This window comes from Streptomyces sp. TSRI0281 (assembly GCF_001905125.1).
Classification (GTDB): Bacteria; Actinomycetota; Actinomycetes; order Streptomycetales; family Streptomycetaceae; genus Streptomyces.
In genome coordinates, this window is record NZ_LWLE01000010.1 from 1 (window position 1) to 57,671 (window position 57,671).

Annotated in this window: 46 protein-coding genes and 3 pseudogenes; 20 read left to right on the plus strand and 29 right to left on the minus strand. The window is 70.6% G+C overall.

All coding sequences use genetic code 11. The annotated features are described in order from the left end of the window. Positions 1-747: 747 nt before the first annotated feature. A complete protein-coding gene (locus tag A6A29_RS16395; RefSeq protein WP_073720827.1) occupies positions 748-1,068 on the minus strand; it encodes a MerR family transcriptional regulator in 321 nt (106 codons plus the stop codon). Positions 1,069-2,235: 1,167 nt separating this feature from the next. Here A6A29_RS16395 and A6A29_RS16400 point away from each other — a divergent pair. Together A6A29_RS16400 and A6A29_RS44770 are read left to right on the plus strand one after the other, a co-directional pair. Next, the gene (locus tag A6A29_RS16400) at positions 2,236-2,625 is read left to right on the plus strand and encodes an ATP-binding protein (RefSeq protein WP_073720828.1); all 390 of its coding nucleotides are present in this window, start codon (positions 2,236-2,238) and stop codon (positions 2,623-2,625) included. 534 nt (positions 2,626-3,159) lie between these two features. Continuing rightward, complete coding sequence (locus A6A29_RS44770) at positions 3,160-3,459, plus strand: hypothetical protein (RefSeq protein WP_143196994.1); 300 nt, start codon at positions 3,160-3,162, stop codon at positions 3,457-3,459. A gap of 20 nt (positions 3,460-3,479) precedes the next feature. Here the strand turns inward: A6A29_RS44770 and A6A29_RS48070 are convergent, their stop codons facing one another. Then, positions 3,480-4,160 (minus strand): transposase, encoded by a 681-nt coding sequence (locus A6A29_RS48070; RefSeq protein WP_198953096.1) that lies wholly within the window; start codon positions 4,158-4,160, stop codon positions 3,480-3,482. Positions 4,161-4,314: 154 nt separating this feature from the next. Here A6A29_RS48070 and A6A29_RS16410 point away from each other — a divergent pair, with 154 nt between their 5' ends. The 5 genes from A6A29_RS16410 (at position 4,315) to A6A29_RS16430 (ending at position 8,909) form a co-directional block, all read left to right on the plus strand. Further along, positions 4,315-4,710, plus strand: a complete 396-nt coding sequence (locus A6A29_RS16410) for a TOBE domain-containing protein (RefSeq protein WP_073720829.1) — start codon at positions 4,315-4,317, stop codon at positions 4,708-4,710. 100 nt (positions 4,711-4,810) lie between these two features. Continuing rightward, positions 4,811-5,617 carry a molybdate ABC transporter substrate-binding protein gene (gene modA, locus A6A29_RS16415; protein ID WP_073720830.1) on the plus strand — a complete coding sequence of 269 codons (807 nt, stop codon included), beginning with the start codon at positions 4,811-4,813 and terminating at the stop codon, positions 5,615-5,617. 78 nt (positions 5,618-5,695) lie between these two features. Further along, the gene (locus A6A29_RS16420; protein WP_073720831.1) at positions 5,696-7,642 is read left to right on the plus strand and encodes an ABC transporter permease; all 1,947 of its coding nucleotides are present in this window, start codon (positions 5,696-5,698) and stop codon (positions 7,640-7,642) included. A gap of 246 nt (positions 7,643-7,888) precedes the next feature. Next, positions 7,889-8,077, plus strand: coding sequence for a hypothetical protein (locus A6A29_RS46590; protein WP_241838518.1), 189 nt, complete (start codon positions 7,889-7,891; stop codon positions 8,075-8,077). 127 nt (positions 8,078-8,204) lie between these two features. Beyond that, the gene (locus A6A29_RS16430; RefSeq protein WP_073720832.1) at positions 8,205-8,909 is read left to right on the plus strand and encodes a M24 family metallopeptidase; all 705 of its coding nucleotides are present in this window, start codon (positions 8,205-8,207) and stop codon (positions 8,907-8,909) included. Positions 8,910-8,920: 11 nt separating this feature from the next. On the opposite strand, the gene A6A29_RS16435 is transcribed toward A6A29_RS16430, so the two are convergent. The 5 genes from A6A29_RS16435 to A6A29_RS16455 all read right to left on the minus strand — a co-directional run bounded on the left by A6A29_RS16435 (position 8,921) and on the right by A6A29_RS16455 (position 16,798). After that, positions 8,921-10,324, minus strand: a complete 1,404-nt coding sequence (locus A6A29_RS16435; RefSeq protein WP_241838519.1) for a DUF7507 domain-containing protein — start codon at positions 10,322-10,324, stop codon at positions 8,921-8,923. Positions 10,325-10,710: 386 nt separating this feature from the next. Beyond that, positions 10,711-11,082, minus strand: coding sequence for a nuclear transport factor 2 family protein (locus A6A29_RS16440; protein ID WP_073720833.1), 372 nt, complete (start codon positions 11,080-11,082; stop codon positions 10,711-10,713). Between the two features lie 45 nt (positions 11,083-11,127). After that, positions 11,128-14,529: a carboxylic acid reductase gene (gene car, locus A6A29_RS16445; RefSeq protein ID WP_073720834.1), complete on the minus strand. Its 3,402-nt coding sequence runs from the start codon at positions 14,527-14,529 to the stop codon at positions 11,128-11,130. A 177-nt stretch (positions 14,530-14,706) separates the two neighbouring features. Then, positions 14,707-15,903: a cytochrome P450 gene (locus A6A29_RS16450; protein ID WP_073720835.1), complete on the minus strand. Its 1,197-nt coding sequence runs from the start codon at positions 15,901-15,903 to the stop codon at positions 14,707-14,709. Between the two features lie 109 nt (positions 15,904-16,012). Next, a complete protein-coding gene (locus tag A6A29_RS16455) occupies positions 16,013-16,798 on the minus strand; it encodes an SDR family oxidoreductase (RefSeq protein WP_073720836.1) in 786 nt (261 codons plus the stop codon). A 392-nt stretch (positions 16,799-17,190) separates the two neighbouring features. Between A6A29_RS16455 and A6A29_RS16460 the strand changes: the two genes are divergently transcribed. Further along, the gene (locus A6A29_RS16460) at positions 17,191-18,279 is read left to right on the plus strand and encodes an NADH:flavin oxidoreductase (RefSeq protein ID WP_073720837.1); all 1,089 of its coding nucleotides are present in this window, start codon (positions 17,191-17,193) and stop codon (positions 18,277-18,279) included. A 145-nt stretch (positions 18,280-18,424) separates the two neighbouring features. Here A6A29_RS16460 and A6A29_RS16465 read toward each other — a convergent pair whose 3' ends face one another. The 7 genes from A6A29_RS16465 to A6A29_RS16495 all read right to left on the minus strand — a co-directional run bounded on the left by A6A29_RS16465 (position 18,425) and on the right by A6A29_RS16495 (position 29,613). Beyond that, positions 18,425-20,263 (minus strand): condensation domain-containing protein, encoded by a 1,839-nt coding sequence (locus A6A29_RS16465; protein ID WP_143196995.1) that lies wholly within the window; start codon positions 20,261-20,263, stop codon positions 18,425-18,427. A gap of 62 nt (positions 20,264-20,325) precedes the next feature. Next, on the minus strand, positions 20,326-21,255 hold the full coding sequence (locus A6A29_RS16470; RefSeq protein ID WP_073720839.1) for a LysR family transcriptional regulator: 930 nt from the start codon (positions 21,253-21,255) through the stop codon (positions 20,326-20,328). Between the two features lie 838 nt (positions 21,256-22,093). Next, complete coding sequence (locus A6A29_RS16475) at positions 22,094-24,904, minus strand: DUF5682 family protein (RefSeq protein WP_073720840.1); 2,811 nt, start codon at positions 24,902-24,904, stop codon at positions 22,094-22,096. A 41-nt stretch (positions 24,905-24,945) separates the two neighbouring features. After that, complete coding sequence (locus A6A29_RS16480) at positions 24,946-26,058, minus strand: ATP-binding protein (RefSeq protein WP_073720841.1); 1,113 nt, start codon at positions 26,056-26,058, stop codon at positions 24,946-24,948. A gap of 80 nt (positions 26,059-26,138) precedes the next feature. After that, entirely contained in the window at positions 26,139-27,722 is a 1,584-nt protein-coding gene (locus A6A29_RS16485) for a vWA domain-containing protein (protein ID WP_073720842.1), read from the minus strand. Beyond that, positions 27,719-29,140 (minus strand): hypothetical protein, encoded by a 1,422-nt coding sequence (locus A6A29_RS16490; RefSeq protein WP_073720843.1) that lies wholly within the window; start codon positions 29,138-29,140, stop codon positions 27,719-27,721. Before A6A29_RS16490 ends, A6A29_RS16485 begins: the two co-directional genes overlap by 4 nt. Further along, on the minus strand, positions 29,110-29,613 hold the full coding sequence (locus A6A29_RS16495) for a hypothetical protein (RefSeq protein WP_241838520.1): 504 nt from the start codon (positions 29,611-29,613) through the stop codon (positions 29,110-29,112). The genes A6A29_RS16490 and A6A29_RS16495 overlap by 31 nt, the downstream gene beginning before the upstream one ends. Before the next feature lie 222 nt (positions 29,614-29,835). On the opposite strand from A6A29_RS16495, the gene A6A29_RS16500 reads away from it, so the two are divergent. Further along, on the plus strand, positions 29,836-30,171 hold the full coding sequence (locus A6A29_RS16500) for an NIPSNAP family protein (protein WP_073720845.1): 336 nt from the start codon (positions 29,836-29,838) through the stop codon (positions 30,169-30,171). 34 nt (positions 30,172-30,205) lie between these two features. On the opposite strand, the pseudogene A6A29_RS46595 reads toward A6A29_RS16500, so the two are convergent. Then, positions 30,206-30,298 (minus strand): annotated as a pseudogene (locus A6A29_RS46595) (VOC family protein); the annotation flags it as partial. Positions 30,299-30,339: 41 nt separating this feature from the next. On the opposite strand from A6A29_RS46595, the pseudogene A6A29_RS16510 reads away from it, so the two are divergent. Next, positions 30,340-31,511 (plus strand): annotated as a pseudogene (locus tag A6A29_RS16510) (glycoside hydrolase family 76 protein); the annotation flags it as partial. Positions 31,512-31,636: 125 nt separating this feature from the next. Next, positions 31,637-32,424 (plus strand): annotated as a pseudogene (locus A6A29_RS16515) (NPP1 family protein). 88 nt (positions 32,425-32,512) lie between these two features. Here A6A29_RS16515 and A6A29_RS16520 read toward each other — a convergent pair. Beyond that, entirely contained in the window at positions 32,513-33,259 is a 747-nt protein-coding gene (locus A6A29_RS16520; RefSeq protein WP_073720846.1) for a DUF4232 domain-containing protein, read from the minus strand. A gap of 393 nt (positions 33,260-33,652) precedes the next feature. Here A6A29_RS16520 and A6A29_RS16525 point away from each other — a divergent pair, with 393 nt between their 5' ends. Continuing rightward, positions 33,653-35,191, plus strand: a complete 1,539-nt coding sequence (locus A6A29_RS16525) for a sugar transferase (protein WP_073720847.1) — start codon at positions 33,653-33,655, stop codon at positions 35,189-35,191. A 45-nt stretch (positions 35,192-35,236) separates the two neighbouring features. On the opposite strand, the gene A6A29_RS16530 is transcribed toward A6A29_RS16525, so the two are convergent. Then, entirely contained in the window at positions 35,237-36,220 is a 984-nt protein-coding gene (locus tag A6A29_RS16530) for a GDP-L-fucose synthase family protein (RefSeq protein ID WP_073720848.1), read from the minus strand. A gap of 114 nt (positions 36,221-36,334) precedes the next feature. Here A6A29_RS16530 and gmd point away from each other — a divergent pair, with 114 nt between their 5' ends. Genes gmd through A6A29_RS16555 form a run of 5 tightly spaced genes read left to right on the plus strand, consistent with a single transcriptional unit; the run spans position 36,335 to position 41,430 of the window. Then, entirely contained in the window at positions 36,335-37,348 is a 1,014-nt protein-coding gene (gmd, locus tag A6A29_RS16535) for a GDP-mannose 4,6-dehydratase (RefSeq protein ID WP_073720849.1), read from the plus strand. Beyond that, complete coding sequence (locus A6A29_RS16540; RefSeq protein WP_073720850.1) at positions 37,345-37,653, plus strand: hypothetical protein; 309 nt, start codon at positions 37,345-37,347, stop codon at positions 37,651-37,653. Before gmd ends, A6A29_RS16540 begins: the two co-directional genes overlap by 4 nt. Continuing rightward, the gene (locus A6A29_RS16545) at positions 37,650-39,902 is read left to right on the plus strand and encodes a LamG-like jellyroll fold domain-containing protein (RefSeq protein ID WP_073720851.1); all 2,253 of its coding nucleotides are present in this window, start codon (positions 37,650-37,652) and stop codon (positions 39,900-39,902) included. The genes A6A29_RS16540 and A6A29_RS16545 overlap by 4 nt, the downstream gene beginning before the upstream one ends. After that, complete coding sequence (locus A6A29_RS16550) at positions 39,902-40,606, plus strand: hypothetical protein (protein WP_073720852.1); 705 nt, start codon at positions 39,902-39,904, stop codon at positions 40,604-40,606. Before A6A29_RS16545 ends, A6A29_RS16550 begins: the two co-directional genes overlap by 1 nt. After that, complete coding sequence (locus A6A29_RS16555; RefSeq protein WP_073720853.1) at positions 40,603-41,430, plus strand: glycosyltransferase family 2 protein; 828 nt, start codon at positions 40,603-40,605, stop codon at positions 41,428-41,430. Before A6A29_RS16550 ends, A6A29_RS16555 begins: the two co-directional genes overlap by 4 nt. A gap of 91 nt (positions 41,431-41,521) precedes the next feature. Here the strand turns inward: A6A29_RS16555 and A6A29_RS16560 are convergent, their stop codons facing one another. Next, complete coding sequence (locus A6A29_RS16560) at positions 41,522-42,685, minus strand: glycosyltransferase (protein WP_073720854.1); 1,164 nt, start codon at positions 42,683-42,685, stop codon at positions 41,522-41,524. A gap of 105 nt (positions 42,686-42,790) precedes the next feature. Between A6A29_RS16560 and A6A29_RS16565 the strand changes: the two genes are divergently transcribed. Further along, positions 42,791-44,302 (plus strand): hypothetical protein, encoded by a 1,512-nt coding sequence (locus tag A6A29_RS16565; protein WP_073720855.1) that lies wholly within the window; start codon positions 42,791-42,793, stop codon positions 44,300-44,302. On the opposite strand, the gene A6A29_RS16570 is transcribed toward A6A29_RS16565, so the two are convergent. Genes A6A29_RS16570 through A6A29_RS16580 form a run of 3 tightly spaced genes read right to left on the minus strand, consistent with a single transcriptional unit; the run spans position 44,271 to position 48,510 of the window. Next, entirely contained in the window at positions 44,271-45,515 is a 1,245-nt protein-coding gene (locus tag A6A29_RS16570) for a hypothetical protein (RefSeq protein ID WP_073720856.1), read from the minus strand. The two genes, A6A29_RS16565 and A6A29_RS16570, sit on opposite strands and share 32 nt — an antisense overlap. Positions 45,516-45,535: 20 nt before the next feature. After that, positions 45,536-47,215 carry a lipopolysaccharide biosynthesis protein gene (locus A6A29_RS16575; RefSeq protein ID WP_073720857.1) on the minus strand — a complete coding sequence of 560 codons (1,680 nt, stop codon included), beginning with the start codon at positions 47,213-47,215 and terminating at the stop codon, positions 45,536-45,538. Further along, positions 47,212-48,510, minus strand: a complete 1,299-nt coding sequence (locus A6A29_RS16580; protein ID WP_073720941.1) for a glycosyltransferase — start codon at positions 48,508-48,510, stop codon at positions 47,212-47,214. The genes A6A29_RS16575 and A6A29_RS16580 overlap by 4 nt, the downstream gene beginning before the upstream one ends. Positions 48,511-48,662: 152 nt before the next feature. Here A6A29_RS16580 and A6A29_RS16585 point away from each other — a divergent pair, with 152 nt between their 5' ends. Continuing rightward, on the plus strand, positions 48,663-49,112 hold the full coding sequence (locus tag A6A29_RS16585; RefSeq protein WP_073720858.1) for an adenylyltransferase/cytidyltransferase family protein: 450 nt from the start codon (positions 48,663-48,665) through the stop codon (positions 49,110-49,112). Here the strand turns inward: A6A29_RS16585 and A6A29_RS16590 are convergent. After that, positions 49,081-49,806 (minus strand): CDP-alcohol phosphatidyltransferase family protein, encoded by a 726-nt coding sequence (locus A6A29_RS16590; RefSeq protein ID WP_073720859.1) that lies wholly within the window; start codon positions 49,804-49,806, stop codon positions 49,081-49,083. The genes A6A29_RS16585 and A6A29_RS16590 overlap by 32 nt on opposite strands. A gap of 223 nt (positions 49,807-50,029) precedes the next feature. On the opposite strand from A6A29_RS16590, the gene A6A29_RS16595 reads away from it, so the two are divergent. Then, the gene (locus tag A6A29_RS16595) at positions 50,030-50,398 is read left to right on the plus strand and encodes a nuclear transport factor 2 family protein (protein ID WP_073720860.1); all 369 of its coding nucleotides are present in this window, start codon (positions 50,030-50,032) and stop codon (positions 50,396-50,398) included. A 121-nt stretch (positions 50,399-50,519) separates the two neighbouring features. On the opposite strand, the gene mnhG is transcribed toward A6A29_RS16595, so the two are convergent. The 7 genes from mnhG to A6A29_RS16630 all read right to left on the minus strand — a co-directional run bounded on the left by mnhG (position 50,520) and on the right by A6A29_RS16630 (position 57,650). Then, positions 50,520-50,873 carry a monovalent cation/H(+) antiporter subunit G gene (mnhG, locus tag A6A29_RS16600; protein WP_073720861.1) on the minus strand — a complete coding sequence of 118 codons (354 nt, stop codon included), beginning with the start codon at positions 50,871-50,873 and terminating at the stop codon, positions 50,520-50,522. Next, the gene (locus A6A29_RS16605; protein ID WP_073720862.1) at positions 50,870-51,205 is read right to left on the minus strand and encodes a monovalent cation/H+ antiporter complex subunit F; all 336 of its coding nucleotides are present in this window, start codon (positions 51,203-51,205) and stop codon (positions 50,870-50,872) included. Before A6A29_RS16605 ends, mnhG begins: the two co-directional genes overlap by 4 nt. Beyond that, on the minus strand, positions 51,202-51,834 hold the full coding sequence (locus tag A6A29_RS16610; protein WP_073720863.1) for a Na+/H+ antiporter subunit E: 633 nt from the start codon (positions 51,832-51,834) through the stop codon (positions 51,202-51,204). Before A6A29_RS16610 ends, A6A29_RS16605 begins: the two co-directional genes overlap by 4 nt. Then, positions 51,831-53,486 (minus strand): Na+/H+ antiporter subunit D, encoded by a 1,656-nt coding sequence (locus A6A29_RS16615; RefSeq protein ID WP_073720864.1) that lies wholly within the window; start codon positions 53,484-53,486, stop codon positions 51,831-51,833. Before A6A29_RS16615 ends, A6A29_RS16610 begins: the two co-directional genes overlap by 4 nt. Beyond that, entirely contained in the window at positions 53,483-54,091 is a 609-nt protein-coding gene (locus A6A29_RS16620; RefSeq protein WP_073720865.1) for a Na(+)/H(+) antiporter subunit C, read from the minus strand. The genes A6A29_RS16615 and A6A29_RS16620 overlap by 4 nt, the downstream gene beginning before the upstream one ends. Next, on the minus strand, positions 54,088-56,991 hold the full coding sequence (locus tag A6A29_RS16625) for a Na+/H+ antiporter subunit A (RefSeq protein WP_073720866.1): 2,904 nt from the start codon (positions 56,989-56,991) through the stop codon (positions 54,088-54,090). Before A6A29_RS16625 ends, A6A29_RS16620 begins: the two co-directional genes overlap by 4 nt. A gap of 227 nt (positions 56,992-57,218) precedes the next feature. Beyond that, positions 57,219-57,650 (minus strand): (4Fe-4S)-binding protein, encoded by a 432-nt coding sequence (locus A6A29_RS16630; protein WP_073720867.1) that lies wholly within the window; start codon positions 57,648-57,650, stop codon positions 57,219-57,221. Between the last annotated feature and the right edge of the window lie 21 nt (positions 57,651-57,671).

Consider the following 57,671-nt stretch of genomic DNA (forward strand, 5'->3'; position numbering starts at 1 on the left):
GAGGTGGGTCAGTTTTGATCCGCTGTCAGAGGGTCACGATTCACCCGTCGCCGACAAACGACCGTAGTAACGCAGGACACCGACAGCGCCCGCCTCTCACCGATCTCACGCACGCCGACTGCCCATCGAACGGCGAAGCAGCACGGGCGGCTGGTCAGCCGGTTGCCGGCGTGTCGGTGCCCCTGTCCAGACACATGCGGTTGGAAGGCCGGAAGGCACTCGTTCCCCCCGGCGGATCATGCCGAACAGCCTGTTCTCCGAGGGCGGCCCGGGTGTGAGCAGAGCAGAGTTCGGGGGCTGGTTCCGAGATGCGCGGGGATGATCTGTGGCTGCCTTGTGGCCGTCCCTGCGTCTACGGTGGTTGGCGCCGGGCGCCTGGTCGCGCCTCGCGGACGCGGGCCGATGAGATGACGCCCTTCCGTCCTTCCGCGCGTCACTGCCCCGCCCCCGCGTCGGGGACCAGGCGGATGGGCGGGCCGCGTCCGGGTTCCAGTCCCTGTTTTCGTCAGCCCCGGAGGCTCCCGGGACGACGCCGTCACGCCGCTCGCCCCGGGCGCCCCCGGCACCCGCACCCGATCGTCGAACGGTTCGCCCTGCGCGACGCGGCACAACAGGGATTGCCGCCCGCCGGGCTGCCCGCTGGGCACGACCGGAAATATCTGCCCTCGCTGCAAAGACAGCCTGAACAGAACGCCCGGAGTATGCCGGTGGGGGGCGGGGCCACAGCTCTCGGGCCGCAGTCGGCGGCTACGGCTTCGGTGCGGCGCGGCGGTATTCGGCGTTGATCCGCTGGGCTTCCTCCAACTGGTCTTCGAGGATGACGATGCGGCAGGCGGATTCGATGGCGGTGCCCTGGTCGACGAGCTCCCGGGCGCGGGCGGCGATGCGCAGCTGGTAGCGGGAGTAGCGGCGGTGGCCGCCTGCGGAGCGGAGTGGGGTGATGAGGCGGGCTTCGCCGATGGCGCGGAGGAAGCCCTGGGTGGTGCCGAGCATTTCGGCGGCCCGGCCCATGGTGTAGGCGGGGTAGTCGTCGTCGTCGAGTCGGCCGAACGAGTCGTCTGCTGTCATGTTACCTCTCTGTGGAACGCGCTGGAGGGGCCCGGGTGCCATGTGGCACCCGGGCCCCGAAGGAACTGCTACACCATCAGCCGGCCTTGATCGGCTACGCCGGCTCTGTGTTTCCGCATGCCCGCCGGGAAGAGGTCCGGGGGTTGCGGGGATCGCGGTTGCTTGACCGGAGACCACCTCACTATCGATGTCCTGCGGTACCCGGGCTCAAGACTTCCGCCCGGGCGATCCTGATGGCGCCTGGCTCCTCCGTTCTTCCCTCTGGGATCAATCACTTACCAACTGCTGGTACTGCTCTGTTGCGTACTGCTGGTGATGCGAACTGCTCCGTGGCCTGTGACAGCGCCACTCTCCGGCAGCCAGCCCCGTCGCCCGTCCTGCGTCTGCTCTGGCTTGGAACCCCACTGCCGAACCTCCCGGTGCGTACGCCCGCAGCCGACGCCTTCACCGAGGAACCGCTCCTGGTCCTGCTGCTGCGTGATGCCACTACGTGAACTGCTCACGGTGGCCCCTGATGACTGCGGGCCACCCGGTCCGGCCGTCAGTCCCGTCGCCATCCTGCAACTTCTCCGGCTCCGAAACTCCACCACCGCACCGCCCTGCTGGTGACCTGTGACAGCGCCACTCTCCGGCAGCCAGCCCCGTTGCCCGTCCTGCGTCTGCTCTGGCTTAGAACCCCACTGCCGAACCTCCCGATGCGCCCGCCCGCAGCCGACGCCTTCACCGAGGAACCACTCACTTCACTGCTGGATACCGCGCCCCGCACGTGCGGGTACTGCACTGACTGAACTGCGGTACTGCTCACGGCGGCCCCTGACTACCGCGGGCCACCCGGTCCGGCCGTCAGCCCCGTCGCCGTCCTGCAACCACCCTGGCTCCGGAACTCCACCACCGCACCGCCCTGCACACTGCAACTACGGGTACTGCTGCCCGGCAGTTCATCTCTGCCGGGCCCTGCCGTCTCTCTGGGCTACGAGAGAAACCATAACCACACCACCACCCGATGTCTACTCCAGCCACCACAGATATTGGCGTGCCCGGCAGGGAGGCAATCCACCTCGAACAGAGAGGGAAGGCGGGAGCAAACCGGGTTGACGGGCCGCAGCCCGGGCATAGGCCCTCAACAGGCAGGACCGGGCATTGACGATCCAGAGACCGGGGGACCTGATGGACACGATGAGCATCACCGCCGTAAACGTCCGCTCCGCGACATCCGTCGCCGGCGCACGCGAGGAGACCCCGGACCTCCTCGACGGGCTCGTACCGGCGATCGGAGCCGAGGCCGCCGACACCGTGGTCCTGGTCGTCTCGGAACTCGTCACCAACGCCCTGCGCCACGGCGGCGGCACCTGCACCCTGAACCTCACCGCACACCCCGACACCATCGAAGTCGCCGTGCACGACCCCAGCCCACACGCCCCACGCATGCGCACCCCCGACCGGACCGGCGGCACCGGAGGATTCGGCTGGCCCATGGTCAACCACCTCGCCCGCACCACCGCGATCACCCACCAGCCGGCCGGCGGCAAAACCGTCACCGCCCTCCTCCCCCGCTAGCACCAGAGCGCCCGCACCCCGGACGGGGGCGCCCAGCCGCAACCCACAGAGGGATACACGCGGCCAGAACCATCACCACCGCCCGGCGCCCACCCCACCCGCCCGGCCCCGGGCCGCGAGGACAGAAATCGCCTGACGGCACCCCCGCGGCAACCGCCCGAAGACCACAGACGATCCGAAGATCAACGCACGTACCGCTCGGCGACGTGGTCCGGGTGCTGTCGGCTCATGTGAGGGTGGCCAGGTGGTCGGCTTTGCCGCCACGCCATCCGTCACGCACCCGGCAGTAGTCGGGACCAGCGGGATCCTTCCCGAGAACGCCTGAAGATTCGCTGACGGCCGGTCAGGGCATCACGCAAGAGCAGGTCAGAGGCACAGCAGACGTGCCCTCACCAAGCGCCTCCTAAGCGCTTGGCCGCCCGTCCACGCGGCTGAAGAACGGGCGGCCTTCAGGCGGCCCCCCCTCCACCCCTCTTCCGCCTGCGGTTCGATGCCGTAGCGAGAGGAAGAGGCCGCCGGCCATCTAGGTTGACCATGTTCGCGCTCGGCCGCGGGCAGGCCACGGTCTCGGACCTGACGGCAAATCGTCAGGTCGCTCGGTTCGTTCTCGCTCCTGCGGCAGCGGCCGAAGTGGCCTGTGGGCTGGCCGCTTTGGACATCGGCGAAGTACTCGGCTGCCTGCCTGCGGACCACTTGGAAGCTGCCGAAACATGCGGATTCCGAGGGTTCAACGGACACCCGCACGAGTACCTCATCGAGCATGTTGGGCTGCGGCAGAGCTTCTATCTCATCGCCGGCCGACGTGGACTGGCAGTTCTGACCTGGACAGACTGAGCACGGTCCCAGGAGAGCGGTCAAGCGGCGGTGAGCCAGTCTCGATAAGCGTGGGCGAGGCCGTCGTCGCGGCGTGTGCCGCGTTCAATGCAGGAAATCACCGCAGGCCAGACGCCGAAGTGTTCGGCGACGGTGGTGAGGGTGATGTTCTTGGCCTGGCGCGCAGGCCGGAGGTCAGAGATGTCCGGGACACTGACCGGTGTGGTGAGGCAGCGGAAGATCTCCCGGGCGATCGCCCACTTGAGCAGGCGGATGATCTCCCTCTTCGTGCGTCCGGCGGCGGTCTGCCGGGCGACGCAGTCGCGGGTGCGGGCGTCGCTGGACATACGGACGAGAGCGATCCGGTAGAGAGCGGCGTTGGCCCTGCGGTCTCCGCCTCGGGAGAGACGGTGGCGGTTGGTCCTGCCGCTGGAGGCGGAGACGGGCGCGACGCCGCAGAGCGCCGCGAAGGATGCCTCGGTGCGCAGGCGGTCGGGGTTTCCTCCGGCGGTGACCAAAAGCTGGGCCGCGATGTCGGGGCCGACACCGAACGCGGCGCGCAGGCCGGGGTTGTGCTCGGTGGCGGCGGGACGCGCGGCCCGGCTGAGGTCGGAGGGCCGCCAAGGGCTGTCCCGTAATCCCTGGTGGATCAGCGCGAGGTACCGGGGATGCGGATGCGGATGCGGGTGCGGGTGCCCAGGCTCATGAGGGGCGCATCTCATTCATACGGAAATGACGGGTATTTCCTGGTCTGCATTTCCCTGTACACACCCTCGGCCCCCGCTTTCGGACCATCCTCCAGATGGCGGCGCATTTACCATGGAGATTCGCATTAAGCTTTGTAAATACGGGCTCAGTTCCTCTAACGTGTCGCACATGCAGTCCTACACCATCGGGCAGGCCGCTCGTCTGCTCGGCGTCAGCCCCGACACAGCCCGCCGCTGGGCGGATGCCGGACGGGTCGCGACCCACCGCGAGGAGAGCGGTCGCCGCCTCATCGACGGCCGGGACCTGGCCGCGTTCTCCATCGAAGTCGCCCAGGGGGGCACCGGTGAGGACGAGGTGTCCTACACCTCGGCCCGCAACGCCTTTCCCGGCATCGTCACCGCCGTCAAACTCGGCGACGTCGCGGCCCAGGTGGAGATCCAGGCCGGCCCGCACCGTCTCGTCTCGCTCCTGACCCGGGAAGCGGTCGAAGAGCTGGGGCTGGAGGTCGGCATGCAGGCCACCGCCCGCGTCAAGTCGACCAGCGTGCACATCGATCGCACCTGATCCACCGCTCCACCCAGCGGCGTCGCCCGTCCCCGGCGCGGCTCACCATCATCCGCTCGGGCAGCACGAGCCGACCGCGTCCCCAAGGAGTCCCCCCTTCATGTCCCTCACCTTCACCAGGCGGCGTACCGCGGCCGCGATCCTCACGGCCGCTCTGCTCGTTCCGCTGGCCGCCTGCGGCAGCGACGACGACAAGAAGGACTCGGGCGACAAGGCCACCTCCTCGGCCTCGGGCGCACCGAAGGCCGACCTGACGGTTCTGGCCGCCTCCTCGCTCACCGATGTCTTCAAGACGGCCGGTGCGGCCTACGAGAAGGAACACCCCGGAACCAGGGTGACGTTCTCCTTCGCCGGTTCGCAGGAACTCGCCGCCCAGGTCAAGCAGGGCGCACCTGCCGACGCCCTGGTCACCGCGGACACCAAGACGATGGACGGGCTGAAGTCCGACACCGGAGCGCCGACCGTCATCGCGAAGAACCGCCTGGTGATCGCCACGGGCAAGGGCAACCCGGAGAAGGTCGAGAACCTCAAGGACCTCGCGGACCCGAAGCTGAAGGTGGTACTCGCCGCGCCCGAGGTTCCGGTCGGGCGCTACAGCCAGCAGATCCTGGACGCACAGAAGATCGACGTGAAGCCGGTCTCCCAGGAGCCCAACGTCCGCGCCGTCCTCAGCAAGGTCGAACTCGGCGAGGCCGACGCCGGTCTCGTCTACAGGACGGACGCCGCCACGGCCACCGACAAGGTCGAGGCGATCGACATCCCGGACGCGCAGAACGCCGTCGCCTCCTACCCGGCCGCGACACTGAAGACCTCGAAGCACAGTGAGGCCGCGACCGCGTTCGTGGCGTGGCTGTCCACCCCCGAGGCCCAGAAGATCCTCGCCGCCGCCGGCTTCCAGAAGCCGTAACAGGCCACCGACCCGTGCGGGCGGCCCGGTTCGGGGGCCGGGCCGCCCGCACGGCACTTCGAGCATCAGGGACCTTCGATGAGACGCCTTCGCCACCGCGCCACCGGCCCCCGCGCACCGATAGCCCTGGCGATCCCCGCGCTGCTGGCCATCGCCTTCCTGCTGCTGCCGCTGATCGGGATCCTCGCCCGCACCTCATGGGCCGATCTGGGCGCTCACCTCACGAGTCCCGGGACGACCGAAGCGCTGAAGCTGTCCCTGATCGTCTCCGCCTGGGCGCTGGGCCTCTCCCTCGTCCTCGGTGTTCCCCTGGCCTGGCTGCTGGCCCGGGTCGACTTCCCCGGCAAGGCGTTCGTCCGGACCCTCGTGCTGCTGCCCATGGTGCTGCCGCCCACCGTCGGCGGTGTCGCCCTCCTGCTGGCCTTCGGCCGCCGCGGGCTGCTCGGGCCGTGGCTGGAGGACACGTTCGGCATCACGCTGCCCTTCCACACCTCCGGCGCCGTCCTCGCCGCGACGTTCGTCGCGATGCCGTTCCTGATCATCAGCCTCGAAGGAGCACTCGGCGGACTGCGCCCCCGTTACGAGGAGACCGCGGCCTCCCTGGGAGCCTCGCCGGTACGGGTGTTCCTCACCGTCACCCTGCCGATGGTCGCCCCCGGACTCGCCGCGGGCGCCGCCCTCACCTGGGCGCGCGCACTCGGCGAGTTCGGCGCGACCATCACCTTCGCGGGCAACCTCCCCGGCACCACCCAGACGCTGCCCCTCCAGGTCTACCTGCTGCTCCAGGACAACCCGGAAGCCGCCACCTCGGTCTCCCTGTTCCTCCTCGCCATCGCCATGGTCGTCCTCATCGCCCTGCGCGGACGCTGGACCGGCACCCCGGACAGGGCCGCGGCCCGGCCACACGTTCCGGCGGACGAATCCGGCTCCGCCCCGCAGGACACGTACGCCACCGCGGCGGTCGCGCCCCACCTCGACGGCGGCGGGGGGAACTGGCCGCTCCACGCCACGGTCACCGGATTCAACGACCTCACCCTCGATGCGGACGCCGGAACCACCATCGCCGTCGTCGGCCCCAACGGCGCCGGCAAGACCACCCTGCTGCGCGCCCTGCTCGGCCTCACCCCGCGCGCCCACGCCGAACTCCGGCTCGGCGACACCGACGTCACCGCGCTCCCCCCGCACCGCAGGGGCGTGGCCTGGGTGCCGCAGGACGGTGCTCTCTTTCCGCACATGAACGCGCTGGCCAACACCGCGTACGGGCTTCGTGCCCACGGTGTCCCGCGCGCCGAGGCCCGTCGCCACGCCCAGGAGTGGCTGGACCGTCTCGGCGTCGGTCATCTCGCGCACCGCAGACCGACGCAGATCTCCGGGGGCCAGGCCCAGCGCGTCGCACTCGCCCGTGCGCTGGCCGCCCGCCCCCGGCTGCTCGTGCTCGACGAACCGCTCGCCGCCCTCGACCAGACGACCCGCGCCCAGGTGCGGCACACCCTCCGCCGCCATCTCGACGGCTTCGGCGGCGTATGCCTGATCGTCACCCACGACCCCGTCGAGGCGATCGCACTCGCCGACCGGGTCCTCGTCCTGGACGACGGGCGCGCCCTCCAGGACGCCCCGCCCGCCGACGTCGCCCGCCACCCCCGCTCCCCCTGGGTCGCCCGCATGCTCGGCCGCAACGCCTGGCCCGGCACCGCCACCGACGACGGGCTCCGACTGCGGGGCGGAGGCCGCCTCATCCTCGCCGACCCCCTGCCGACGGGCACGCCCGCGCTCGCGGTCATCGCCCCGGAAGCCGTCTCCGTACACCGCGACAAGCCTACCGGCAGCCCCCGCAACGTCTGGTCCGGGACCGTACGGGAGATCACCGCCAGCGGGAGCCGGCTCCGGGTCCTGATCGTGTCGGACCGGACACCGGACCTCGTCGCCGAGATCACCCCGCAGTCCGCCGCCGAACTGGGCCTGGCCGACGGAGTACCGGTGTGGACGAGCGTGAAGGCCACCGAAGTCACCGCCGTGGCCCTCTGATCGGGCCCCGCACCCCGGAACTCGCCGCGGGGTGGCGACGCGGATGCGCCCGGCACACCTGCGGATCGCCCGCCGATCGGACGGAAGGACACATCATCCAGAACCGCATCCGTGGGGTGTTTGGTCGATGGAACGAGCATGTGCCATCCGGTTTACGAAATAGCCCTCGCGGACGCAGGACGAATGAGGGTGCGTCCGGTACCCGGAAGCGGAAGGAGCCGTGCATGACCACGGGCTCGAAGTGCGGTGACGGCAGCGCCCGGGACATCCGCGCCGGAGACATCCTTCCGGACCGTTCCGATCCCGCTGGACTGCACCGACGGCTTCGACGAGGCTTACTACGGTCGGCCCGAGATGCTTCTGGATCCCGCCGCCCGCCAGGCCTGCTCCGCGTGGAGCTTCGTCGACGACGAGGTGCGGGAACGCTCGACGTGACACTGCGCCGCGACCTGGCTTCCGGGGCCTGGGACCGGCGATTCGGTCACCTGCGTACGCGGCCGGCCTACGACGGTTCGCTCGTCATCGTGCGCGCAACCCGCCAGTGAGGAAGAGGAACAGCACCATGGGAGTACCCGACCGTATGGACGAGCAGGTGCGCGCCCTCGGCCTGGTGGAGGCACAGCGCAAGGCCGAGGCCCTGTTCGCCGAGGTCGAACAACGGGGCCTGGTGGCGCCCGGGGCGGGAGAACGGGAGGTCAGCGACCGGATCCGGGACCTCGCGAACGAGATGTTCGGCACCACGAAGCACTGGCACAAGCGGATCGTCCGATCGGGCCCGAACACGCTGTTCCCGTACAAGGAGAACCCCCCGGACCGGATCATCGGCGAGGACGACATCGCGTTCGCCGACTTCGGACCGATCTTCGAGGAGTACGAGGCGGACTTCGGCCGCACCTTCGTCTTCGGCGACGACCCGGACAAGCACCGGCTCCGCGACGACCTGGCCACCGTCTTCGCCGCGGGCCGGAGCGCCTTCCGGTCGGACCCGCACATCACCGGCCGCCTGCTGTACGCCGAAGTGGAACGCCTGGCCGCCGAGGCAGGCTGGGCCCTGGGCGGATGGCACGCGGGCCACCTGGTCGGCGAGTTCCCTCACGAGATGATCGACGGCGCGAAGACCGACTCCTATGTCACCCCGGACAACGGCCATCCGATCCGGCACACCGACCGGGCCGGATGGCGCTGCCACTGGATTCTGGAGATCCACCTCATCGACGAAGCGCACGGCTTCGGCGGTTTCTACGAGCAACTGTTGGACCTGGCGTAACTCCTGGGCGGTTACTCCTTACCGGAGCAGGGGTCGCAGCAGGAGGGGGCGCGTTCGACGCAGATGGTCACGGCGTCGGAGTTGTTCGTCGGGTCGGGGTCCTTCTCGTGGGCGGTGGCGGTGGCGGTGTTGGTGATCGAGCCGGGGGCGGTCGCCTTGGCCCGCAGCACGAGGGTGGCGCCGGCGCCGACGGCCAGGTCACCCACGGTCCACTGCCCGGTCGCCGGATCGTAGGTTCCCGAGGAGGACTTGGCGGACAGGAAGGTGAGATGGCCGGGGAGCCGGTCGGTGACGGTGACGCCGGTGGCCCGGTTCGGCCCGGTGTTCCGCACGGCGATCCGGTAGGTCACGGTCTGTCCCTCGGTGACCGTGGTCGCGTCGGCCGCTTTCACCACGGTCAGGTCGGCAGCCGGATTGACCTCCGTAACCGCCTCGTTGGACGTGGCGGTCAGCGGTTCGGGGCTCGGCCCGAGGCGGTTCTCGTAGGCGGCGGTGGCGCTGTTGATGACCCGCCGGCCACCTGCGGTCAGGCCGATGGTGACCCGGTACTCCACGGTGGTGCCGCCCGGCAGGGTCTCGGTGTTGGGCAGGCTGCCCGCCTGCGTACCGGAAGCGCCGTTTCCCAGGTGGAAGACCACCTTGTTGCCCTGGGCGTCGAAGGACGCCTGGTCATCGCCGGCCCGGTCGCTCTTCGGCCCGGCGTTGGGGCCGTCGACGATGCGCAGGGATCCGGGCAGGTACGTCGTACCTGGGGGAATGACATCGGTCAGGACGACCGCTTCGGCCGCGCCTCCGCCTTCGTTCCTGGCCGTGATGCGGTAGGTGAGGACGTCCCCCACCTCCAGCGGTCCCACGGGGATGGCGGTCTTGGTGAGCACCACATAGGGAGCGGTACCGAAGAAGACGCCGTCCAGGAAGTTCCCGATGCCCTGGTTTCCGCCGGCGGCGGAGATGGAACGGAACGCGAACCGGGTCAGCGTCTGGCCTGCCGGAACGATATAGGTGCCCGTGTAGTAGCCCCAGGCGCTGTTGCCGTCGGTGAAGCGCCGCTGCTCGACCGCGGAGCCCGGTGTGCCGATGTCCAGTGCCATGGTGTCCTGGCCCAGCCGTCCGCGGTGGTACAGCCTCCAGTACAGCTTCGAGCCGGGCGTGGTCGGCAGGTCCTGGTAGAGCGTGGCGACCTGGCGCGCGTTCAGCTCGGCGAACTGGGAGCCGTGCACGGCCGGCACGCCGTTGAAGCCGGAACGCCACAGCTCGATCGCGTGATCGGTCGAGGTGGTGCGCCAGCCCGGTACACGCTTGACTGCCTGCGTCTGTGACGCGTCCGGAAGAATCTCGAAGTCGGTGACGACGGGCTCTTCGAAACTTCCGTTGACCAGTGCGACCCGGAGCGGAGCCGGTGGAGGTGTGGTCACTGATTTCCCCTTGGTTCGGCGACGGTCGGCATCCTCCGCCGACCGGACCAGGGGTCTGAGCCTCGGCGGAGGTGTAACCACCGAAAGCACAACGCAATTCAAGGGATGCGGAAAGCAAATGCCCATGGATACGCGCCAATCCGGCACAGCCGGTTTACCGGACACATCCACCGGGGCCGACGGCACCACGTCCGCACCGGCCGCCATACGCACGTCACCCGGAACGCATGGGGCACACCTTTACCTGCCGCCACCCCTCGAACGGCCGAAAACAGTGACGTCGCCCCCCTTGTTCGCCTGCCGTGAGGGTGATGCGCTCCGCGGCGAGTTGACACCCTCGGCAGCCATTCCGCAGGCCTCCGTCCCCAGGTCCGCCGGGCAGAGAATCAGGCGTCCTTCTCCTCCGGCACGGTGTAGATGTTCTCCTCGATCCGGTCGATGAGCCCGCCCTCGAACCGGAAGTGCACCACCGCGTGCACCTCGCTGCGTGATCCGTCGGCCGTGACCAGGTGAAGCAGATACTGCAGGAGCACCTCGTCGGCGTCCCGGAACTGGCGGATCACGTCGAACCGCAGCGAATCGACCGTGGCCGCGAAGGAACCGAACTGTCGCAGCCGCTCGTCGATCGCCTGCTCACCCTGGCCGTCGTTCTGCCACACGGTGGCCTTGTCGGTGCACATCGCCCGGGCGTCGGCGAAGTCGTACGCCTCCAGACGCCGCAGAAACCGTATCGCCGTCTCGCTGATGTTCTGCTCCATAGCGAAGTCTCCTTTCCCTGTGTCTCGTCGAATGCGGGACAGCCGTCAGAGCAGGTCGAGCCGGCGCAGGTCGGTGACGTACTTGCGGATGAGGGCCGGTGACACATGGGGAATGTCCTGGGCGGGGCCGATCTTCGCGGCCCGCACGGCGGCGTGGAACCGTTCGGCGGGGACCGCCGAGCCCGGGACGCCTTCCTCGGGCCGGGCCAGGGCGTCCAGCAGGGGCAGCAGCGAGTGCTGGCGCTGCTTCTCCGGCAGGGCGCGGATCGCGGCGGCGATGCGGGCGAGCCAGGTGTCGTAGTCGTCGATCCGCTGGATCGGGTGGCCTGCCTCGGTGAGCCAGTCCACGAAGGTGTCCAGCGAGATGCCGTCGTCGTGCGGGTTCAGGACGTTGTAGGTCCGGTAGCCCTCGGTGGCCCGCGCGCCGAGCGAGGTGATGGCCTCGGCGGTGAAGTCGACCGGCAGGCCGCCGTAGTGCGCGCGCGTCCCGGTCCGGTAGAACGAGCCCGGTGCCACACCGGTGGCGACCAGGCTGAGCACCAGGCGGGTGAACATGTCGGGCACGTTCAACTGCCCCTGGTAGGTGCTGTGCGCGAGGATCATGTCCGAGCGGAGGGTCACGACCGGCAGGCCGCACAGGTCGTGTGCCTCCCGGAGCAGGACCTCGCCGGCCCACTTGCTGGTCGCGTACCCGTTGGCGTAACTCCGGTCGATCCGCCGCACCGGGCTGGTGGCGCGGATGTCGGCGTCCTCGTCCAGAGCCCCGGCCGCGGCGCCCGTCCGCACGGCGACGGTGGACACATAGGTGACGGGCTTGAGCCGCGTGGTGAGCGCCAGCCGGATCAGTTCGGCCGTGCCGACGACGTTGGGTCCGAACAACTGGTCGTAGGGCAGCACATGGTTGACCAGGGCAGCCGGGTGGACGATCAGGTCCACGGTGTCGGCCAGCGCGTTCCACGTGCCCTCGTCCAGGCCCAGGTGCGGTTCGCCGAGGTCTCCCGCGAGGACTTCCAGGGTTCCCTCGGCCAGCTCCCGGTAGCGCCGGAGCAGTTCGGCGTCGCCGCTGTCGAAGGCCCGCTCAAGCCGTTCCGCCGCGGTGGCCGCGTCGCTTCCCCGTACGACGCAGATCAGCTTGCCGCCCGCGGGTGCCAGCCGCTCCAGCCATTCCAGGCACAGGAACCGGCCGAGGTAGCCGTTGGCTCCGGTCAGCAGGACGGTCCGTACGGCACCGTCGGGGCGGGGCAGCGTCGGAGCGGCGGCGAGCGTCGCGGTGTCGACGAACTTCTCCAGGGTGAGGTCACCGGCGCGGACCTCGGAACTGTTGTCGCCGTGTACGGAGGCGAACGTCGGCCGGGTCGCCCCGGAGACGCGCTCCGCCTCGATGTATCTCGCCACCTGTGCCAGGTCGTTGGCCGGGCTGATGACCACCCCGACCGGAACCTCGACGCGGAAGATCTCCTTCATGAGGTGGGAGAAGGACAGCGCGGACAGGGAATCCCCGCCCAGGTCGGTGAAGTGCGCGTCGGCGCGCAGGTCCGTGTCCGGGCAGCCCAGCAGTGCCTGGGCTCCCCGGCCGACCGTTTCCAGCACCGGCCGGTCCGCCCCGGACCGGCGCAGCTCACGCAACTGGGTGATCTGCCCGTCGGCGAGTTCGGCGTACAACCGCTCAAGGGCCTCGCCGTAGCGCTCCTTGAGCCGGGGGCGCAGGAGTTTGTGGCTGTCGGCGAGCAGCCCGTTCCCGGCGCTGAAGGGTTCGGTCTCGATCAGGAAGTCGCGCGGGATCTCGTAGGAGTTGAGCTCGGCTTCCTTGGCGATCCGCTGGAGCGACTCGCTGAGCAGCGGCTTGAGCGACTCGATGTCCTCCCCGCCCCTGGCCAGCACGTCCGGGGTGGGCACCACCACCGCGAGGAGATGGGCGCGCTCGCTGTTGCCGTACACGAAGATCTGCCGGACGAGGGGGCTGCCGAGAAGGGCGGTCTCCACGCGGGAGACGGCCACGAACTCGCCCTGGGACAGCTTCAGGACGTCCTTGGTGCGGTCGACGTAGGCCAGCCGGTCGGGTCCGAGCTCGGCCATGATGTCGCCGGTCCGGTAGTAGCCGTCCTCGTCGAAGACCGCGGCGGTGGCCTCGGGCCGCTTGTAGTACCCGGGGATGATGGCGCCCGTCTTGAGCAGCAGTTCCCCGCGCGGATGCGGCAGGTCCGTTGCGAAGTAGCCCAGTTCCGGGACGTCGACCAGCTTGTAGTCGATCACCGGCGGGCGCTGCACCACCGAGTCGAGCAGCAGGCCGCCGGCTTCGGTGGAACCGAAACCGATGTAGAGGTGGATGTTCAGGCAGGACGCGACGAAGGCCGCGATCTCGGCGGACAGCGGTGCGGTCCCGACGAGTGCCTTGGTGACGCGCCCGCCCAGGAAGTTCTCCCGCAGGTCCGTCTTGACCGCCGTCTCAAGGTCGCCCGGCTCGCCGGCTCGCCGGTCCAGTTCGCTCTGGTACTGCTGGAAGAGCATGTCGCACACGCGCGGAACCATGGTCAGTTCCGTGGGGCGGACCAGCGCGATGTCCTCGAACAGGGTGGACAGATCACTCTTGGCGGTGAAGTAGCCGACACCGCCCCGGGCGAGCGAGCCCATCAGCGCGTAGCAGCCCGCCAGGTGGCTCTGCGGCATGTAGTGGATGCAGACCACGGGCCCGTCCGCCGCCCCGTAGGTGAACCCGTACCACGCGGTGCCGACCAGCCGCTGTGTGTACATGGCCCCCTTGGGGGTCCCGGTACTGCCGGAGGTGTAGATGAGCATGGCCAGCGGATCGTCGCCCGGCTCGGCGGTGAACAGGGGAGGGTGCGGCAGCCCGGCTCCGTCCTCGGTCACGGCGGCCAGCGTGTCGATGACCACCTGACTGCCGGCTTCGGCCAGGCGCCGCCGGGCGGATGCGAAGGCGTCGCGCTGGTCCTCGACGTCCGGGTGGTAGTCGAACACGAGCAGCCGCTCGATCGCGGTTCCCTCGATCACGGCTTCGACGGCGGTGTCCAGGCGCTCGATGCTCGCGGCGAGGACGCGCGGCTCGGTCTCCGCGATGATCGGCCGCAGTTGGGACAGCGGCGCGCTGGGCTGCAGGGGCACGGACACGACGCCCAGGTGGATGCACGCCAGGCTGAGTGTCGCGTAGTCGATGCTGGTGAAGCCCAGGACGCAGATCCGGTCACCCGCGGCCAACGGATAGTCCGGGTCGTGGTACCACTTGCCGGCGACCGCGCGGACGCGTGCCCACAGCTCGCGGAAGCTGACGGTGTCGAACCTCGGGAGCAGACGCGCCGTCGAGGGTTCCCTGGCGCGCTCGCCAAGGGCCGGCCGGTCCCCGTAGCCCTCCATGACGGTCGCCATGACCTCGGCGAGCCCCTTGTCCGGATCACGCACCGCCGCGGTGATCGCGTCCAGTGGTACGGCCATGAACAGCCCTCCCGTAGCGTCCCAGTGATGTCGGCGCGTCACGCATACGGACGTCGCCGAGCAGGTACATCGCATGTGCCGACCGAGTGTGAAGCCGTAGGTCATCGCTCACGGAGACCACGGTGCTGACGCGCGCCGCGTCGACACCGTGGCCCGTGGGACTCCTGAGGGGTCCTGCTACCAGGTGACCGGCAGCGCGGCCACCCCGCGGATGAGCCGTTCGGTCCGCCACGACATCTGGTCGACCGGCACCGCGAGGCGCAGGCCGGGCAGGCGGCGGATCAGGGTCTCCAGCACGATGCGCAGCTCCATCCTGGCCAACTGCGCGCCGAGGCAGTGGTGCACACCGTGCCCGAAGGTGAGGTGCGGAACGGCCCCCCGGTGGAAGTCGATCTCCTCGGGGTGGTCGAACACCTCGGGGTCCCGGTTGGCCAGTCCCAGCTCGGCGACCACCGCGTCCCCGGCGCGAACGATCTGCCCGCTCAGTTCCACGTCCTCGGTGGCGATGCGGGTGAAGCCCGCGGTCGCGCTGATCGGGATGATCCGGGAGAGTTCCTCCACCGCGTCCGGTATCAAGCCGGGATCGGCGACGAGGTCCTGCCAGAGATGGGGGTTGGTCAGCAGCGTGTAGACGAAGTTGCCGAGCTGGTTGGCGGTGGCCTCCTGCCCGGCGGACAGCAGACTGACCCCGAGGCTGACCAGGTCCTCCTCGGCGAGCAGGTCCTTTTCCTCCCGTACGGTGACCAGTTCGCCGAGCAGGTCGTCGGTGGGGTCGGCGCGGCGGATGGCGATCAGACCGGCGAGGTATTCGTTGAGATGGTCCCGGGCCTGCGCGGACTGGGCCGGATCGGACAGCATCAGCAGGCCGTCGACCCAGTCGTTGAACCGGTCGCGGTCGGCGACGGGTACGCCGAGCAGTTCGCAGATCACCGTGATCGGCAGCGGCCAGGTCAGCGTCCTGGTGAGATCGGCGGACGGTCCGGCGGCGATCATGGTGTCGACCAGACCGTCCACGATCTGCTGGGCGCGCGGGCGCAGCGCTTCGATACGGCGCACGGTGAAGGCGTTGGCCACCCGGCGCCGCAGCCGGCTGTGCTCGGGCGGGTCCATGCTCAGCATGGAGGTGCTGGGCAGACCGACGGCCACCGTGCGGGGCACGTGATCGCCCACGGCGGCGGCCCGGCTGAACCGGGGGTCGGCCAGTACCACCTTGACGTCCGCGTGCCGCGTGACCAGCCAGGCGTCGCCGCCGAAGGGCAGGCTCACGCGCAGTACCGGCTGCTCGCCGCAGATCTCGGCCAGCTTCGGGTCCACGTCGAGTCGGTCGATCGGACCGAACGGGTAGGCCCGAACCCCTTCCCCTGTCGCGGTCATCGTGTCAGTCCTTCCAGTCCTGGCAAACGGTTACCGATGAATGCGTGGTGATGGCCCAACTGAGTTCGTGGTTCTGATGGTTCGTCGAGGGCGACCACTTCGCCTCAGGTCACAGGGCGGCGATCCGCCCGCCGTCGATGACGAGAGTGCTGCCGGTGATCCACGAAGCGCGCGGGGAGACCAGGAAGCCGACCGCATCGGCGATGTCCTGCGGCCGGCCGAGCCGGCCGAGCGGAATTTCATCGGCCCAATCGGCCGCATCCGCATCCGTGTCGCTGCCGAGATAATCAACAATCCTGTCGCGCGCCTCGTCCGCTCCCGGTGTCATCACATTCCCCAGGGAGAGCGCGACAACACGGATACCTTGCGGTGCCAACTCGGCCGCGAGGCCCTTGCTGTACGTCTCAAGTGCGGACTTGGCGGCAGCATAATGCAGGATCATCGGGTAGGAAGAAATCGTGGCGATGGACGAGACATGTACGACGACCCCGCCCCCGCTCGCACGCATGGAGGGAACGAGTGCGGAATTGATCCGGACGGCGGCGAGAAAATTGATGTCCATCGTGTACTGCCAGTCGTTCTCGATGTCCAGCGCACTCTGAAAGGCGCGGCATCCACCCGCATTATTGACGATGATGTCCACTCCGCCGAGCGAGTCCAGCGCGACATCCGCGAACGCGCGCACGCCTTCGGGGGTACTGAGGTCGGCTTTCACGAACGTGGCTTCGGACGGGGTGTCTGCCGTGGCGCTACGGGCGGAGGTGACAACGCTGGCGCCGGCGTCGAGCAAGTTCCGCACGATGGCCGCACCGATCCCGCGGCTTCCGCCGGTGACCACGACTCGCTTACCTTCCACATCTTTGGGAATCTGTGCGGCGAGGCGATTCTGACTCATCCTGGATTCCACCCCCCTTCCCTGTCCCAACAATCCTGTCCGCGACATACATAGACCGGCAAGAAGAAACAATTCTCGGTTGCGATTCAGAATGGGAGTTCATTCCAGTCGATCATGGCGACGCGGAATCACTTGAACCACTATCAATGATCTCGCTGACATGGTCAAGCTGATTATGTCGATGCATTGGATCGCCTCATGCGATCCAATGGCCGATTAACACCTGTGCCCCATCATTGGCGACTGGACGTGACGATCAGCAGGACCGATAATCATGGACTACCGGCGTGCGGCCACAACGCTTTCCGCACAGCGGAAGGCGATTTTCCAGTTGGGAAAACAGGCGCACTCGGAATGTCTATGCAAGTTGTGCCGACAACTCGGGAGGAACAATGGCCAGCCTGGGCGAGCCGTTCACCGTGGGCGATCTCGTGCTTCCCAACCGCATCGTGATGGCCCCGATGACCAGAATGCAGTCCCCCGGCGGCGTGCCGGGCCCGGACGTCGCGGAGTACTACGCCCGCCGGGCGGCCAACCAGATCGGGCTGATCATCACCGAGGGCACCTATATCAACCGCGCCGCCGCCGGCGCGTACGAGGACGTTCCCCACTTCTACGGTGAGGAGCCCCTCGCCGGCTGGGCGCACGTGGTGCGGCGGGTGCACCAGTCCGGCGGCAAGATCATTCCGCAGCTGTGGCACACCGGGGTGGTGCGCACCGTTACCGAGCCGCCCGCCGAGGGGCCGTCCGGGCTCGGGCTGGACGGTGCCCCGACGGGGAGAGTCATGACCCAGAAGGACATCGATGACACGGTGGCCGCCTTCGCGGAGGCCGCCGCGGAGGCCGAGCGGCTCGGGTTCGACGGCATCGAACTGCACGGCGCGCACGGCTACTTGATCGACGACTTCCTGTGGAGCGGTACCAACCGGCGTACGGACCGCTACGGCGGCGCCGCGGCCTCCCGCGCCCGCTTCGGATCCGAGATCGTGCAGGCGATCCGCGCCGTCGTCAGTCCGGGATTCCCGGTCTTCTTCCGGCTCTCCCAGTGGAAGGTCGGCAGATACGAGGCCCGGACCGCGGAAAATCCGGACGAGCTGGCGCAGTTGCTGACCCCGCTGGCCGACGCCGGTGTCGACGCGTTCCACGCCTCCACGCGCCGCTACTGGCAGCCCGAGTTCGACGGCAGCGGCCTCAACCTGGCCGGCTGGGTGCGCAAGCTCAGCGGCAAGGCCACCGTGACGGTCGGCTCGGTCGGCCTGAACCAGCAGTACGGCGAGGGCGACTTCGCCCAGGGCTTCACCACGAAGGCGGGTGTGACCGGCATCGACGAGCTGGTGGCCCGTCTGGGGCGCGACGAGTTCGACCTCGTCGCGGTGGGCAGGACGTTGCTGGCCAACCCGGACTGGGCGGTCAAGACGCTGCGCGGCGAGCCGGCCCCGACCGCCCCCTACGACCCCGCCGTGCTCAACTCCCTGGTCTGACGGCGGCCCTCGTACGGGTGGTGCTCGCCGTGGCGGCCGACGCCGGGTTCGTCATGATGACGGAGGACGAACCCGGCTCGGTGGTGCTGGCGGACTCATGGCCGAAGGCGCCTTCCAGGAAGCTCGGAAGCGACCGCAATACTCTCTACTGCGCACCCAGCTCATTCTCGATGACCGAATGCCACTGGCCCATCATGCGTTGCGCCGTGGCTTCGTCGAATACGTTCGCATCATATTTGAGAAACACCTTGTACCCTTCGCCCTCCCGATAGAACTCCATCGAAAGCACATACTCTCCGGCGTAGGGCAGGTCGTCGAACATCCGCAGGTCCAACTCGCCCCGGCCGGACGGGGCATCGTTGGTGAGCAGGTCGGCGCCGTCGAAGTTCTGGAACAGGAAGTTCGTCAGTACCAGCGGTTCGTGCTCCGCTCCCAGCGCGCGGGTGATCTCCCGCAGTGGATAGGCGCCGTGCTCGATACCGGCGACCACCTTGCGCTGCAGGGATCTGAGCAGCTCGGGAAAGGTGCCGGTGGCCTCGCAGCGGATGGGCAGGCAGTTCACGAACTGGCCGACCACGTCCTTGAACCGCTCCTCGTAGCGGGCGGCCGCGGTCAGGCCGAGGATCAGGTCGCTCTGCCCGGTCAGCCGGTGCAGGAACCGCACATGCGTCGCGAACAGCACCGTGGCGACACTGACCCGGTGTTCCCTCGCCCTGTCGGCGAGTGCGGTGACCAGCGTCGGCGACAGCTTGATCATCGCCACGTCCACGCGGGGCATGCGCTTCGGGTCGTAGGGACGGTCGTACGGCAGCGCGAGCGTCGTACGCGGTCCTGCCAGCTCACGGACCCAGTGGTCCCGGTGCCGCTGCGCCCGTCGGCCGCCGAGCATCGCCTCCTCCCAGGCGACGAAGTCGCCGTAGGTGGCTCGGCTCAGGCTTCCCCCGCCCCGGTAGGCGTCCTTGAGCGTGCGGATCAGGACCGCCGTCGACGTACCGTCCATCAGGATGTGGTGCACGGTGATCATCAGAAGGCGACGCCGCCCGGCAAGGGAAACCAGGTGTGTCCGGACCAGCGGGCCGGTTGCCAGATCGAACGGGACGTCGACCAGCGCCCGCAGCTCGGCCAGTTGCCCGACGCGTGAGGTGGCCACGAGGCCGACCCGGTCGAACGACGGGGCCCTGGCCGGGTCGATGTCCATGTACGGCACGCCGTCCCGCTCGCCGAAGACCGCGCTCAGCACGGGGTGGATCTCCGTCTGGGCGCGGATGGCCCGTTCCAGGGCCGCTTCGTCCAGGCTGCCGTGGATCTCGAAGAGGATCGGGAGGTTGAAGGCGGTCGGCTCCGGCCAGCGCTGCTGGTCCCGGTACATGGTCAGTTGACCGCGCGAGAGGTTCCACCGTTGGTTCCACCGTTCGCCCGCCGTGCCCGTGAGGAGGCGGGGGCGCGGGCCGTCGATGGATTCGCTGTCGCGAGGCGGGGTGACGGAGAGGGCGTCGCCGGAGTCCTCGCGCGGGGCACCGGTGAGCTGGAGAGCGAACGGGTACGTCGGCAGCGACACGACCCGGCGGGGCTCGCCCCGGTGCAGGCGCTCCCAGTCCACCTCGACGCCGGACGCCCACAGTGCCGCGAGGCTGGACAGCCTGCCGGCGGCGATCCACCGCTGTACCAGCAGTTCCGGCAGAGCGCTGTCGCCGGTGATCTGCGCGAGCAGACCGCCGGAAGCCTCGACGGTGCCCCGGCGTCCCCGGCCCGTACGCAGGCTGGTCCGCAGTTCCGCGGTCGACGACACCACGACCGCGTACCGCTCGGTCATCGCCGTCCGTCCGGCCTGGAGCGTGAAGGCCAGGTCGGCGAGGTCGGTGTCGGGGTGACGGTCGAGGAACCCGGCCAGCCGGTCGACGGACGCCGTGAGCTGTTCGGGCGTGCCCGCCGAGAGGACGACGACCTGCTCGGCACCGCTCTTCGTACCGTAAGTGGGCTGCACGGGACACTCCTCGACGGTCACATGGATTTCTTCTCAACATTTACGCCGAAGGGTTTTCCGGTTCACACGAGGGAATTCACCTCATGGCCGGTCGAGACTGCCGATCTCAGCACTTCGAAGAAGGCTCTGCCGCGGCTGCTCAGCGTCAGATCGGGCATCATGGCCACACCGAGGGACACGGAAGGAATGTCCCCGGCGATCTCGACCGCCCGCACCCTCCCACCGCCCAACGTCATCGCGTGCGAGGCGCGTTGATACATCAGAGCGAACCCGGAACCCTCGGCCACGAGCCCGCGCATCGTCTCCATGCTCGTTGTCGTCATCACCTGCGGCATGCGAACGCCGGCGCGAGCGAACATCTCCTCGAAATGCTGGAGGACGGCCGGAATGTTCAGAGCGACCAGCGGACGCGCGGCCAATTCACTCAACCCGATGGAGCCTGACCTGCCCATCGGCTCGCTGTCGGCCACCAGGGCGTGGACGGGCAGGTCGGCCAGCGGGTGAAACTTGGAGCCGACCGACAAGAAGTCATACGTCACCGCCAGTTCGCATCGGCCGTCCTGCAAGAACTCCAGGAGCCGATCCGCGGATTCCTCGTAGACGTTCAACTGCAGCGCGACATGCCGCTCCTTGGTCGTCCGGTGGACCAGGGGCAGCAGAAAAGGGGCGATCGAGGAGAAGAATCCGACGTCGAGCCGGCCGGCGGTATCGCTCGCCAGGGCGTCCCCCTGGGCCTTGAGGCTCAGGGCCTGCCCCAGCAACGCACGTGCCTCTCCCAGGAGGTGCCGACCGCTGGGAGTGAGGGTGACCCCGCGTGCGTGATGGCGAAGAAGCAGCTGCACACCGAGCTGGCGTTCCAGCCTCATCACCGCCGACGAAACCGTAGACTGTGACGCACACAGCTTCTCCGCGGCCTCCGATATGTTGCCGAGTTCAGCGGATACAACAAAATATCGCAGTTGCGTAAGACTGAAGCCCAGGCGATCGGTCACCGTGCACTTCCGAAGACCTTTTCCCGGGGTCCGACCATTCGCCTGTCATACGCGGCGGAGCTGTTGTCCGATTCGGGGTCGATGGCGTCCCGACCGGCAGGAACGGTTTCGGTCACCGCGACCAGCTCTCGCGTCGGGCGCACCGGACATTCCCCGGCCCCGGAAACATTACAGGCGCGCGAACAATGGGCATATGGGCGATGGCCATGATGACAACTCTCCTCAGCCCCGGTCGGCGACGAGCAGAAAGTCGGGAACCCCTCCACCTTAGGGTGATCGCGTTTTTGGACGTGCCCCACTATTTGGACAATCGTCAGGTGGCCAAAGGGATTCGTCGGTGAGGACGGACGGGGCGCCGCCGGGTGGCTGTCGCAGAAGCGCCGGGAAGACCCTTTCCGTGTGCCGGTGCGTGGGAGAAAAGCGGGCTCACCACTGGCGTTGTCAGCGTTCCGCACCACACCTCGGTACTTCACCGGGCACCCGTTCAGGTGTCGGAAGTACGGTCGGCCGGACCACCGTCCATGTCATTCCGGCCAGCGGCGCCGCACGCCGACGGCGGGGCGGGTGTCCGGTAACCGCCCGGCGCGCCCTCAGCACTCCCCGAAGCGTCACGTCGGGCGCCGGGCATCAGGTGGCGCCCCGGATTCTCCGGGGCGCCACCGAGAGCCGGTCCGACGTGCGGGGTTGCCTGCCCCCTCGGGACCGGGCGTCGGACGCCAGGGCTTCAGGACGCCCGACGTCGGGACTCAGGGTTCCCGGCGCCAGGGCTTGGTACCCGGCGCCGGGGCTTCGGGATGCCCGACGTCGGGACTCAGGCGCCAATCGGGGCCCTCAGGCGTCAGGCGTGCGTCAGCAGTGCCTCCAGTGCCGCCGCCGTGTCCGGGTGGCGGCCGGCGAGGACCGCGCCGCCCGACGACGGGCCGGCGGCCGAGGTGTCCCACGTTCCGTCGCAGCCGAGCAGCTCCGCCACGCTGTCACAGGTCGCTGGGTGGGCGGCGAGCAGCGCGGCGCGGCTGCCCCCGGCGGGCGCCCGCGGTGGCGCCACCGGGTCCGGCTGGGCCTGCCACGGCGGCACCCACGCGTCCAGTGTCGCGAGCCGGCCCGGAAAGACCCGTCCGGCCTCACGGATCAGCAGCGGGGCGAGCTCGGCGCCGTCCGCACGCAGCGTGCCGATCAGGGTCGGCAGCCAGGGCAGCAGCACCGGGTCCGGCAGCCGTGCGAACGCGTTCGACACCGCCTCCACGACGAAGTCGGCCAGCTGCGGCACCGGGTCCAGCGCATGCAGGAATCCGCTGAGGTAGCGCGGATAGACCTGCACCACCAAGGGGTCGGCCAGCAACGCGTCACACCGTGCGCGCAGTTCCGTACGGGAGAGCTGCCCGAGCTGCACCTGCGCCGCCCACAGCAGCGCCACCTTCGGCGGCTCCTGCGGATGCGACTGGGCGAAGGCCAGCTCCAGCTGGGTACGGTCGCAGCCGAGCGACAGCGCCAGGCTCTCCATGCTGAACAGGAAGCCCAGCATCGCGGCGACCTGCCGGGCGGTCGCCTCCTCGTCGGTGAACGCGGTCGGCAACAGGGTGCAGTAGTGCGCGTACCCCGTTTTGGCGAAGGACTCGATCCATGACGGAAGCACCGGACGGCTGATCCGGTAGTACGCCAGCAGTCTGCGCACCCGGCGCAGCACCTCCGGCGCCCCGTCGACGCTGCGTTCGGTGGCCAGCACCTCCAGGGCACGGGTGCCCAGCTCATCGGCGAGACGGCCGCCGCGCAGATGGAGTACCGCGTCCTCGACGGCCTCAAGGACGGTGGCGGTGGTCGCGTTCGGGGCGTAGGCGGTGCGCCTGAGGCGCTGTTCCAGGACCTGCTCGATGCTGACGCCTTCGTAGCCGAGCTCGATGAGCGCCCGTTGGTGCGTGCCCAGCGCCAGGTCCCAGGACTCCTGGATCGAGCGCTTGCCGAGCTCCCGCTCCCCCATGATCGGCCGGGCGGCGCCGTCCGGCATGAGGCGGCGCAGCATCCAGAGCACGTCGGAGCAGTGCTCCAGCTCCGGCCGGGAGGACATGTCCAGCAACGCCCGCCGCACACCGCGCTGCTGGAGCTTCAGATTCAGCGGCTCCAGCCGGTCGTGCACGTCGCGGGCCAGCGGCGGCAGGGAGTCGTAACCGACCTGGCCGACCCGGTCGCCGCCCATCAGGATCTCCACCAGGCGGCGCACATCGCGCCGGCCGGGCACGGTCTCCTTCTCGATGCAGGTGATCGCCGCGTCCTGGAAGTCGTACGGCGTGGGCCTGGCCCGGTCCCGCATCCCGGCCAGCAGGATCGATGTCTCGAACACGGCGATCGCGTCGGCGGTGGAGGCGAGATAGCCGTTGCGGCGCGCGGAGCGCACGATCTCGACCGACCAGCCGAGCAGTTCGGCCTCGTCCAGCCGGTCGAGTGCGGGTGGGCGTCGCAGGAAACCGGAGAGCTTGTCCGTGGAGATGTCCGGCGCCGCGCCGGGGACGGCCGGAGCGGCGGCCTTCCGAGGCTTCGCCGGCTTCTTGGTGCCCGCCTGTCCCGCCAGCCGGAACGGCTTCACCCCGGTGCGCTTGAGGTTCATCGCCCACTGGGTGGCGGCGATCGACACGGAGCCTGCGGCGAGGCCGAACTGGGCCTCGATCGCCGCGTGGCTGGACGGGATCAGACCGTGCTGCCAGGTGGTGGCGCTGGGCGGGCTGATCTCGAAGCCGCCGGTGCCGTGGACGCCGAACTCCTCGACGCGGCTGGAGGCGTGGAACGCGCCGCAGACGTAGAGGCAGTCCGCGGGGTCGGTGCCGGACGCGGCGAGGTGTTCGCGCATCCGGGTCCACATGTAGCGCTCCCGGTCCTCGTCCACGCGGACCCGTTCGGGGTCCCCGGGCGCCAGACGCCGGAAGAGGCTGCCGATCAGCAGCATGACCTGTCGGTAGGTGTCGTGGTCGCTGTCCCCGAGCGGCAGCTCGACGTACTGGTGCCACCACTCCGACCAGTGCCGCACCCTGCCGCGGTGCAGCAGATGTGTCTCCAGTTCGGCGAAACGGGGCCGCAGGTCGCCGATCTCCACGCCGACCGCGTCGCCGTGGAGCGCCGCCTCCTCCTCGGCGGGCGGCGCGTCCGGCTCGGCGGGCCGGGCGGACCCCGCCCCGCGCGTCTGCCACTGGAACACATGGTCCGAGGAACGGTCGACGAGGACCAGCTCGACGCCCGGTGTGTCCAGCGCGTAGGCGATCGCCTGGTACTCGGCCGATGCCTCGGTGATCGGTGCGACGACGGACAGCGGCGCCCATTCGGCCGGGAAGCCGTCGATCTCGCTGGCGAACGCCTGTACCGCCACCGGGAGTCTGCAGTTGCGCAGCTCGGACAGGAGCGGCGCCATGTCCTCGCACAGCTCCAGGTAGACGACCTTGGGCTGCTTCTCCCGCAGCCGCCTGGCCATCGCCGTCGCGGAGGCCGGCGAGTGGTGGCAGACGGGGAAGATCTCCAGCGGTTCGCGCACCGCCCGGTCGACGTCGTCGACCAGGCCGAGGAGGATGCCCTCCAGCGCGTCGGGGCCGTCGGCGAACTCCGCGGCGGCTTCCTGGAGCTGCGACCGCAACGCCTCGAAAGTCGCCCCCTCGCTCACGGGGCTCACGGGGCTCACGGGGCTCACGGGGCTCACGGGGCTCACGGGGCTCACGACAGGGTGGCGATCGCGTCGCGGCCGCCTTCGAGGAACTCCGGCCAGGAGCCGCCCTCCGCCTTGCTGCGCGGCTCGACAACACCGTGCAGGTACTTGTTGAGGATGGCCAGGTCCTCGGGTTCGCGCCGCGCCAGCGAGCCGACGAGCGACGCGGCGAGGGTGCGGGCCGTCAGCTCGCGCTCACCGAAGAAGTTGCTGTGCAGGATCGCGTCCTCCAGCACGCCGATCTGCTCGGCGCTCGACAACGCGGACTCCAGCTTCTCGTCGTCGCTGCCGGCCGCGGCGGCCGAGGCCCGCAGATCGGCGAAACTCCGCAGCAGCACGTCGAGCAGGGTCGGCGGCACGTCCAGTTCGATCTCGTGCCGGCGCAGCAGTTCCTCGGTGCGGAAGCGGACGATCTCCGCCTCGCTCTTCTTGTTGGTCACCACCGGGATGCGGACGAAGTTGAAGCGTCGCTTGAGCGCGGAGGACAGGTCGTTGACACCCCGGTCGCGGCTGTTGGCCGTGGCGATGACGGAGAAGCCCGGCTTGGCGAAGACGATGTTGTCGCTGTCCATCTCCGGGACCGAGATGTACTTCTCCGACAGGATCGAGATCAGCGCGTCCTGGACGTCGCTGGTGGAACGGGTCAGCTCCTCGAAGCGGCCGATCGCGCCGGACTCCATGGCGGTCATGATCGGCGACGGGATCATCGACTCCCGCGACTGGCCCTTGGCGATCACCATGGACACGTTCCACGAGTACTTGATGTGGTCCTCGGTGGTGCCCGCCGTGCCCTGCACGACGAGGGTGGAGTCGCGGCAGATCGCGGCCGCCAGCAGCTCGGCCAGCCAGCTCTTGCCGGTCCCCGGGTCACCTATAAGCAGCAGACCGCGATCGGAGGCCAGGGTGACGATGGCCCGCTCGACGAGGCTGCGGTCGCCGTACCACTTCTGGGGAATCTCCCGGTCGAGGCCGTCGGAGCGCTCGGAACCCAGGATGAACAGACGGACCGTCTTGGGCGACAGCCGCCAGGAGAAGGGCTTCGGGCCGTCGTCAAGGGACTCCAGCCACTCCAGCTCCTCGGCGTACTTGATCTCGGCGGGGGCGCGCAACAGGTCGGACATGTCTGGGCCTTTCGAGGTTCTTGGGTCTGAGTTCGGGGAGCCGGGTGAGCGGGTACGTACGCTCGCGAGGTGCGGACGCCCTACGTGAGAAACGTCTTGAGTTCGTGGACGAGCTTGCGGATGTGGCCGGAGAGCACCGGCGTCCCCTGGTCCTTGAAGCGCTCCCGGAACCACGGGTTGACGCTGGCGCGGCCCGAGCTGGTCACCGAGCCGACGGGGATGAACTTGGCGCCCGAGCGGTGGATGGCGGCCATGCTTTCGAACAGCGGCTCGGTCTGCCATTCGTAGAAGTCGGAGATCCACACCACGACGGTGTTGCGTGGTTCGGCGATCTTCGGCTGGGCCAGCGCCATGGCGACAGTGCCGTCGGTCCCGCCCCCGAGGTTGGTGCGCAGCAGCGTCTCGAAGGGGTCGTGCACCCACGGTGTGAGGTCGAGTGCCTGGGTGTCGTAGGCGATCAGGTGGACGTCCACCTTGGGCAGACCGGCGAAGATCGAGGCCAGGATGGTGCAGTTGACCATCGAGTCGACCATGGAGCCCGACTGGTCGACCACGACGATCAGCCGCTGGGGCGTCGTCCTGCGTACGGTGTGACGGTAGAAGAGGCGGTCGACGTAGAGCCGTTCCTCCTCGGGGTCCCAGTTGGTGAGGTTCTTCCAGATCGTGCGGTCGAGGTCCAGATTGCGGAACACCCGCTTGGGCGGGACCGACCGGTCCAGGGCTCCGACCGTGGCCTTCTCCACCTGCGTACGCAGCACCTCCGCGACCTCGTCGACGAAGCGCCGGATCAGGGCCTTGGCGTTGGTCAGTGCCACACCGGACAGGTTGTCCTTGTCGCGCAGCAGCTGCTCGATCAGCGACATGCTCGGGGTCAGCTGCCCGGCGAGCCGAGGGTCTGCCAGTACCTCCCGCAGCCGCATCCGCTTGACGAGGTCGGCTTCGATGGAGCCCAGCTCCGGGCCGATCTCCGGGATCAGCCGGCTCAGGTCGGGCGTCGTGCCACGTCCGCCGGAACCGGTCGGGGAGACGCCCGGACCCGACGCCCCTCCGGGCCGGCCGCCGCGCAGTTCGCCGGGCCTGCAACCGAGGGCGCGCTCCAGCCAGCCCGCGTCGGACTGCCAGCGGGACAGCTGTCCGGCGGTCACGGTGCCTGTAGGCGGCTGGTAGACGTTGAGCAGCACCTTCGAGACGAGCGCGGCACGCCGCACCTCGGCGGCACGGTCTCGTCCGTCTCCTTCGCCGTCTCCGTCTCCGCCGCTGACGCCGTCGCCGTCGTCGCCAACGCCATCGGTCCCGGCCTCGGCGATCTCAGCGGTCTCAACTTCGGCTCCGGCTTCAACTTCAACTTCAACTTCGGCTCCGGCTCCGGCTCCGGCTCCGGCTCCGGCTTCGGCTCCGGCTCCGGCTCCGGCTCCGGCTCCGGCTCCGGGCACCATCAGGCCGTCGAACTCGGCGGCCAGCTCCGGGTGGCGCTGTACGACCGAATCGATGGATGCCTGCGGATCCAGCAGAGCGGGCGGCAGACCGATGTCCTCGATGACGGCGAGGCTCGCCGATTCCAGCGTCGCCTGCTCCTCCGGGTCGAAGAGGCGGGCGAGCAGACGCCAGTACATGACCTGACGGCGATTGTCCTGGGAGATCGCCCCAGGGATCCGGTCGGTCATTTCCGCAACAGCCTTCCGGCGCGCTCGCGCAGCACCGCCGCGGCATCCGTGGCGGCCTTCTCCGCCTTGACCCCGGCCTTGTCCGCCGTACCCCCGGCCCAGGCCCCCGCGTGGACCGCGACAGCCTTCTTCCGCACGGTGCTTTCGACGGCGAGCGGCTGAACGCTGAACGTGCCCGCGTCCCAGCGGAGCAGGCCGATGCACGCGTTCGACTTGGCCACCGCTTCCGGGGTCAGCGGTCCTGCGGTCGGAACCCGGTCGCCGTCGACGGACAGGTCGTGCCCGGCGAGCGTGAACGTCAGAGTGCCGTCGTCATTCTTCCGGGCGGTGTAGCCCTCCAGGAAGACGGGTTCGGCGATGCGCGCCGGGTGCCGGTCCAGGGGCGCGGTCGCCGAAGCGGTCGCGGTGGACAGGGCCACGCGGGCGGTGGCGAAGGCGTCGGCGGGCTCCCCCGGCCGGGCGTGCGCGTCGCTCCAGATCAGGTCGCCCTCGGCGGTGACCGGCATGTCGGCCAGATCCATCGAGCGGCCCTCGCCGACGGCGGCCAGGAGTGACATGCGCGGGCGCAGCAACTGCCAGAGACCGGCTCCGACCACCGTGTCCGGCTTCGGCACCGACACGCTCGCACGTACCAGGCGGGGTGCGGAACCGTCCGCCGGCTCGAACACCGCGTGCACCTGGGCCTGCACCGCGGTCGGGTGTTCCTGTGTGTCGACGCCGAGGGGCAGGAGGCGGCCGGTGGCCACGCCCGTCGTGGGTACGCCGGCCGCGCCGGGCAGCGTCAGCAGTATGCCGCGCGACCACAGGTCGGCCCAGCGGCGTACGGGAATCCGTTCGAGGGAAGCGCCGGGGCAGGACGCGGCCAGCTCGGCGGCGAAGCCGTCGAGGAGCGTCGCCGGCCGGCGCAGGGCCGCGTCCGGAAGCATCGCGGAGACGATCTCCGCCGAACCGGCGACCAGGTCGTGGTCGATGCCCCGCCATCCGCAGCGCGCCAGTTCGGACAGCCACGCGCGGGCGGCGGTGAGCAGGTTCGCCGCCTGTTGTCCCTCGGGGGCCCGGACGTCCTCGTCCGTGCGGACCCGGCCGGTCGCCTCGTCGACGCGGCACATCAGCGCGTCGTGGACGGAGCCGAGCAGTGCCGTACGGGCGGCGGCGAGGGCGACGAAGTGGTCCTCGCCCGCCGCTCCGGCCATCGCCTTCCCGGCCGCTTCGGCGACCCTGGCGGCCAGCGGAGTCCCGGCGACGGCGTGGGCGAGCGCGGTCGGGCCGGCCTCCCCGCCGGACTGCGGGCGGAGCAGCCCGGCGACAAGGGCCCGGTCGAAGGCGTCGACGGCCTCCATGGCCTCCTCCAGCCCGTCAACGGTTCCGGTCAGCAGGTCGGTACGCATCACGCCACCGCCCTGGTCGGGGGGAACCACTGCATCTCGGGCAACGGCGCGGTGTCCGGCGCGAGCTCCAGGTAGGCCAGGTGCCGCAGGAACCGGCTGAAGACGGCGGCGGAGGCGCCGGAATCCCCCATCGGTGGACGAGCGGCGCTCATGCCCGCCGTGATGGCGGGTCCGCTCAGCTCCTCGTCGGCGGTCTCCACCTTGAGGTAGCGGGCGACGCGTCCGGCCCCGTACTGGAGCACCGCCTCGTTGAGCATGGCCCGGATGTGGTTGCAGAACGCGCCCCGCGCCCCACCGCAGGGCCGGTTGTTGTTGGTGCTGCAGGCGAACGCGTAGGTCCCGGCGGCGACCGACGAGACGTAGACCCGTCCGATGTCCGAGCCGCTGGACACCACACCCTGCACCCGTCCGTCGGCCAGTTCGACGAACGGGACCTTGGCGAGCTTGCGCGGCCGTGCGGGTGGTATCACCCGTGCCGTGCTCGACCTCTCCCAATCAGACAACGCGCCATCTCCTCATACGCCGAAGGGGTTCCGCGCCAGAACGGCGGGATACGGAGCAACCTACGTGTGACCACTGACAACGCCCGCTCCCCGCCTCCACGGCCGCACCGGGAGAGAGCCGTTGGAGGGTGCGGGCCGGGCGGGGGCCCGACAGGAGCCGGGCAGGGCGCCGAGGCCCGGGTCGGAGCCCGGCATGAAGGAGCCGGGCGGCATCATGGGGGCATGATCACCATTCATCTCAGGTACGAGATCGATGCCGACAAGCTTGAGGACTTCGAGGAATACGGTCGCCGCTGGGTGGGGCTCGTCAACCGCTTCGGCGGGACGCACCACGGCTACTTCCTGCCGAGCGAGGGCGACAGCGACATCGCCTACGCCCTCTTCTCCTTTCCCAGCCTCGCCAGGTACGAGAAGTACCGCGAGGACAGCATGTCCGACCCCGAGTGCCAGGAGGCCTTCGAACTGGCGCGCAGAACCCGCTGCATCAAGCGGTACGAGCGCCGCTTCCTCCGGCCGCTCGACGGCTCGCCCCCGGCCGCGGGCGCCGACGCGAACTGACCGAGCCGAACGGTCCCGACGTCACTTCACGGTAAACGCAGAAGGGGTGCCCGGCCGGGTCGGTGAAGACCCGCCACCGGTCGGCTTCCAGTTGGTGCCCGGGTTTCCCCGCGCCCAACTCCATCAGTACGGGATGCGGACCGGCCGGCCGCCCGGGAGGCCGGCCAGGTGTGCAACACGTACTGCGACACCCGCGCCCCCGCCTCGCCGCAGGAAACCGCACCCCGGTCACCGCTTCCCTCCACGGCCGTATCCTCGCGCTCCATCTCTCCGATAACGAAGTCATGGGTGGGGTTCCGTGGAGAACGCCGTTCCGGGCGACCAGGTCTGGCTGGACCGGTCCTTCGACGGCGGCCGGTCGTGGTCCTCCGGAAGCAGACTCGGTGCGACGCCCGTCCCGCAGGGGGCGGCCGGGTGGCGCACCTTGATGTACAACGTGGACCAGTGGGACACCGGCGGGATCGGCGCGCTGCGCGCCTGCGGCAAGGCCGGCGACCGGGCCGGGATCGCCTGCACCGGCTGGGCCAGGACCGACTGGAACGCGTGGAGCGCGAGTACGGCGGCGGCGACCGCGCTGATGATGGGGTACGACCGCAACTCCGGGAAGTTCGCCGGATGGTGGACATCGGCGACCTCCCTCACCGCCCTGATCGACAACATCCGTATCACCGGAATGCCGAGCTACCGCTACGCGATCGTCGGAGACGTACGGGAAGCTGATCGACGACGAGGGCGGCGACTTCACCAACTCCTGTCCGGACGACACCGGTCGGTGGGGTCCGGCCTGGGTGGCGGCGTACGACCTGACGGGGGACGCGCGGTATCTGCGGACCGCCCGCACGGACGCCGACCACATGCACGACTACTGGACCTCGACGTGCGGCGGCGGGGTGCAGTGGGCCACCGACAAGCCCTACAGGAACGCCATCACCAACGAGCTCTACCTCCAGCTCAACGCCGCCCTGCACAACCGGATCGACGGGGACAGTACGTACCTCCGGCGGGCCGAGGACGAGTGGGCCTGGTTCCGGAAGAGCGGAATGATCAACTCGGGCGGAACCGTCAACGACGGCCTCGACTCCGCCTGCGCGAACAACGGCGACACCACCTGGACCTACAACCAGGGAGTGATCCTCGCCGGTCTCGCGGAACTGCACCGCGCGACGGGTGACGACGCGCTGCTGGACAGTGCCCGCGCCCTGGCCGGCTCCTCCACCTCGTCGGGCCACCTCAACCCCGGCGGGACCCTGCGCGAGCCGTACGAGCCCGACGGAACCGGGTGCACGTCCGACGATGACTCGTTCAAGGGCGCCTACGCCCGTGGACTCGGCATCCTCAACACCTGAAGCGGGCGCTCCACCGCCGCCCTTATGCGTACGCGCACGACGCGGCGGGCCCACGGCATCCACCCGTTCGACCCGCTTCACGGCACATTCCTGCCCGGACGAATCCGAGGACCCACACAATGACCGACAGGCGACCGACGGGCCGAAGGGCCCGGACCCTGTGCAAAGGCGCGGCCACCGCACTGTCCGCGGCCGTGCTGGTGCTGGCCTCCCCCGCGCAGGCCCATGCCGCTCCGCCCCCGGCGCTGCCCGGCAACGCGGGGGAAGCCGAGCTGCGGTTCCAGCCGGCCTTCGACTACGACAGGGACGGGTGCTACGCGAGCCCGGCCATCGGCCCCGACGCACCATCGCACCCGGCCTGAAGATCGGCGGGGATGTCAACGGCAACTGCCGTGACCTGTCCGACCTGGAGAACAGCAACAGCTGCTCCCGGGAGAAGTGCAACAACGGCTGGTGCGCCTACGTGTACGCGCTCTACTTCGAGAAGGACCAGGTCTCGCTCGGCGGGGGCAGCGCCGGTCACCGCCACGACTGGGAGCACGTCGTGGTCTGGGTCCGGGGCGACCAGGTCGAGTACGTGTCCACGTCGGCCCACGGCGGGTTCGCGGTTCACCCCCGCTCGGAGGTGTTGTTCGAGGGCTCGCACCCGAAGGTCGTCTACCACAAGGACGGAGGGAGCACCCACTGCTTCCGGACCGCCGCCACCCACGACGACCCGCCGGAGAACCATCGGAGCACGTGGCAGTACCCCACGCCGGTCGGCTGGAACGGCTACCCCGGGGGACTGCGCGACAAGCTCGCCGCAGCGGACTTCGGCAGCGCTCTCCTCGGCATCAAGGACGACCAGTTCAACGGGCACCTGGCGCGTGCGAAGCCGTCCGGCATTCCCTTCGACCCGGAGGGCTGAGCCGGTTGCCGGGGTCCCGGCGCAGCGCGAACGCGGCCACCCGCTCGATGAGCGGGTGGCCGCGGAACTGCCGGTGGTGTGCGGAGTTCTAGAAGTCGTCGGCGCCGTTGCGCAGCTCGTACGTCCAGTAGCCGGTCTTCGCGACGGCGTCGTCGACGGCGATGCCGCCCTTGGGCGCGGTCACGGTCTTGCTGCCCTCGGCGGGGCCGTCGGCGGCGAAGAGGTTCACATAGAAGGAGGTGACGGCGTGGTTCTCCTCGTCGACGCCTCCGTTGTTGATCCGCACGGCCGCGTAGGCCGGGGCGCCGGGCTCCAGCACGATGGGGGTGCCCGGCTTGCTCTTGGCGACCGGCGGGACGTCCTTGGAGGTCTGGGGAAGGTCACCGAACGCGACCAGCGGGTACTGGAGCAGCGTGCAGGTCTTGCCCGAGGTGTTCTTCGCCGTCAGCGTGATGTGCGTGGTGGGCACACCATCCTGCTTGGCCGCGGTGACCTTCACGTCGTTGGCGGTGCAGGCGGGGGCCTTGACACCGGTCTTCTTCTTGGAGCCCGCCTGCGTGGCACCGCCGGTGGCACCGGCGGTGCCCGAACCGGAGGTGACCGAGCCCGCGGTGCTCGAACCGGTCGTTCCCGCGCCCTCGGTACCCGATCCGGTGGTACCCGTGCCCGCTTCGCCCGCTTCGCCCTCGGCGGCCTTGGCGGCCTTCGGGGCCGAGACGGGCGCGGCGCCGTCCTTCTTGCCGCTGTCGTCGCCACCGCAGGCGGTGAGCGCCATGCTGAGGGCGGCGACGGCGGTCGCGGCGAGAACGGCAGGGCGGCGGATGGAGGTACGCATGTGGGGCTCCCCGTGAGATGCGGTGGGTCTGTGGTCGATGTCCGTTGCCGGGCATCCGGTCCGTGGTCCGGTCACAGCTTGTGGCCCCGCCCTGCCGTTCTGCTGACGTACCGCTGACGTACCGCTGACGCCCCTGGCATCAGCCGTCGGACCCTCACCGGGAGGCCGCAAGCGCTTGCTCAAATCCTTCAAATCCCAACACCCGTACACAGAAGCCGAGATCACTCACGAATGGGATGCCACGGCCATGCCTCCGATGTGTCTGAACTTCACGAGAACTCCAGCGAAATGGCACCTGTGTGGATATCGTGCACCGAGCGATGGCGCATCCGTCAGTCCATGGGATCGGCGGATGCGCCGCGTTTCTGGGGTGCGACCGTGACTGGGGGGTCCATGGGGCATGTCGAGATACCCGAAACCAATACATCCGGACCGGTAGGGCTCCGGGGCGCGCCGCGTCCCCGCACCGCCGCGTCCCGGACCCGCGCCGTGGCCCCGGAGCAGTTGTGGCGGGCCCCGACCGTGCGGCGCGACCTTTCGGGCCCGGCCAGGGCCGGGAGGGGGGCGGGGCGGCGTCCGTCCCTGCTCGCCCTGACCGAGGCCGTGGCGCTCGCCGTGCCGGCCTGGCTGCTCCTGCGCGCCGGTGACCAGTCGGGGCCGCTGGGCGCCGCGGTCATGGGCGGGCTGGTCTGGGCCGGGCTGCGGGCCTGCCGCGGCCGGTACGCGGACCGGCCGCGCGCCGAGCCGGGCGGGGCGCTGAGCGTGCCCGGCGACTGGCTGCTGCTCATCGGTGCGCTCGCCGTGCTGCGTACGGTGACGGGTGGCTCGGTGGACCCGGCGACGGAGATCGTGGCGCTGGCGCCGGGGCTGGGGCTGACCGCCCTCGTCGCGGTTCTGCGGCCGTTACGGCGGACCGCGCGGCCGGCGCGGCGGGTCCTGCTGGTCGGCGAGGCGCCGGGGGTCGACCGGGCGGTGCGGCTGCTCACCTCCCGGACCGGCCACGGGTATGACGTGGTGGCCGCGATACCCGTGGGTCCGGTGGCACTGGAGCACGATGTACAGGTCCCCGGGCGGCTGGCCTCGTGCCCGGCGGACGACGACGTGTCGACGGTGCTGGGCGGGGCCTTCGCCCACGAGGCGGATCTGGTGCTGGTGGCTCCCGGGCCCCGGATGACCGGGGACCGGCTGCGGCGGCTGGGGTGGGGGCTGCACGACGGGGGCATAGCCCTGTGTGTGCTCTCGGAGCTCTCCGGCATCGCGGCGGGGCGGGTCAGGCCCGCCGCGGTCGCCGGCCTGACGCTGCTGCATATCTCGCCGCCGCTGCGGCGCGGCCCACAGGCGGCGGTGAAGGTGCTGCTGGACCGGTGCGGTGCGCTGTTCGGGCTGTTGTTACTGGCCCCGCTGATGCTGGCGGTGGCGCTGAGTGTGCGGGTGTCGTCGCGCGGCCCGGTGTTCCACCGCCAGGTCCGCCAGGGTCAGCACAACCAGCCGTTCACCATGTGGAAGTTCCGCACGATGGTGGCGGACGCGGAGAGCCGCAAGGCGCAGCTCGTCGCGGCCGACGAGGGCGCGGGGCCGATGTTCAAGGTGCGCCGCGATCCGCGGGTGACACCGATCGGCCGGGCACTGCGCCGCACGTCCCTCGATGAACTCCCACAGTTGATCAATGTGTTGATGGGACACATGTCCCTCGTGGGGCCCCGTCCGCCGCTGCCGGAGGAGGCGTCCCGCTATGACGAGCGGGAACACCGGCGGCTCGCGGTCAAGCCGGGCCTCACGGGGCTGTGGCAGGTCAGCGGACGGTCGGACCTGTCCTGGCAGGAGACCGTCTCGCTGGACCTCTGGTACGTCGACAACTGGTCGGTGGCCACGGACATGGGGCTTCTCGCCCGTACGGTGCGCGCCGTCACCGACGGCCGCGGGGCCTACTGAGAGCGGGCGGGCGTGCCGATGCGAGAGGGAGGGCCGGGTGGACGGTCAGGCCAGGGGGGCGGGCCGGCCGAGCCACCAGGCGTACGTACGGGCGATGCCGTCCTTCAGCGGGATCCGCGGTGTGAAGCCGATCGAGGACAGCCGGGAGACGTCGAGGAGCTTGCGCGGGGTCCCGTCCGGCTTCGAGACGTCCCAGGCGATGTGTCCTTGATACCCCGTCACTTCCCGGACAGTTTCCGCGAGTTCCCGAATGGTGAGGTCCTGTCCGCAGCCGATGTTGACGGGTTCGTCGCCGTCGTAGGTCTCCAGCAGCCGTACGCAGGCGGCGGCGAGGTCGTCGACGTGGAGGAATTCGCGGCGGGGGCTTCCGGAGCCCCACAGGGTGACCTCGGGCGCGTTGTCCCGCTTCGCCTCGTGGAAGCGGCGGATCAGTGCGGGCAGGACGTGCGAGGTCTCCAGGTCGAAGTTGTCGCCGGGTCCGTAGAGATTGGTGGGCATGGCGCTGATGTACGCGGCGCCGTACTGCCTCCGGTACGACTGGATCTGTGTGATTCCGGCGATCTTGGCCAGGGCGTACGCCTCGTTGGTCGGCTCCAGCGGGCCGGTGAGCAGCGCGTCCTCGCGGATCGGCTGGGGGGCGTGCTTGGGGTAGATGCAGGAGGACCCGAGGAACAGCAGCCGCCCGGTCCCGGCGGTGTGCGCTCCGGCGATCACGCTGAGCTGGATGCGGAGGTTGTCCTCAAGGAACTGCACCGGATAGGTGCTGTTGGCCATGATCCCGCCCACCTTGGCGGCGGCCAGGACGACGGCGTCCGGTCGGATGTCGCGCAGATACGCCTCGGTCGGCGCCGCCTCGCGCAGATCGAGCAGTTCGCGGCCACGGGTGAGCACCTCATGGCCCTCGGCGGTGAGGCGGCGCACCAGTGCCGAGCCGACGAGACCGCGGTGACCCGCCACGAATATGCGGGAGCCGGGGCGCAGTAGGGGGCGGACGGATTCCTGGGGAGGGCCGGGGAGATCGGTCGTCATGGCTCGGATTGTGCCAGCAGCCGTACCTCGCCGAGACCTTTTGCCGCAGAACATTCCAAAGTCCGAAATTTCGGTGAACGACTCGCCCCTCGGGCGAACACAGAAGGGGGAGCCGTGGCGAAGACCGCGTTCATCACCGGCGTGACCGGCCAGGACGGTTCGTATCTGGCCGAGTTGCTGCTCGACAAGGGGTACACGGTCCACGGGCTGATACGTCGCTCGTCGAGCTTCAACACCGAGCGGATCGATCACATCTACCAGGGCCCCGAGGAGGCGGACCGCTCGTTCGTGCTGCATCACGCCGATCTGGCGGACGGCGTCGCGCTGGTGAATCTGCTGCGCGACATCCGGCCCGACGAGGTCTACAACCTCGGTGCGCAGTCGCATGTACGGGTCTCGTTCGACGCCCCGCTGTACACCGGCGATGTCACCGGGCTCGGCGCCGTCCGGCTGCTGGAGGCGGTCCGGGCCAGCGGCATCGAGACCCGGATCTACCAGGCCTCGTCCTCCGAGATGTTCGGCGCCAGCCCGCCGCCGCAGAACGAGCGCACCCCGTTCCACCCGCGCAGCCCGTACAGCGTCGCAAAGGCCTACGCATACTGGGCGACGGTCAACTACCGTGAGGCGTATGGAATGTTCGCGGTCAACGGCATTCTGTTCAACCATGAGTCCCCGCGCCGCGGCGAGACCTTCGTGACCCGGAAGATCACCCGGGGGGTGGCCCGGATCAGGGCGGGGCTCCAGGACCGGCTGCACCTGGGCAATCTCGACGCGGTACGCGACTGGGGGTACGCCCCCGAGTATGTGGACGCCATGTGGCGGATGCTCCAGTGCGACACCCCGGACGACTATGTGGTGGCCACCGGCGAGGGGGTCAGCGTCCGGCAGTTCCTGGAATGCGCCTTCGAGCACGCGGGCCTCGACTGGCGCGAGCATGTGCGCCACGACCCGAAGTACGAACGCCCGAGCGAGGTCGACGCACTGATCGGGGACGCGTCCAAGGCGGAGGAACTGCTCGGCTGGAAGCCCGTCGTGAGGTCGCGGGAGCTGGCCCGGATCATGGTGGACGCGGACATCCGGCAGCTGAGCGACCAGCTCACCGGGGCCGCCGTGCGGGTGGACCGGTGAGAGGGCCGGGCGCCACCGACAGCCGCACCGCGATGCCCCTCTCCGGCGCCCGGACCGGGCCGCCCCTCACCCACAGCACCCGGACGGCGCCCGCCGCGTCCGTGCCGGGGACCCACACCGGCGCGACCTCGGACCCCACCGGTCACCCGGCGGAGCCGAACGCGTCCGCACCGGGCGGGGCCCTGGGCCCCGCCCACTCACTCGTCCTCACCGGCAGCGGAACGGACCTTTTCCGCGTCCGGCAGGGCGAGGCAGGAACCGCGGCCCGTGTGCCGCAGCTCGTTCTCACCTTCGGAGCTGAATGATGAACGGAAGTACGGGGCGAAGCCCTGGGAGACGCGGCCGTGTGCGGGCCGCCGCCGCCGCGCTCTGCCTGCTGGCCGCAGCCCTGACCGCGAACGCGGTCACCGCCTCCCGGACGGCCGCGCTGACCCCGCCGGTGTCGATCACCGCGGACGATCTCACCACCTGGCAGACCAACGGGATCGTCTGGACGATGGCCGCGAGGGACGGTGTCGTGTACGCGGGCGGCACCTTCTCCACCGTGCGCCCGCCGGAGGCCGCGCCGGGCACCGCCGAGCGGCCGGCCGTCAACTTCGCGGCGTTCGACGCGGCGACCGGGGTGCCGACCGGCTGCACCCTCTCGTTCACGCAGTCCTCGGGGACCGCGACCGTACGGGCGCTGACACTCTCGCCGGACGGCGAAACCCTGTACGCGGGGGGCCAGTTCGGGGCGGTGAACGGCGTCGGGGTCAGCAATATCGCGGCGATCGACACCGCGACCTGCACCCCGCGCGACGACTTCAAGATCTCCGTCTCGGCGACCGTGCGGGCGCTCGCCGTCACCGACCGGACCGTCTATCTGGGCGGGGACTTCAACAGCGTGGGGGGCCAGACCCGGAACAAGTTCGCCGCCGTCACCACGGGAGCGGATCTGCTGCCGTTCAAGGCGAACGCGGACGAGGTGGCACGGGCGGTCGAGGTGACCCCGGACGGCCGGCACGTGCTGCTCGGCGGGGACTTCTTCACCGTCAACGGCACCAAGTCGCACGCCCTGGCCGTGGTCGACGCCACCACCGGCGCACTCACCAAGAGCTATCCCGGTTTCATCCCGGACACCTCCACGGTCCAGGACCTGACGACCGACGCCACCGGCTTCTACACGGCCAACGAAGGCACCGGTGGCGGTGTCTTCGACGGCAGGATCGCGATCGACCTGGACGACTTCCAGCAGCGGTGGCGCGACACCTGCCTCGGGGCGACACAGGCCCTGCTGATCCACTCGGGTGTGCTGTACAGCGGCAGTCACGCCCACGACTGCTCCAGCATGGGCGAGTTCCCGGACCAGGAGCGAAAGCATCTGCTGGCCCAGTCGGTCGACGACCCCGAGCTGCTGCCGTGGTTCCCGGACACGAACGACGGCATCGGGGAGCCGGTGGGGCCCCGGTCGATGTCCCAGACGGACAGCGGAGGCCGCCACTACCTGTGGGTCGGCGGGGAGTTCACCACGGTCAACGGCTCGCCCCAGCAGGGGCTGACCCGGTTCTCCGACGGTGCGGACACCGGAGCGCCCTGGGTGCCCAACGTCAGTCTCTCCACGGTCACTCCGGGCCGGATCACCGTCAACTGGCAGACCAGCTTCGACACCGACGACGGTCAGCTGACCTACCGGATCTACAAGGACGGGGCGAGCACCCCCGTACACACCACGACGGGTTACTCGCTGTTCTGGGACCGGCCGCAGCTCACCTGGGCGGACACCGATGTGGCGGCGGGCGAGACCCACTCGTACCGGATCACCGCGAGCGACGGCACCAACACGAGCGCCAAGTCCCCGGCGCAGTCCGCCACCGTGGCGACCGCCACGCAGCGCTATCCGGCGCGGGTGCTGGCGGACGGGGCCTCGCTGTACTGGCGCTACGACGAGGGCTCCGCGACCTTCGCCGCCGACACGGGCAGCGCCCTGAGCAACGGGTTCCTGCGCAACGGTCCGGCCTACCGGCAGACCCCGGCCGCCATCGCCGGTGACTCCACCGCGATCGGCTTCAACGGCCTCGACGAGTACGTGTACGGCAACAAGCGCTACGCGCAGCCCACCCGCTTCTCCGCGGAGACCTGGGTCAAGACCACCACCACCCGGGGCGGAAAGATCATCGGGTTCGCGAACAAGATCATGCAGAACAGCACCACGTTCGACAAGCACGTCTATATGCGCAACGACGGGCGGCTGGTCTTCGGCGTACGCAGCGGGAGCATCCGCACCGTCACCACGACCGGTGCGTACAACGACGGCAAGTGGCACCATGTCGTCGCCACCCAGGGCACCGGCGGTATGGCGCTGTACGTCGACGGGCAGCTGCGCGCGTCGAACTTCCTGTACACGGCCAACGAGAGCTACCCCGGTTACTGGCGGGTCGGCGGCGACAACCTGTCCGGCTGGCCGAACCGTCCGACCAGCAACTACTTCGCCGGTCAGATCGACGAGACCGCCATCTACCCGACCGCGCTGAGCGCTTCGCAGGTCAGCGCGCACTACGCCCTGAGGAATGGCTGATGCGGTATCCGTTCCTGTCCGGTGCCGCCGTCGTCGTGATGACGGCGGCGCTGGCCGCCTGCGGCTCGTCCGCCGACGGGAACGGTTCGAAGGCCGCGGGTGCCCAGAGCCCCGCGGCCTCCGGGCCCGCCGCCACCGGACCGTCCGCCGCGGGTCCGGCCGCCGAGCCGGGGTCCGGGCCCGACGCCGGACCGACGAGCGAGGGGCCGAAGGTGCCCGCCGACCGGATCACCCCGGCCACCGGCTCCTTCACCGAGGAGCAGAAAGGGTATCTGGTGAACCGGGTCCCCCGGGGCATGGACCCGGCCGCCGTGCTCCAGACCGGGCAGGAGACCTGCGACCGGATCGGCTATCTGGTCAAGGCCGACCGGGAGACCGCCGTCGGCGCGATCGTGACCGGAGAAGTCCCCGACGCGAAGCCCGCCATCGCCCATCTGTGCACCCGGCACCGCGCGTTGGTGGAGGAGGCCGCCCGCGGCTACCCGGACGGCGTACACAGCGGCAAGACCCTGCGGCCGGGCCGCTACCACTCCGTCTCCCCCACCGACAACTGCTCCTGGCAGATCGCCGGGGCGGGCGGCAAGGACCTGGGGTCGGGCACCTCCGACTCCGGGAAGCGGGTGGAGATCACCCTCCCGAAGACGGCCCGCACCTTCACCTCCACAGGCTGCTACGCCTGGCTGCCCGAAGGAGAGACCGGATGACCAAGCTGCCGATCGCCGTGGCGATCCCCACGAAGAACGAGGGCCTGAACATCGCCGAGGCGGTGAAGTCGGTGCTCGGCCACTTCGAGGCGGTCGTCGTCGTGGACTCCCACAGCACCGACGACACCGCGAAGATCGCCGAGGAGTGCGGGGCCGAGGTGATCACCTACACCTGGGACGGGGGGCATCCACGCAAGAAGCAGTGGTGCCTGGATCATGTCCGCACGGACCTGGACTGGATTCTCCTGCTGGACGGCGACGAACGGCTCAGCCCCGGTCTGCTGGCGGAGCTGCGGGAGATCTTCGCCGATCCGGCGGCACCGAAGCCCGCGGCATATGACATACCACTGGGCTACTGGTTCTCCGGGAAGCGGCTGAAGCACGGCTACACCATCCGCAAGCGGTCCCTGACCGACCGCACCCGCTGCCACTACCCGGAGGTCGGGGACCTCGACGCGCCCGGGATCGGGGAGGTCGAGGGCCACTACCAGCCGGTCGCCGGGACCGCGGGCTCGCTCCGCAACCCCATCGAGCACCAGGACCTCGATCCGGTCACCGCCTGGTTCGAGCGGCACAACCGGTACTCGGACTGGGAGGCATGGCTGGAGCACCACCCCGATGTCAAGGAGCAGGTGCGGAAGGTCAAGTCCCGGCAGGGGCAGCTCTTCCACAAGGCGCCGCTCAAGCCGCTGGTGTCGTTCGCGTACATGTACCTCTACCGGCGGGGCTTCTTGGACGGGCGGGCGGGCTTCGACTTCGCGCTGGCGATGAGCTTCTACCGCTGGCAGATCGCGCTCAAGTCACGCGAGAACCAGCCGGGTTGAGCCGTGTCTGTCGATCGGTGCCGGTCGATCCGCACGCGTCGGTCCATGCCGGTCCATGCCGGTCGCTCCATGCCGGTCGAGCCGTGTCCGGTCAGCCGGCCCTCCGGCGGACCACGTCCTCGTAGGTCCGCCGGAGGGTGGCGGTCACGGCGCCGATGGTGAAGTCCTCACCGACGAGCTCCCAGGCCGCCTTTCCCGCCGCCTCGTTGGCGCCGGGCTCCAGGAGGCCGAGGATCGCCGCGGCGACCTTCTCCGCGTTGGCCGCGTCCTCACCGACCCGGCTGTCGATCACCCGGCCGGCCCCCGCCCGTGCCACATCGGGGCCGAGGCCGCAGGTGCGGGTGATGACGACGGGTGTGCCGACGGACATGGCTTCGAGCACGGAGACCCCGAGCGGCTCCTCGATCGACGGCAGCACATAGACATCCGCCTGCCGCCCGGCGGCTAGGACCTCTTCGTGGCCGAGCGGTCCGACATGGTCCAGGGAGTCCGACACCCCGAGCCTGCGGGCGAGTTCCAGGGTTCCGGGAAGGGCGCCGGTGTCCGGTCCCGCCAGCACGAAGCGCGCGTCGGGATACACCGCCAGGACGGTCGGCATCGCGGCGACGAAGTCCTCCGGCCGCTTGCGTTCCTGGATCCGGGCGAGGAAGAGGACGGTCGGGGGCCGGTCCGGGTCCCGTGCGGGCTTGCGCTCCTGCGGGCGCACCCCGTTGACCAGCCGTACGGTGCGGGTGAGCGGGACGGGCGCGGCGACGGCGTTCACATCGAGGCGCTCGGTCTCCGTCAGATGCAGTACGGCATCGGCGCGGCGCAGTACCGTCCGCACCCCCAGCAGATCGGTGAGCCGGGCGACCTTGTTCTCGGTCGGGTCGACCATGCCGTGTGTCTGGACGACCAGCGGGGTGCGGGTGGCCAGGGCGAGCAGGGCGGCGGGCAGGGTCACCAGGTCGCGCATCAGATGGATGTGTACGAGGTCGGCGCCCCGCATCATGCGGCGGGCGGCGAGCAGCAGCGCGCCGGAGGTGATGCCGCTGACCTCGAACCTGGGCAGCAGATGCCGGGCCTGGAAGAGGTGGACGGGAACACCCTCTACCTCGCGGGGCAGTTGGTCGTGGCCGAAGCCGTCGCCCAGGGCCATGATGCGGGCGTCGTCGCCGTCCGCGCGCTGGATCTTCGACAGGTTGAGCGCCACCCGGGTCGGGCCGCCGAAGGCGTGGTCCGGGGTGTGCAGTGTGACGACGTGCAGGATCTTCACCAGGGTTCCCCTCGACCTCGGCCGACCGTTCACAGACTAGTCATCGCATTCGCCCAAGTGGGCTGATTCGTTAGAGTGTTCACCGGTCCACGGAACGGGGGACGCATGACGTCCGTGCAGGAATCGGCGCCGTCCGCACCCGTGCACGGCGGCGGTCCGGGGCCGCTCCAGCCTCCGGCCCGGCCGATGGCGTGGGCGATGCTGTCGCGGGCGCTCGCCGTGCCGCTGATCCTGGGGCTGGTGTGCTTCCTGCCCGCCGTGATCGCCGCGCAGCCCGGCACGGGGGTCCGGGACAACGGTTACTGGCTCCAGCTCGCGCTGACCTGTTACGCGGGTGCCCGCCTCGCCACCATGATCCTGTCCACCCGGCGACGGCTGCTCCAGGGCGTCTTCTGGATGTTCGTGTACATCGCGATGGGTGTGGCGCCGTTCGCCCAGGCGGTGATCGGGCAGACGCCGACCCCGCTGGTCGGGCCCCGCTCGGATCTGGTGACGGCCGTCGCGATGATCCTCGTGGGCTGTGCCGCGTTCGACCTGGGTGCCCTGCTGGCCTCCCGGCGGCCGCTGCGGCGCCGCACCGGCGTGCGCGGCACGACGGGCCCGGCCACCGCGCACCCGGTGCGGCTGCGGCTGCTGGTGCTGCTCGCCTTCGCGGCGAGCGCGTACTACGTGCTGAAGCTCGGCGGACCCACCGTCTTCTTCTCCAGCCGTCAGGAGATCAGCGCGTCCGTCGCGGCCAGCGGGGTCGCGTCCACGGAGTCGAATGTGGGATCGGCGTTCCTGAAGGGCTTCGGTACGGTCCCCGCGCTGCTGGCGCTGCTCTTCTACACGCGGCGTCTGGTGACCTCGCGCCGGGCCCGCCGCTCACCGTCGTCGGTGCTGGTGTGGGCGGGTCTGGCGCTGCTCAACATCGTCGTGAACAACCCGGTCTCCAACGCCCGTTACTGGTTCCTGACGGTGCTGGTCTCCCTGTTGTTCACCGCGTTCCCGAGCAGCGCCGCGATGTACCGCTCGGTGCTCGCGACGGGCGTCGTCGGGGCGCTGGTGCTCTTCCCGTACGCGGACCGGTTCCGGTACGACGACGAGGGGTACCGGCCCGTCCAGTCGGCGTCCGTCTTCGAGCCGCTGGCCACCAAGGACTACGACCAGACGGTGATGTTCGCCAACACCATCTCGTGGGTCGACGCGCGTGGCCACACCTACGGCCGTCAACTGGCGGGCTCCGGACTGTTCTTCGTGCCCAGGGCGGTGTGGAGCGGCAAGCCGGAGGACACCGGGGTCCGGGTCGGGCAGTGGATGGGTATGAACATGACCAATCTGTCGGCCCCGCTGTGGACCGAGTTCTGGGTGGACTTCGGTCCGGCCGGGATGGCCGGTGGTCTGGCCCTGATCGGCTACGCGGCCGCCCGTACCGACCGCAGGTACGCGCTGGCCGTCTCCCGGGACGGGCCGGGACCCGGCAGCGTCCTGGCGATCGCGGCGCCGCTCATCGCCGGGTACACCTTCATCCTGCTGCGGGGGCCGCTGCTCCAGTCCGTGGGCAAGCTCGCCATCGCCGCGCTGTGTCTGCTGCTCGTGAGCAGTTTCAGGGACCGGAAGGGACGGGGTCCGCACTGACCGCCGCCTCCGGTGCGGGGTTCCGGCGGCGCAGCCGGGACACCCGGGTCCAGGTGGCGGCGGCCTTGCAGACCGATCCCAGGCACAGGCCCCAGGCGGCGCCGGGCACTCCGGCGAGCAGATAGCCGCCGGTCAGGAAGGCGACGGCGGCCAGCGAGAACACCACCTGGATGGCCAGGGTGGTCCGGGGGTCGAGCATCCGCAGGGCCAGCAGCCCACAGGTGCCCACCGCCATCGCCGCGTACTGGCTGCCGGTCGCGGGCAGCAGCGCCGAGGCCGCGGGCCAGGTGTCGCCCAGCAGTTGGCGGCCGGCCGCGTCGGGCAGCAGGGCGAGCACGGTGGCCCAGGCGGCGGCGGTCGCGGCCAGGACCGCGGCGAGCACGGCGGTGGCCCGTACCCTGCGGCGCTCGTCCCCGACCCGGCCGAGCAGCGGGGGGCCGAAGCCGGTGGCCGAGGTGAACAGCACGTTCAGCGGTCCGAACAGGGTGGTCGCCCCGCGCAGCGCGCCCACCAGCAGGGGGTTGCCGACCGTGCCGAGAGCGAGGACGGAGAGCTGGCCGGTCGCGTTGCCCACCCCGAACTCCACGACGAAGCGGCGGCCGAGGTGGCCGCGTCGCAGCAGGGGGCGCAGACTCAGCGGGGTCCCGGCCACCTCGCGGTGGAGCAGGGCGGCGGAGAGCAGGAGGGCGGGCAGCGCGGACAGCCCCCAGACGGCGATCAGCCGGGCGGCCCCGGCGCCGTACGGCTGTGCGGACAGCGCGGCCAGCACGCAGCCGAGCCGGAGCAGATCGGCCGTCAGCGCGAGGTGGGGCTGCTGGAGGGTGGAGAAGGCGTAGCGCACGGCGTCCTGGCCGAGGACCACGGGCAGCACGACGCCCAGCATCAGCAGGGCGCGGGCGGTGTCGCCGGGCAGGAAGAGGCAGACCGCGGCGAGGAGCGCGCCGAGCGCCGCCGCGGCGAGCAGGGTGAGGACGACGGCCGAGCGGCAGGCACCGCGGATCTCGTCGCTCCGGCCGCGTTTGAGTACGAGGGGCTGTCCGGTGTGGGCGCCGGAGATGCCGAGCAGCACGGTGAAGACGAGGTACACCGCCGAGAAGCGGGCGAAGTCGGTCATGGTGGAGAGCCGGGCGGCCGCCACCAGCACCAGGATGTTGGTGAGGGCCGCCACGCCCTGGTCCGCGACCGAGCAGACGATCGCGGTACGCGTCCTCACGGGCGCCCGTGAGGGGGCCTTCATGAACGCCCGGCGGGCAGGTTGTAGGCGCGCAGGCCGAGCGTCTCGGTGGGGTCGCCGGTGGTCGCGGGTCCGGCAACGGGGGCGCCCGGACCACCGCCGGTGCGGCGGCGTGCCGACTTCTGCCGCTTGGCGCGCCGCGTGCGGGCGAGGCGGCCCCGGGCGGGGTGCAGCAGGGCGCCGAGCACGGAGCCGCCGGACGCGCCGATGATCTCGCGGATGCGTTCCAGGTCGCTGCGGTGCACCTCGCGCGGGTCGCAGACGACCATGACGCCCTCCACCCGGTCCACCAGGGCGACCGCGTCGGCGTACGACAGGACGGGCGGGGCTAGGACGATGACCACGGCTCCGGGCCGGTCGGCCTCGGCGACGATACGGCCGACGGGCGCGGAGGTCAGGGCGCGCGGCACGTTGTCCACCTTGGCCCCGGCCACCAGGGCGAAGGCGCCGGAGCCGGGGACGTCGACGTTGGCGCGGCTGCCCGCGGGCCAGGTGCCGCCGCCCTCGTGGGCCCAGCGGGGCGGAGCGCCGTGTGCCGCCAGGTCCAGTTCCCGGGCCAGCGAAGGGGTGCGCAGATCGGCCTCGACGAGGAGCACGTCACGGCCCATCTCGGCGAAGGCGGCGGCCAGGTTGACCGCTGCTGCCGCCGCCGCCGTGTTGTCGTCGCGGGGCGCGGTGACCAGCAGACGGCGGCTCTGGGCGAACGCCGGGTCGTAGGCGAGCCGGAACGCCACCGCCCGGTACTCCTCGGCGAGCCTGCTGCCGCCGCGGCCGATCGCGAGCAGGGCGCCCGTGCCCGTGCGTTCGCGGGGCAGGGTGCCGAGCAGCGGGGCGCCGAGGGAGCGGACGAGTTCGCGGGTGGAGCGGACGGCCGGGTCGAAGACGAGACGCACCCAGGAGAGCAGCAGGCCGAGCGCGAGGCCGAGGACACCGCCGAGTCCGAGCAGCAGCGGCAGACCGGCTCCGGTGGGCCGCGTCGGGGCGACGGGCTTCTTGTTGAGATAGCCGGGGGTGGTGTCCAGGGCCTTCAACTCGGAGATTTTCCGGGTGAGTTCGGAGATGGAGACGATGATGCCGGCGCGGGCGCTGCTCACATCGTCGGCTTCGTCCGCCCCGATCTGCTGCTCCAGCAGATCGCGCTTGTCCTCCAGCGGTTCGAGCTGGGCCCGGTAGCCGATGGCCATGTTCGCGATGCTTTCCTCGGTGCGCGCCTTGCGGTGGGCAAGGTAGGCGTTCGCGAGGGCCTCGGCGCGGACGCCTGCCTGGGCGGGGGTGCTGCCGGTGTAGGAGAAGCGGAGCGTGAGGGTGTTGGGCGGGTTGGTGACCTGGAGGCCGGAGAGCAGCTGCCCGGGGAGGACCGGGTCGCCCTGCCCGGCCAGGGTTTGTGCGGCCAGGGTGCCGACGGTGTCACTGACGGCGTTCTGCCGCTCGGAGCCGATGTTGATGCCCTTGTCCGCCGAGGCGCCGGTGGCGAAGGGGTCGGCGGTGGCGGAACGGACCTGGACCTCGCCCGTGGCGGTGTAGGTGTCCTCGCCGGCGAGGGCGAGGTAGCCGCCGCCGAGGAGGCCGACGACGACACCGGCGGCCAGCAGCGAGCGGTAGCGCAGGAGCTGGCGGAACTGGTCGCGCAGCAGCGCCGGTTCGTCCTGTTCCTCCAGGGCGCGGATCGAATGCGTCATCGGGGCGGGCTCCCTTGTGCGTTCCCTGAGGCGTGGCCGTGCGCGTCGTGCCGTACGTCGCCGAGGAGCTCGGCCAGCAGGGCGTCGAAGCGGGCCAGTCCCGCCTCCCGGCTCAGGTGGTGTGTGACATAGCGCGGTCCGTGGGCACCGAGCGCGTCCGCCGTGGCGGGGTCCCCCGCCAGCTTGCGTACGGCGGCCAGCAGGGCGTCCGGGTCCTCGGGGGCGACGAGCACCCCGGCACCCGAGCGGCGCACCTCGTCCGCGGTGCCGCCCCCGTCGGCGACGGAGGCGACGACCGGGCGCCCCGAGACGAAGTAGGAGGTGAGTTTGGACGGGACGCTCATATCGAGGACCGAGGCACGCTGGGTCACCGCGAGGACATCGGCGGCGGCGAGGACATCGGTGAACTCCCCGGCTCCGGCGGGCGGCAGGAAGTCGAGGTTGGTCAGCCCCGCGGCGCGGGCGCGCAGCGCGTCGCGCTGGTTGCCGTCGCCCATCAGCACGACCCGGACGTCCGGTGCCCGGCGCGCCGCGTCGACCAGCACATCGAGCCCCTGCTTGAGGCCCATGTTGCCGGAGTGCAGCAGGACCGGGGTGCCCTCGGCCCAGCCCAGCCGGGCCCGGGTGGCTGACCGGTCGGCGGACGGACCCTGTACATGGGTCCAGTTGGGCACCGTCCGGATGCGGGCGGGGTCCACACCGAGCGCCCTGACACCGGGGACGAAGCTCTCGTGGATGACCCCGACGAGTGCCGCGCCGCGCAGGGCGTAGCGCTCGGCGGCAGCGGCGACCGCGGCGGCCCGGCCTCCTCCCCGGATACCGCTCTGCGCGGCCGCCGCGCCCATCAGGTCCTGGACGACGGGGAGGTAGGGGACGCCGTGGCGGTGGGCGATCCGGGCGCCGATGACACCGCCCGCGAGGCTCGGCAGCTGGGCGATCACGGCGTCCGGCCGTCCGGGCGGCGGCGCGAGGAGCCCATGCCCGAGGACACTGGCCTCGAACGCCGCTCTGCGCAGCGCCGTCTGGCGGGAGGGCACATAGTGCCTTCGGCGGTGGACGACGACGTCCTCGCGGGTCTCCGTGGCCCGCCACACCCCCCGGTAGCGGGCGTCGAGGCGCCACGACGGGTAGTGCGGCATGCCGGTGAGCACCTGGAGCCGGGCGCCGGAGGCGGCCCAGTGCTCGGCGAGCTGGGTGGCGTACGGGCCGATGCCCGTGAGCTCCGGTGCGTAGTTGGTCGAGACCACCAGTAGACGGCGGTTCTCGAACGGCCTGTGCTGGTCGCCAGCGGACATCACACGATCGCCTTCCCCCCGGAACAGCATCCGCCCCCCTCGGGGAACAGCCCACAGCTGAGCTTATCCGTTCACGGGTTGCACAAGTGTTCTTCACAGTATGGTCGTTGGACATCACCACACATCACGTTCACCGTGGGGGGAGAGAACGGATGGTGCAGCACCGAGTCGGTTACGCGCCGGGGGTGTACGACCTGTTCCACGTCGGACACCTGAACATCCTTCGCCACGCCCGTAGTCAGTGCGACTACCTGGTCGCGGGGGTCGTCTCGGACGAGATGGCCGCCCTCGCCAAGGGCCACAAGCCGGTGATCCCGCTGCCCGAACGGCTGGAGATCGTACGCAGCGTCCGCTACGTGGACGCCGCGTTCGTCGAGACGGTGCCGGACAAGGTCGAGACCTGGCAGCAGGTCCGGTTCGACGTCATCTTCAAGGGCGACGACTGGCGGGGCACGGCGAAGGGGAAGCGGCTGGAGCGGGACTTCGCCGAAGTGGGCGTGGAGGTCGTCTACTTCCCGTACACCGTGCACACCTCCAGCACCCAGTTGCGCCGCGCGCTGGATGCCCTGGTCAGTCGGCCCGGAGCGCTCTCAGCTCCCTGAACCACTTGACGAGGAACGCCACCAGGAACACGGCGTGCACGACGGCGAGCGCGGCGTACCCGGCCCGGAACACCCCGGGTGCGCCGAGCAGCAGGAACACCAGGCAGAACACCCCGTAGTCCGCGGGCAGGAGCGCCACGGCCCGCACCCGGGACACCGGTGCGGCGCCATCGGCCGGGGCCGGCCGGGCGGCGGTCCGGCCCAGCTGTTCGCGCAGCAGTCCGGCGCAGAAGGTCAGCACCGCGACGAACAGGAAGCCCAGCGGCAGCAACAGCCAGCCCTCGCCGGGCAGTTCGCCGAAGCGGTAGAAGGAGATCAGTACGGCCATGTGGACGAGGATCATCTTCGCGCAGTCCACGACATGGTCCAGCCACTCACCGTCGGGTCCGCCCTTCCCCGTGAGCCGGGCGAGCTGCCCGTCGGCCGAGTCGAAGGCGAAGCCGGTCACCAGCCCCGCCCAGACCGCGAGGCCGAGCCCCCACGAGGGTTCGGCCAGGGCGGCCGAGGCGATCGCCGCGAAGGTGAACAACGCGCTGATCAAGGTCACTTGATTGGGCGTCAGCCCTGCCCGGTGGGCCCCCGCCGCGAGTAACCGCCCCGCCGGCCGGTTCACGTACCGCGAATAGAGCGAGACGCCCTTGGCCGTCTTCTGCGCGCCGCGCAATTCGCGCAGCACTGTACCCGTGCTTCCCATACGCCCCCCAGCGTCCGGCATTGCCCGCATCATGGCACGTACATGCCTCCTTGTGGGGGTGGAGTCGGGATCTCCCCGGACCGGCCCGCACCTGGGGCCGGCCGGTCCTACTCCGGAGGTAATCGACCCCACCCGGGCCCCCGCGTCATGGTGTGCGTACCGCCCCGGAGCACCGGAGCGGTACGGCAGAGGCCCGCGGGGGCCCGGCGAGAGGACCGGCACCATGACCGCACACGAGGACGCCGTTCAGCGCTACTTCACCGCCTGGAACACGACCGGGCCCGAGGAGCTGGAGAAGGCGGTGGCCGCCGCGTTCACCGAGGACGCCACCTACACCGACCCCCTGGCCGATGTCCGGGGGCACGACGGTCTGGTGGCCGCGATCAGCGGCGCGCATCAGCAGTTCCCCGGCTTCGGCTTCCGGCTGACCGGTACTCCGGACGCGCATCACGACCTCGTCCGCTTCACCTGGGACCTGGTCTCCGGGGCGGACGGCTCGGCGCCCGCCGCCGGGTTCGATGTGATCAGGCTGGACGGGGACGGGCGGATCAGCTCGGTCAGCGGCTTCCTGGACCGCGTGCCGGGAGCGTGAACCCGCGGGGCCGGCGCGTGGGCCCCGCGGACCGGTGCGCCACCCGTACGGGCCGGGCACGCCGGCGGCACGGCGCGACCGCCGGCGCACGGCCTCACGGGTCCATGGCCCCTCTCCTCCGTCACTTCTCCCGGGTCAACTGCTCGTCCAGTTCGTCGAAGAGCAGCTCGCTGTGGTCGACCTGCCCGGTCCGGTACGCGGACCGGGCCACCAGATGTGCGGCCACCGGGCCCGTGAGCATCTGGAAGAAGCCGATCAGGGCGAGGGTCGCCAGGTCCATTCCGCTGCGCAGCCGCAGCGCCACCCCGGCCAGCACCAGCAGCATCCCGAGCGTCTGCGGTTTGGTCGCGGCGTGGCTGCGTGCCAGGACGTCCGGCAGCCGCAGCATGCCGATCACCCCGAGCAGACAGATCAGCGCGCCGACCAGGAGCAGCACGGCACCGGCCGTGTCGACGATCCGGAGCCAGACGTTCATCGCCGGCCCTCCTCACTGCCGGGGGCGGGCGGGGGCACCGGGCGGGACAGCGGCCGGTCGCGTACGGCGATGAAGCGGGCGATGCCCACCGAACCGGTGAAGCCGAGGAATGCCAGGACCAGCATGATCGGGAAGTAGAACGTATCCCGGGCGAAGGCCGACTTGGCGCCCAGTCCCGCGATGATCAGGGCGGCGCACACATCCAGCGCGATCGCCCGGTCGAGCATGGAGGGGCCGCGCCAGATCCGGATCAGCAGCAGCGCCCCGGCGACGACGATCATCACGACGGCGGCGGTCAGCAGGACCCGGTCGACGGTCTCGGGTGCGCTCATGAGGCGTCTCTCCTGCTGCCCGGGGGCGGTGGGGCCGGGGGCGGCACGGCCACCCGGGCGATCTCGTCGCGGGTGCCGAACGCCCGTACGGTCAGCTCCTCCAGCCGCCACACCGAACGCCGGGCCGCTTCGAGCTCCTTCGGCCGGTCCGCGTCCAGGACGTGCAGGAAGACCGTGGCGGTGGCGCGGCGCACCTCGATGATGGCGCCGCCCGGCACGTTGGAGACGGCGACGGCGGTCGCGGCGAGCATCAGATCACTGCGGCAGCGCAGCGGTACGCCGATGACCGCGGCCCGGTGCGGGCGCCCGGCGAAGATCTGCCGGGTGACCCTCACGCCCGAGGTGTACATGTCGTAGAAGAGGTATCCGACGAGCCGCAGGATGCCCCACGGATGCAGCCGCAGTCCGAGGTCGACGCGGGGCAGCGGGAAGGCCAGGCAGACGGCGACCGCGACGACCACGCCCGTCAGTACGTTGGCCCAGCTCAGCGTGGACCAGAGCAGCACCCAGATCACGGTGAGCCAGGCGATCAGCGGAAGGTCGAGCACCCGTCCGCGGCGGTCGCCGAGCTCGCAGCTGAAGGGCGGCAGGTCGGCGTTGCGGAACGACAGGGTGAGGATGCGTCTCACCGGCCGAGCACCTCCTCGATGTAGGGCGTCCGCTTCAGGAGTTCGGCGGCCGAGCGGTCGGTGTACTCGGTCAGGGGGCCCGCGAACACGGTGAAGGCGAGGCCGAGCGCGACGGTGGCGGCGGTGGCGGCGGTCATCGTGCGGGGCAGGTGGGTCGTGGTGGTGACGGCCCGTCCGTGCAGGGTGGCGGCGACGACCCGGCCGGCCGGGTGGGGCCGGGGCCCGATGCCCTCGTCGCCGGTGCCGGGGATGTTGTCGGGGCCCGGGTCGGTGTCGTTGTCGTCGTTGTCGTCGTCGGACTCCAGGACGGTGCCGTCGGCGGCCTGACCGGGGGGAGCGGCCCGCCAGAACGCCAGGTTCCAGACCTTGGCCATCACGTACAGCGTGAGGAGGCTGGTCACCGTCGACCCGATGACCAGGATCCAGGGCCAGACCCCGCCGTCGGCGACACCGGCCCGCATCAGCCCGAGCTTCCCGATGAACCCGGACAGCGGTGGAATTCCGGCGAGGTTCATCGCGGGGACGAAGAAGAGGAGCGCGAGGACCGGGGCCGCTTTCGCGAGGCCGCCGAGCCGGGTGAGTTCGGTGGTGCCGCCGCGGCGTTCGATGAGCCCGGCGACGAGGAACAGCGTCGTCTGGACGGTGATGTGGTGGGCGACGTAGACGATGGCGCCGCCGTACGCCTGACGGGTGGCGAGGCCGATTCCGAAGACCATGTAGCCGATGTGGCTGATCAGGGTGAAGGAGAGCAGCCGCTTGAGGTCGGTCTGGGCGACCGCGCCGAGGATGCCGATGACCATCGAGGCGAGTGCGGCGGCCATCAGGAGGTCGCCGAGCCGGTTGCCGGGGAAGAGCAGGGTCTCCGTACGCAGCATGCAGTAGACGCCGACCTTGGTGAGCAGGCCCGCGAAGACGGCGGTGACGGGGGCCGGGGCGGTCGGGTAGGAGTCGGGGAGCCAGGCGGCGAGCGGGAACACCGCGGCCTTGATCGCGAAGACGGTCAGCAGCATCGCCTGGATCAGGGTCTGCACGCCGAGCGGGAGTTCGCCCAGGCGCAGTGCCAGCTGCGCGAAGTTGGCGGTGCCGGTCGCCGCGTACGTCATGGCGATGGCGGTGAGGAACAGCATCGAGGAGAACAGCGAGATGATCACGTACGTGGAGCCCGCCCGGATCCGGGGTCCGGTGCCGCCGAGGGTCAGCAGGACGAAGCTGGCGACCAGCATGATCTCGAAGCCGACGTAGAGGTTCACGAGGTCTCCGGCGAGGAAGGTGCAGGAGACCCCGGCGACCAGGATGAGATACGCCGGGTGGAAGACGGCCACCGGTGTCTCCTCGTCCCGGTCGGCCATGCCCTGGCCGAGGGAGTAGACCAGCACGCAGAGCGTGACGGACGAGGAGACGGTGAGCATCAGCCCGGTCAGCCGGTCGGCGACCAGGGTGATGCCGAGCGGCGGGGCGAAGTCGCCGAGGTGGACGGAGAGCGGTCCCTCGGTGTCGGCGGCGATCATCAGGATGACCGAGAGCGCCGTGACGGCGGAGAGCACGGCGACGCTGATGAAGCGCTGGAAGCGTTTGAGACGGGTGCCGAAGGCGAGGCTGAGGCCGGTGGCGCAGAGCGGCAGCAGCACCGGCAGCGGGACGAGCGCGTTCATCCGGTCACTCCTCGGTCGTCGTGATCGCTGTCGCCGTGCCCGTCGTGCGCGTAGTCCTCCGGGTCCGCGCCCAGGACGTCGTGCCACAGGTCGCCGGACGCGTCGCGGCCGCGCGCCTGGAGGGCGCGGTCGGCGCGCAGCCGGGAGCGCAGGCGGCGGCGCTCCTCCAGATAGCGGTCGCGCTCCTCGCGGGTGGGCTCGGCCCCCGAGCGGTACTCCTCGCGCAGTTGGGCCCGCTCCCCCATCACCTCGGCGCGCAGCACGATGCGCCGGTCCTCCAGGTCGTCGTGCACCTCGTCGGTGCCGGTGAGCTGGTGGCTCCGGTAGGCCATGGCGAGGAGGAACGCCGTGGTGGCCAGGGTGATGACGATGGCGGTGAGCGCGATGGCCTGCGGCAGCGGGTCGGTGACCCGGCGCAGCGGAACGCCGTAGAGCAGGGGGGCAGCGCCGGCCGAGCCGGTGGCGGACAGGACGAGCAGGTTGATGCCGTTGCCCGTGATGACGGCACCGAGCAGGATGCGGGTCAGTGGCCGGGTGAGCATGAGGATGCCCCCGACCGCGCAGAGCACCACGGCGGTGGCGAGGAGCGAGGCGCTGACGGTCACCGGGGGGTGCCTCCCGCTTCGGGGCCGCCGGCCGGGACCAGTACGCCCGCCGCCCGTTCGATCTGCCGGTCGATCTTGGCGCCGAGGGCCCGCACGATGTCCAGGACGACACCGAGGACCAGCAGGTAGACCCCGAAGTCGAAGAGGACGGGCGTGCCCAGGTGGTAGTCGCCGAACACCGGCAGATGTCCGCGGTACGTCCAGGCGTGCAGCACGGTGCCGTCCACGAGGCCGAGCAGGGCGACTCCGGTGGACACGAAGAGGCCGAGTCCGGTGAAGAGTCCGGGCTGCAGGGGGGCCGCCTGGGCGAGTTCGAAGCGGCCGCCCGCCAGGTAGCGGGTGATGAGGGCGAGTCCGGCGACGAGTCCGGCGACGAAGCCGCCGCCCGGCATGTTCTCGGCGCAGAACAGCAGGTACACCGAGAGCACCAGGATCGGGTGGAACAGCAGCCGGGCCACCACTTCGAAGACGACGGAGCGGTGTTCGGGAGCGAGCGTCTGCCCGGCCGCCAGCCAGCTCCGCTCGGGGGCGGTGTCGAGCCCCCGAGACACTCCGCCCAGCGGGTGCGCGGAGAGCGACCAGGCGGTCCGGCCGCGCAGTTCCTCCGGGGCCATGGAACCTTCGCTGCGGCGGTGCAGGTAGATCAGGCTCGTCACGCCGATCGCGGCGGCGGCGAGCACCGCGGACTCCCCCATCGTGTCCCAGGAGCGCAGGTCGACGAGGATGGTGGCGACGACGTCCTTGAGCCCGTGGTGGGCGGTCTCCTCGACCATCGCGGCGCCGGCCGGGTCGGCGATACGCGCGGCGGCGGCGGCCCAGACCACCACCCCGACGGTCGCCGCGGCCGCCAGCGCCACCGGGATACGGGCGGCCCGCCGCCATGAGCTGACGGACTCCTGGAAGTGCACCGGCATCCGGCGCAGCACCAGCACGAACACGATCATCGAGACGGTCTCGACGCAGAACTGGGTGAGCGCCAGGTCGGGGGCGCCCTGGACGACGAAGAGCAGCGCCGCCCCGTATCCGGTCAGCCCCGCCAGGACGACGGCCTTCATCCGGCGGCTCACGGTCAGGCAGAACAGGGCCGCGGCGCAGGTCAGCACGGCGACGGCGCCCTGGAGCGGGGTGTCCCAGACCCGGGGTGCCACCGCCCCTTTCCAGGGCCGGTCGGTGAGGAGCACCGCGAGCTGCCCGGCGAGCATCACCAGGAGCGTGGTGGCGAGGTAGACGGAGAGGGAACCTCGCTGGACGAAGCCCGTGACCTGGAGGGCGAGGCGTTCCAGGCCCAGCAGCAGATGGCCGAAGACACTGTCGGCGGTGGGCCAGGCGATCCGGCGGGAGAGCCGGGTGACGCCCGTACGCCCGGCGAAGAGCACGGCACCGCCCGCCCAGGCGACCGCCGACAGGAGCAGGGCGAGGCCGAGACCGTGCCAGAGGGAAAGGTGGTAGGGGTGCGCGGGGGCGGGGAAGGCGGCCGCGTACGCGCCGAACAGCCGGTCGGTCCAGCTGACGCCGGGGCCCAGCACCAGCCCGCACAGGGCGAGGAGGGCGGGCGGGGCGAGGAAGGCCCAGCCGACGCGGTGGACGGGGGTGTCCTCGACCCCGGGTTTCCGGAAGAAGGCGCCCCAGACGAACCGGAGGGTGTACGCGGTGGTCAGCGCCGAGCCCACGACGACGGCGGCGAGCGCCCACCGGTCGGCCGTGTCCCCGTGCAGCAGCGCTTCGAAGGCGGCTTCCTTGGCGGCGAAGCCGAGCAGGGGTGGCAGCGCGGCCATGGAGGCGGCGGCGAGCACGGCGACGGTGGCGACGTGCGGCAGCGCCCGGCCGACGCCGGAGAGTCTGCGCAGGTCGCGCGTTCCGGCCGCGTGGTCGACGATGCCGGTGACGAGGAACAGCGGCGCCTTGAAGAGCGCATGGCCGAAGATCATGACGGCGGCGGCGAGCGCGGTGTCCCGGTTGCCCACTCCGGCGAGCAGGGTGAGGAAACCGAGCTGGCTGACGGTTCCGTAGGCGAGGACGATTTTCAGGTCGTTCAGGCGCAGCGCGCGCCACCCGCCGAGCAGCATGGTCGCGGCGCCGAGCACCAGGACGACCGGCCGCCAGACCGGGATGTCGGCGAAGGCGGGGGCGAGCCGTGCCACGAGGTAGACACCGGCCTTGACCATGGCCGCGGCGTGCAGATAGGCGCTGACGGGGGTGGGTGCGGCCATGGCGTTCGGCAGCCACATGGAGAACGGCCAGAGCGCAGACTTCGACAGCGCCCCGAGGAGGACCAGGACGACGGCCACCTCGACGGCGAGGGTCGGCTCGGGCGGGTCGGCGACGATGGCGGAGATCCGGTAGGTGCCCGCCGCCTGACCGAGGATCAGGAAGCCGATGAGCATCGCGAGCCCGCCGAAGGTGGTGACGGTGAGGGCCTGGAGGGCGGACCGGCGGTTCTTCTTGCGTTCGCTGCCGTGGCCGATCAGCAGGTAGGAGAAGACCGTGGTCAGCTCCCAGAACACATAGAGCGAGATCAGGTCGTCGGCGAGGACGAGGGCGAGCATGGCCCCGGCGAAGGCGAGCAGGTTCCCGGCGAAGCGGGCCAGTTGCGGGGTGTCGTCGCCGAAGTAGGAGGCGCAGTACAGCAGCACGAGGGTGCCGACTCCGGCCGCCAGCAGCACCATCAGTTCGGCCAGGGCGTCCAGGCGCAGGGCGAAGGAGACGTCGTACGCCGGGATCCACTGCCAGGACGAGGTGACCGACCGTCCGGAGGCCGCCAGGTCCCACTGGGTGGCCGCCCAGACGGTGGCGGCGGCCGGGGGCAGGGCGAGGACGACGAAGGCGCGGCTGCCGAGCCGGTGCACCAGCGGGCCCGCGCAGGCCGCCAGCAGGAAATGGCAGACGATGAGCGCGGTCACCGTGGAGCATCCGGAATAAAGAGCACTAAATACAGATATATCCCTCGACCCGGTTCACCCGTACGGCGCGCCGCGCGAACCCGGACCACCGCGCCGCACGAACCCGGCCCACCGTGCCGGGCGCGGTCGTCCACGCCGTACCGGGCGCACTCCTGCCCGCCGCGCCCGAAGGCGCCCTCGGCCCGATGGCGCCCTCGGCCCGGGTCGCGTCCTCGGCCCGGTCGCGCTCAGACGTGGTCGGCGCACTTCCCGCTGTGGTCGCAGAAGGGCGCGTTCCCCGTGCGCCCGCAGCCGCACAGCATCACCCGGGTCTCCCGCCGGGCGCCTTCGAGGGTGTCGATCTCCAGGTCCCCGCGCAGATGGAGCACTCCGTCGGCGTGCAGGGAGACATGGGTCGGCGCATCGGGGACCTCGTCCGGCAGGCCGTCGGTGCGGTGGTACTGGAGGGCACCGCTCGGGCAGCGGTGGATGACGTCGGCCACCTCGTCGGCGGAGGCGTTGGCCGGCATGATCCACGGCTTGCGCCCGACCTCGAACACGGTGGGCAGCCCGTGCACGCATTCGGCGGCGTGCAGGCAGCGGTGGGCGTCGTAGCTGACGGTGATGCCCTCGCCGTCGTACGACCTGGCGGCGGGGTGCGGGGGCGGTTCGCTGGTCACGCCTCCACCCTCACCCCGGCC

Excerpts from the sequence above, each read along its gene's own strand:
- A6A29_RS16555 (WP_073720853.1), top strand. The coding sequence starts at position 40,603 with ATGACCAAGCTGCCGATCGCCGTGGCGATCCCCACGAAGAACGAGGGC.
- A6A29_RS16420 (WP_073720831.1), top strand. The coding sequence starts at position 5,696 with ATGAGACGCCTTCGCCACCGCGCCACCGGCCCCCGCGCACCGATAGCC.
- A6A29_RS16460 (WP_073720837.1), top strand. The coding sequence starts at position 17,191 with ATGGCCAGCCTGGGCGAGCCGTTCACCGTGGGCGATCTCGTGCTTCCC.
- A6A29_RS16440 (WP_073720833.1), bottom strand. The coding sequence starts at position 11,082 with ATGGAGCAGAACATCAGCGAGACGGCGATACGGTTTCTGCGGCGTCTG.
- A6A29_RS16530 (WP_073720848.1), bottom strand. The coding sequence starts at position 36,220 with ATGACGACCGATCTCCCCGGCCCTCCCCAGGAATCCGTCCGCCCCCTA.
- A6A29_RS16595 (WP_073720860.1), top strand. The coding sequence starts at position 50,030 with ATGACCGCACACGAGGACGCCGTTCAGCGCTACTTCACCGCCTGGAAC.
- A6A29_RS16565 (WP_073720855.1), top strand. The coding sequence starts at position 42,791 with ATGACGTCCGTGCAGGAATCGGCGCCGTCCGCACCCGTGCACGGCGGC.
- A6A29_RS16430 (WP_073720832.1), top strand. The coding sequence starts at position 8,205 with ATGGGAGTACCCGACCGTATGGACGAGCAGGTGCGCGCCCTCGGCCTG.
- A6A29_RS16545 (WP_073720851.1), top strand. The coding sequence starts at position 37,650 with ATGATGAACGGAAGTACGGGGCGAAGCCCTGGGAGACGCGGCCGTGTG.
- A6A29_RS16500 (WP_073720845.1), top strand. The coding sequence starts at position 29,836 with ATGATCACCATTCATCTCAGGTACGAGATCGATGCCGACAAGCTTGAG.
- A6A29_RS16550 (WP_073720852.1), top strand. The coding sequence starts at position 39,902 with ATGCGGTATCCGTTCCTGTCCGGTGCCGCCGTCGTCGTGATGACGGCG.
- A6A29_RS16400 (WP_073720828.1), top strand. The coding sequence starts at position 2,236 with ATGGACACGATGAGCATCACCGCCGTAAACGTCCGCTCCGCGACATCC.
- mnhG (WP_073720861.1), bottom strand. The coding sequence starts at position 50,873 with ATGAACGTCTGGCTCCGGATCGTCGACACGGCCGGTGCCGTGCTGCTC.
- A6A29_RS16585 (WP_073720858.1), top strand. The coding sequence starts at position 48,663 with ATGGTGCAGCACCGAGTCGGTTACGCGCCGGGGGTGTACGACCTGTTC.
- A6A29_RS16480 (WP_073720841.1), bottom strand. The coding sequence starts at position 26,058 with ATGTCCGACCTGTTGCGCGCCCCCGCCGAGATCAAGTACGCCGAGGAG.
- car (WP_073720834.1), bottom strand. The coding sequence starts at position 14,529 with ATGGCCGTACCACTGGACGCGATCACCGCGGCGGTGCGTGATCCGGAC.
- A6A29_RS16395 (WP_073720827.1), bottom strand. The coding sequence starts at position 1,068 with ATGACAGCAGACGACTCGTTCGGCCGACTCGACGACGACGACTACCCC.
- A6A29_RS16615 (WP_073720864.1), bottom strand. The coding sequence starts at position 53,486 with ATGAACGCGCTCGTCCCGCTGCCGGTGCTGCTGCCGCTCTGCGCCACC.
- A6A29_RS44770 (WP_143196994.1), top strand. The coding sequence starts at position 3,160 with ATGTTCGCGCTCGGCCGCGGGCAGGCCACGGTCTCGGACCTGACGGCA.
- A6A29_RS48070 (WP_198953096.1), bottom strand. The coding sequence starts at position 4,160 with ATGAGATGCGCCCCTCATGAGCCTGGGCACCCGCACCCGCATCCGCAT.
- A6A29_RS16485 (WP_073720842.1), bottom strand. The coding sequence starts at position 27,722 with ATGACCGACCGGATCCCTGGGGCGATCTCCCAGGACAATCGCCGTCAG.
- A6A29_RS16605 (WP_073720862.1), bottom strand. The coding sequence starts at position 51,205 with ATGAGCGCACCCGAGACCGTCGACCGGGTCCTGCTGACCGCCGCCGTC.
- A6A29_RS16450 (WP_073720835.1), bottom strand. The coding sequence starts at position 15,903 with ATGACCGCGACAGGGGAAGGGGTTCGGGCCTACCCGTTCGGTCCGATC.
- A6A29_RS16590 (WP_073720859.1), bottom strand. The coding sequence starts at position 49,806 with ATGGGAAGCACGGGTACAGTGCTGCGCGAATTGCGCGGCGCGCAGAAG.
- A6A29_RS16410 (WP_073720829.1), top strand. The coding sequence starts at position 4,315 with ATGCAGTCCTACACCATCGGGCAGGCCGCTCGTCTGCTCGGCGTCAGC.
- A6A29_RS16580 (WP_073720941.1), bottom strand. The coding sequence starts at position 48,510 with ATGTCCGCTGGCGACCAGCACAGGCCGTTCGAGAACCGCCGTCTACTG.
- A6A29_RS16455 (WP_073720836.1), bottom strand. The coding sequence starts at position 16,798 with ATGAGTCAGAATCGCCTCGCCGCACAGATTCCCAAAGATGTGGAAGGT.
- A6A29_RS16575 (WP_073720857.1), bottom strand. The coding sequence starts at position 47,215 with ATGACGCATTCGATCCGCGCCCTGGAGGAACAGGACGAACCGGCGCTG.
- A6A29_RS16520 (WP_073720846.1), bottom strand. The coding sequence starts at position 33,259 with ATGCGTACCTCCATCCGCCGCCCTGCCGTTCTCGCCGCGACCGCCGTC.
- modA (WP_073720830.1), top strand. The coding sequence starts at position 4,811 with ATGTCCCTCACCTTCACCAGGCGGCGTACCGCGGCCGCGATCCTCACG.
- A6A29_RS16525 (WP_073720847.1), top strand. The coding sequence starts at position 33,653 with ATGGGGCATGTCGAGATACCCGAAACCAATACATCCGGACCGGTAGGG.